The organism is Bacillus sp. SRB3LM, assembly GCF_015712745.1.
Lineage (GTDB): Bacteria > Bacillota > Bacilli > Bacillales > Bacillaceae_G > Bacillus_A > Bacillus_A thuringiensis_K.
Genome location: NZ_VWVQ01000008.1, coordinates 287132 through 344802, shown reverse-complemented (window position 1 = coordinate 344802; position 57671 = coordinate 287132). Strand labels below are relative to the sequence as shown.

Genomic DNA, 57671 nt, shown 5'->3' with positions numbered 1-57671 from the left:
ATCGTATGACTAATTATTCCTTATTTTTAAAGTATACGTTTATGACGTTAATGATGAATCAATTACACAAATAAATTTCCGCTAACAAATCCTTTACTTCATAGAGATACTCTCATGTTAAAATTTTAAGTTTTTTTCCTGCTAATAATTTTATATTTTCTTCTTATTTAAGCTACCATTAAACTATTTTTGGGTGAACACAAACTTCATGCTTTGTATAACATAAATGAAAACGAAGTTTAAGATACCACTTCGTTTTCACAGCATTTGCTAATAAAATTATTGCTAATTACATATAATTTAAATAATATTCAAATCGTGTTTTAATCGCACGTACATTACCAAAAGAAGCTTCAAAAACAAAATGACGAACTTACATTTTCACTTAACCTAATTTATAATAACAGGCATTGTTATAAATAAAATTCCCTGGATTCCAATGAGTAAAATCTAATCTAGATTGTCTTTATATTTTTGTAATTTCTGTCGAAAAATTCTTATACTTTGTATAAGAAAATCTAATTCATCTTCACTCACTGTTTCCCCATCTAAACTAAGAGCGTAATTTTTAGCTTCTAAGTTATCCTCTAGAGAAATTTTTTTTATATTATTTAAATTAGATACAATTAATAAATCTGTTATCTCAATTTTATAAACATCAGCAATTTTTGAAAGTAATTCTAAAGAAGGAGTATATACTCCCCGCTCTACTTTAGAAAGGTTACTGTAGTCATAATCGATTTTTTCAGCCAATCCTTGTAGTGTATCACCAAATTTTTTGCGCACTTCTTTAATTCTAACCTCCATCAATTAAACCTCCTTCCTCTACTGAAATTTCAATTCTACTTACTCTCATAAGTAGATAGGGTTTATATGAATGATAACTTATAAGCAATATATAATTCAAATGTTAATTTACACATTATGACCTGGTCAAGAAAAACTGGAACATGAAATAGATTATGCAATTGATTTTGAATACTGATACGGAGTTATTCCATTTAATGATGAGTGCGGACGAATGGAATGGTAATACATATAAATAAATTCAGCTACTAACTGAGTTACTTGAGCGAGAGAAATCAGTTTTTCTCCATGCAAACATTCACGTTTAAAGATGCTAAAAAATGATTCGATCACAGCGTTATCCCAACAGTTCCCCTTGCGGGACATACTTTGTTGAATCTTTTGTTGCTTACAAAAATCAGTAACTGTATAACTGGCAAACTGGGATCCTTGATCACTATGAAATAAAATCTTTTTGTGACTTCCATAAACATTTTTAACTTGCTGAATTGTGTCCTTTACTAATTGCGCATCTTGGTGAGTATCCAAAGAGTAACCAAGCACCCGCCGGGTGCTAATGTCTAATGCAGCACAAAAATACACTTTCAATCCATTTACTAAACGAAATTCTGTAATATCACATACAACTGTTGGAACGTCTTTCTTACCAGGTTTAAAGGAGCGCTCTAGTACATTTGGGAATGTATAATGGTCTTGCTTTCTTTTTTTATAATACGTGACAACTTTTGACTTTAATCCAGCTCGACATAAAGCTTGTCTTACTTGAGATAAGCTCACCATAACATCTCTATTTATAAGATAACGGTACAGTTTTCGATACCCCATTCTACCTTTTAAACGTTTAAATTGCATGACAATATAAGCCGCTGTCTTTTTACGTTGTTTCTGACCTTCAGTGGCTTTACGATGAAAATAGTCGTAAAAACCACTCGCAGACACTTGTAATCGATAGCAAAGCCAGCGCACTCCAAATATGTGGTGATATTGTTTGATAAACTGAAAACGTGTTAGTTTTGGTTTTTGGCAAAGAAGGTTGCCGCCTTTTTTAAAAATTCATTTTCCTTTTTTAATGCCTGGATTTCTCTTCGTAAAGAACGTAGTTCTGCCATATCAGTTCCCTTACTATCTAAAAGTGGAGAAGAATATTTTTTTATCCATGAATTAAGAGTCCCATGTCCTAGATCAAATTCTCTTTGAATACTGGAAATTGTACGCCCTTCTTTGATTACCAATTCAACACATTGTTTTTTAAATGTTTCATCATACTGTTTTTTCATCTGAAACACCTCTTATATAGAATAATTTATCTCTATACTGTGTTCCAGTTTTACTGTACCACCTCAAAATGAATAAAAGTAACGAACAGAAAAAGGGCGCTCATAAGAGCGTTTTTTCTGTTTGTAGAATTCTAAACATATTTTATTTTTCAATATACATAGAAAGTATAATTGTACATGTATATGGGTGTCCTGTTTTATTTATTCCTTTCACATCAATTATAAGATTGTATATATCCGATTGCTCTATATGCTGTAACGTAGCAGATAAAATATTTGTATCTACTTGTCGAAATCCATCAGATTATGAACTCAGTGTAGCTGTCCAATGAACAACGCGAATCATAATAGAGACCACCTCCGCTTCAACAGTTTTTTATCAAAAGATGGGATTTTTAATTTTGCTTTATTAGCGGGTATTTTCAAATGGAAAGGTGCTTATTGTTGATACCGTACCATCATTAAATAGGCATCTTTACCTTCCGTGTTCATACGTATCTGCCAGTCTCCCACTTTCATACTTTTTAGTTGAAACATATGAATGAAAACCCCTTTAAAAAGATATTATGACCCTTTGTTACTAATGTATCTTGTTTATTATAAACCTTCCCTGATGAGGAAATAAGTTGTATCTCTACCTGTTTACTCGTTATTAAAATTAATACGGTTCCTGTTTTTAACGTATCTACAGAAAACATTGTGCCATTTTCTTAATGGGGAATCAGTTCTACACCTAAAATCGTTTGGTTTTCTGTCGTTCCTAACTCTGTATAGGGCTCACTCATAGAAGGAAAGGAAGATGTTGACTGCACTTCCTTTCCGAATGGAATCATGGTCTAATGTAACATCAGAAAAAAGGTGGATAGCGTACGGCATAAGTAAAAAGCAAAAGCTTGATAGCCATTATTAATGTTTTTGAGGTTTTACCTAATATTGAAATCATTCAAGCCAATGGACACGATTCACAGTTTACACATAGTGATTATAATCCTATGAGTACTGTGTTTACGGGGATTCAAATCCATTGGAATTACATTAAAGGCTCAAACGAATCAATTGGAAAAAATGAGGTTTGTAGCAGTTGTTGATTCAGGTGTTCAGAGCACACATCCTAATTTAAAGATAAGATAAACCTCGGTTATGATTATGTACGAAATAATATGGTTGATGTTTAAATAATGTAATTCCTTTTACGTCGAAAAAGAGAAGTCTGGAATGTAAATTTCCCTTTTTTGACTCACATATACACATACTTTTACTTTTTGAACAATTTTGTCAGACTACGGAAAACATTGTAGTTTTTTATATAAAGAAAATAACAGGAATAAACAGAGTATTTCACGTATATCTTAAAATGGTGATAACAACCCAAAAAATTCCATTTACACAAAAAAATATGTTTATAATACCAATAAAACATATAAAGTTCTGAGTTTCTTCACCGTCTCGAAAAGAGAGTATGCTATATCAAATCCATTTTTATAGGGGGGTATTTTATGAATTCATTACAAGAACAATCCATTATTCCTTATAATGTACTGGTAAGCCCGCCAAGGGGCACTGCAGGGAGTCAATTTGGTGATTTTGAGGACCTTATTACTTCCCTAAAAGAAGCATGGGTGGAATTTCAAAAAACAGGTAGTGACAAATTATTAACAACGGTTCTACAGAACGGATTCTCAGCAGCGAGTGGGGGAAGCTTCAATTATCTAGCAGTTTTACAAGCTGGTATAGGAATATTAGGAACAGTTTTAGGCGCTGAAATTCCTGGCGTTGCTGTTGCAGCACCAATTCTCAGCATGGTGATTGGTTGGTTGTGGCCACACAGTAGTAAAGATGATACTCAACAATTGATTAATTTGATTGATGCAGAAATTCAAAAACAGTTGAATCAAGCCTTATCTAATCAGGATAAAAATAATTGGCAGGGGTATTTGAATGCTATTTTTACATTAGCGAGCGAGGCAGCGGACACCGTAGTCGATGCGCAGTTTACTGGCGTACAAGGAGATCAAAACAGACAACCAAGACAACCAAGCCCTTCAGATTATGTAAATGTTTATAATGAACTTGTTGCGGCTAATTCCGCTTTTATTATCGCCCTAAGTCAAATGGTCACTGGAAATTTTGACACGCTTGCGATACCTTTCTTTGTTATAGGAGCAACTGTACAATTATCAACGTATCAATCTTTTATCCAGTTTGCAAATAAATGGATTAATGTAGTGTACCCAGATCAAACACAAGGTGATGGGCTTACACAAAAACAAAATCTAGTTAGAATAAAAGGAATCATGCGGACAGCTATTCATGACAACACACAAAAAGTGTTTGATGCTTTTAAATCGGGGATGCCTTCATTAGGATCTGATAAAGCTTCGATCAATGCCTACAATGTATATATTCGAGGAATGTTGTTAAACGGCTTAGATATGGTTGCAACATGGCCTTCCATGTATCCTGATGATTATACTTCTCAAACAGAATTAGAACAAACACGTGTTATTTTTTCAGATATGGTTGGACAGGATCAAATCAATAATGGGACTACGACTATTCATAATATTTTTGATAGCAATGGTTATCAACATCAACCCATCAACCTGAATGATATCTCGTATTTTCCAGGAGAATTACAGTACATTCGAACGAAAACATACAACCCTAATAATGCTTGTTACCCCTATGGACTTTATTTAGATTATACAAATAATAAGACGTACCGCTACGGGGATAATGATCCGGGAAATAACACCAGCTGGGATCATCGTGCGATTGCCCCTGTCCAGACAATTAATGCGATTACTCAAAATACTCGTTATGTAGATGCGGAAAGCTTATCGACAGAAAATGCTGACTTAGCAGGTTGTGCTACACCTGGTTATTGTAATGCTGCGACGTGTACACCGGGAAGCTATTGTGTAAATGGAAGTTCTGGATATGCAGCGAGTTGTAATACTCCGTTACCGAATCAAAAAATAAATGCACTATACCCTTTTACACAAACAAATGTGTCGGGAGCATCTGGGAAATTAGGAGTAATGGCGAGTTTCGTTCCCTATGGTCTAAGTCCAAACAATGTTTTTGGTACAATCGATCCTGATACACTAAATATCGTTGGAAAAGGGTTTCCGGCAGAAAAGGGATTTCTTACGAATGGGAACCGTCCTGTAGTGGTAAGAGAATGGGTGAATGGTGCGAATGCTGTAAACCTTACTCCGGGAAATACTTTGTTGATAACAGCAACAAACTTAACAGCGGGAAAATATAAAGTTCGTGTACGTTATGCAAACGCTGGTACAACTACTGCATCTTTAACGCAAAGTGTAGTAGCAAATGGTGGCCAGATTCAAGGTGGTGGATGGGGATTTAAAAGTACTACAGATGCCAATATACAAGCAAACTTCCCAAATCAAGTATATGTATCGGGACAACAAGGAAATTATGTAGTCCAAGACATCTCATGGCCTACAGGTGGCGGATCTGGTGATCCTCTTACTTTACCTTCAGGAAATGTGGTAGTAGCACTTACCTTACAGCCACAGGAAACAAACACACAAGTATTTATCGATCGGATTGAGTTGGTTCCTGTTAGTCAACCTACTCAGTCATCCGATAATATTATAAATTATACAATTACAAGTCCGCTTTGGGCTTACTGGAATGAATCCGGGGTAGGACCAGATAATTTTCCAACAATCTGGACAGCTAGCTCTGGTGAAAATGGGGTTTCTGCTAGCATTAATGCAACAAACCTTGATAACAATGTAACTTTTATTGCTATGAATGGAGATGATTGGTCTTCGGCAGTTCCAATGCAAGATGCAACTGGGGATTATTCGATAAGTAATGGGGATTATATTTTAAAACCTTATGGAGACCAGCCGTTCACCGTAATAAAAATAGGTAGCTATTCTTCAAACTACGTTACACGAGGAACGATTACTGGTACAGTGAATATACCTCAAAACTAATATGTTCCATTATTAATTAGTAGAGCCAAAGAAATAGTATGTCCTATTAAAGATCTAAAGGAGTGATTATATGATGATAAATACAGATCAAATAACATCCGCTGTTAAATTCCCTTTCAACAATTTGGCACAAACACGTGTGATGACACAAAGTCTTTTTTCGACCGATAATCCGAATCAACTAGCTCCCGGTGTGACCGATTACTGGATTGATTATGTGCATCAACAAGTTCAATCTCTACCAAATAGTTATGCAATAGAAAAACGGGAATTAAATACACAAGTGAATCAGGCAAAACGTCTGAGTAAATCACAAAATGTATTGCGCAGTGGGAGTTTTACAGGTGAAGGGTGGCAACTTGGACGCAAGGTGTTCATCTCATCAGGAGACTCACAATACGCGGGGCAGCAACTGGTGTTACCTCCTTCTTCCCTTGTATATCCATCTTATGCCTATCAGACTGTACCGGAATCAGTATTAAAACCGTATACACGTTATTATCTATCCGTTTTTGTCTTACAAGCGGATTCTCTACAAATTATGGCTTCCCGCTATGGAAATGAAGTCAATCAAGTCGTGAATGTAGCCTATTCTACGTCTCTGCCAACTTCTGTAGAAGGTGTTAACAGTAGTCCAAACTTCTTTCAATATCCAATTGATGTAGGTGCATTACATCCAGAAGCGAATATAGGCATTACAGTTGGTTTTACCGTACCGTCGAATGGATTCGCAAAAATAAGTCAAGTTTCCTTGACAGAGGGACGCCCACTAACTGCGGCAGAAATAAGAAAAGCACAAAACCAAGAGGAACAATGGCTACAACCCTATTTGGCGCAACAGGCACAAATCACTGCGGGTTTACAGCAGGCTACAAATCAATTAAATGCCATGTACGATTCATCCAATTGGAGCGGAACGATCGGACCAAACGTAAGTTATACCGATATAGAGAACTTAACAGCACTTCAAAACAGTGCTCCTCAAGAAGGATCTATGCCAGGTATACCAATGCAAGATCGATATGCACAACAAAAAGCAGCAATCTATCAAGCCGCTCTTCGCGCTTGGAATCAACTACAAGCACGGAATATTGTTCAAAATGGTTTGTTTCTTCAACAAGCACAAAACTGGAATATAGCCGGTACAGTGAGTTTCCCACAAGACAGTAATCGGAAACCTGTCTTGACATTATCGAATTGGGATAGCACAGTTACTCAAATCATTACCTTACCAAGTGAGGGCGGCAACACAGAGTATCGTGTTCGCGTTCGTGCCAAAGGACAAGGAACGATTTCCATTGTGCCACCAGGAAATCAAAGACATATGTTATTCTTCACCCAACCTACTTTTATGACCCAAGAATTCTATTTCTATCCAGATGCGAATACGAGCCAAGTGGATTTGATTATTCAATCAGAGGGTGCAGAGTTTACGGTAGATTGGGTAGAAGTACAAGAAATGATATATGAAGAAATCACACCACATAGTGTTTCAGGTGGAGATACAGTAATAAATACCATTGGGGTTGCTACTCCACTCGCACAACCAGGAGCATCTATAATGGCAACGGACTCTTCTCTAGGAGCACAGACAAACGTATCTGCGAATAACGCGAATTGTCAGTGCGGGCAACCTTCAAATAATATGAAGTCGCCTTGCCAATGTAAATAATCTGTTGTATTTTGGCTGTTTTACTCCAGAGAGAAAGGGCCTGATAAAAGAGCACTCCTATGTGCCATAGGAGCAAATTAGCCCATAAAAACGGAGTTGGAGGTATATGGTATTACCCCCTATAGGTAGACAGTAAAAAAAGAGTCCATCTGATATGATGGACTCAATACTGTTTTATCTGGAGGGGATTTTTTTATGGCAAGAAAAGGACAATCATTTCAAAAATATACAGAAGAACTAAAGCGAGAAGCAGTTCGTCTTCGATTAGAAGAGAGAAAATCATTGCGAGAAATTCGTGAACAACTCGGTGTGAAGAGCGATGCCCAGATTATTGAGTGGGTAAAACGTGCGCAACAGGGGGAGTCCTTTGATGATCAACGTGGTGTCTGGAATCGAAAGAATTTTAATAGTCTAGAAGAAGAAAATGCTTATTTGAAGGCACAGGTTGAGTATTTAAAAAAGCGCAATCCAAATCTACATGGGAAGGAATGGTCCTAAAGAAAGAACGATTTTCTCTTATCGATTCATTACGCCAAGCCTATCCACTCCGATGGTTGCTTCAAATCGCGGAAGTTTCTAAGGCTGGCTACTATAAATGGCGGAAATATCATAACGTGCAGCGTTTACGTCAGAAAAGGGATAGGTGGCATAAAGAACATATTTTATCTATTCATCGTCAGCACCCTTACTATGGGTATAAACGTATGACTCGTGCTTTGGCTCGAGAAGGAATGGTAATGAATCATAAACGTGTTCGTCGTCTTATGAGAGAGCTGGGTATTCAATCTATCATTCGAAAAAAACGTCCGTTTTATGGAAGAAAAACATCTGTGGTATTTAAAAATCATTTGAATCGAGAGTTTCAAGCTGAAAAGCAAAACCAAAAATTCGTAACAGATATTACTTATGTACGAATCGGAGAACAATTTGCCTATTTGTCAGCTGTGTTAGATCTATACAACAATGAAATTGTTGCCTGGAAGCTATCTTCAAGAAATGATTTAGATTTGGTTTTAACTACATTACGTCAATTAGAAGGGAAGTCATTAACTACTAAGCCCCTTTTCCATTCAGATCAAGGGTTTCAATATACATCTAAATCCTACGCAAAACAGTTAGAGAAATTAGGATTTGTCGGTAGTCATTCTAGACGTGGAAACTGTTTTGATAATGCGTGTATCGAATCATTCTTCTCACATTTAAAAACAGAGAAGTTGTATTTAGTGCGCCCAAAAACATATGAAATGGCCTACCGAGCAATTCAAGAATATATTCAGTTTTATAATACAGAAAGATTCCAAGAAAAACTTCACGGCCTTTCCCCGATAGAATATCGGGAAAAGGCCGTGGCATAATACTCTTTTTATTACTGTCTACTTGACAGGGAGATGACCAGGCACACCCTCTTTTTCATAACGATTAATGAATATCACGTTTCTTGAAATTACCGCCTTTTACTTCTGCTACATCATAAACTGTAATAAAAGCGTGTGGATCGATTTCATTAATAAGTTCTTTCATTTTACTTTCTTCTAAACGGTTAATTACACAAGAAATTTCTTTGAACTTCTCTCTTGAATAACCACCGTATACTTCGTTATATGTTGCACTTCGGCCTAAACGATCGCGAATTGTTTCTACCATTAATTCAGGCTCTTTTGTAATGATTTTAAATGCTTTTGAACCACTTAAACCAACTTCAACGATATGAATCACTTTCGAAGCGATAAAGTAAGCAATTGCCGAAAGGATAGCTCCTTGAAGGCCGAATACCGTTGATACGAAAATAAATACGAACATGTTTAAGAATAAAATAAGGTCACTCGTTCCAAATGGTAACTTACGAGAAAGCAATACAGCAAGCATATCGATTCCATCTAATGCCCCACCGTTACGTAATGCTAGTCCCATACCAAAACCGATGATAATACCACCAACAACTGTAACTAATAATGTATCACCTTCAATAATAGCTGGTATTCCGTGCATGACAACGGTACCTACTGCTAATGAAGCAATTCCGATAATAGAATAAATCGCAAAGCTTTTACCGATTTGCTTATACCCTAACCAAACGAAAGGAATGTTAATAACTGCGATTAGAGCTCCTAATGGCAATCCAAATAATCTTGAACTAACGATACTTAAACCAGTTACACCACCGTCTGATACGTTATTTGGAATTAATACCGCTTCTAATCCGTACGCTGTGATAAATGCCCCAATAATAATCATCAAAGCTTTTGAAGCAATTTTTAGCTTATTGGGCTTGTTTTTGATAATTTTCTCCATATAATTTCCTCGTTTCAAACTAGTTTCTTATTTGTTACGTTATTCACACCTAAATTTCATTTTAACATTTAATTTGAAAAAATTCTCCTTTAATGGATGTATGCAGGGAATATTATCACCATATTATCTTTAAAATATTTTTGAAATGAGTATAAGAAATCCCATCCTTTCAAAGGATGGGATACTATTAAGAAAATATAAAACTAAGTACTGATATGAATAAAGCGAAACCTAAAATAGTTCCACATATTTTCATATGACGCTTACGTCCCATTACGACAATTGCAACATATTCACGAATCATTGCGTTAGGCCAGTAATAAAATGCAGTTTTTGACCCGATTCCTTGGCTATTAAGACCAGCTTGTCTAGCGTATATACCAGCGCGGAAAAGGTGGAAATTATTCGTTGTAAAAATACTTTTATATTTACCTTCAGGTTTTAAAGAATCCATAATTTCTTTAGAGAACAACATATTTTGATATGTGTTTACAGAGCGATTTTCTTGTACTGTATGTTCAAGCGGAATTCCTTTTTCAACAGCATAATTTTGCATTGCTTCTGCTTCTGGAAGGCCTTCATCTGGACCTTGACCACCAGAGAAAATAATTGTTGGTGGTGTATTCACAGCGGCTTGTTTCCAATAGAAGTCGATAGCTTTATTAATGCGGCTTGCAAGTAATGGTGGTACTTTATCATTAATTAAGCCGCTACCAAGAACGATAATGAAATCTTGATTACGTCTTGGTCTGTTGAATTGGTATAAAAAATATGCGCTTAAGAAGTTAGATAAGTGTATAAAGAAATAGAAGCTTATAAGAGAAATAGCTGCAAAAATAGGCTCTAAATGCGATGAAACTAAACTTGCTGGGTTTATGATAGGGAGCATTATAAAGAATAAAATCCCTAAAGCAGCAATTAAAGTTAAAGAGTTTGTGAAACGCCTTCCTTCACGTTGCATTAAAATTTTTGCATTAAGAAAAAGTCCGAACATTAAAGCGACTATAGCAAAAGGTATCATTACAAGTAGTGCTAACATGGGGATGATAACGATAAAATGTAAATCGTTATTACCAGACTCAAATGAGGCTATAGCGCAAAATAATAGAAATGAACAGATAAAGGCATTAAATAAAAAGCCGTTTATTATTTTTCGCGGATCTTTTAAATACGAGATAAGAAAAATAATAAACAGTATAAGAGGAATAATTCCAAAATACATCATAAATATAGTACACCTCAACTTGTATAAGAATTTGACATACCTTTTATATTACATGATTTTATAATTGAAAATGAAAGAAAAAGGATTTTGAATTTTCTCAATAAAATATATAGATACGTATGTTACAATATATTCAAAGCGATATATTAAAAGTAAAATGGTTGAAAAGGCACTCAGTAGAGTGCTTTTTCTTTTTGTATGCAATTGTGCATATTATATTTTTTTTCAAAGGCAGAGGATTACAATATAAGTTGTAGACAGACTTTATAAAGCAGAATTTAATACAAACATTTCCCTCTACTTTTTGTATCTAACAATCATATAACAATAAATAATTCTGTTTTATAGTGTCTGTTTTTGAAAGTTGTCTTTTTTGAAGGCACCTTTTTTTATTAGTATAGATAGTTTTCACTGTTAGCATAGTGTAAACTATCTATACTAAACATTAGCAATCTTCCGTATAAACATTATCAATTTACTATATATTCCAGTGGTGTTAATCTACATATGAAAGGCTTTCTTTTTCAAAATATTACCCCTAATAAAATTTTGAAGAAGTCAACTGTCTCCAAACTTGTCTTTATGCTTAAAGAAAAAGCACTCAAATTGAGTGCTTTTTCTTATTAAAACATGCTATTTTTCTAGGCGATTTTCATAAAATAAAAGTAAAGAAATGAAAGTGGGTGACAAAATGCCGGCAGTTGTGGAAGGGGTTATTATTGAAAATTGCAATGGAACAATTAATGTAGGTGACAAATATAACGTACAGCCGATTGAAAAAACGAAAGCTTATAATGGATCGGGATCATCGAATACAGGGATTAAAGTACAAACATTTAGCGGGATTAGTACAGCAGATGTATGGGATAGTGATGCAAATGACCAAGGGATACAATTTACTTTATAGAGAAATATGCAAAGTTGCATAAAATGATGAACTTGCCCTGTGCTACAATCTAGCTGTGAGCTGTTAATGATTCTTCTGTAGTATAGTTGTTAGATTAGAAATATAACATCTTATCGAAAATCATACGTAAAAAAAAGACACTTCAAATGAAGTGTCTTTTTTTTACCTTAGTGATACCCTTTAGCAGAGTCTTTATGAATTTTATTTTTAAAGATACTGTAGCTCCAAAGCTGATATCCAATAACGATTGGTACCATGACCATTGCAACGAAGAACATAATTTTTAAGTTTAATTGACTACCAGCTGCGTTGTATAACGTTGTACTGTATACATCGTTAATACGAGATGGTAACATTCTTGGGAACATACCTGCAAAGCCAGTTGTCATAAACATTGCGATTGTTAGGCAAATGAATGTGAATGCAAGGCCAATTTTATGTTTGTACACCATAATAAGTGCGAGTACACTCATTAACATTGCAAGTACTGGAAGAATGAATAGTACCGGATATTCCGTAAAGTTTTGGAATAAGTTTGTCCGATTAGCAGTTGCTACATAGAAGATAGCTAAAATGATAGCAGCTGCCATTGAAAACGGTCTTGCGATTTTATAAGCACGATCAGATACTTCACCAGTCGTTTTAATCATGACCCAAAGGGCACCGGATACGACAAATATAGCAGTGAAGAAAATACCACCTAATATACCGTAATGGTTTAATAAGCTAAGCAAATTTCCTTCATAGCCATTTTTTCCGATTTGTAGTCCATAATAAAGATTAGCGAATGTAACACCGAATAAGAAGGCGATTAGGAAACTGCCAATTGCAAATGCCCATTTACAAGTTTTTTGCCAAATTGGTGAATCATCTTTATGCATGAATTCTAGTCCAGCGGCACGAGCAAACAGTGCAAGTAATACTAAGAATAATGGTGTATATAAATAGCTAAACATATTAGCATATGTGACTGGGAAGGCAGCAAATGTTGCGCCACCAGCTGTAATCAACCATACTTCATTACCGCCCCAGAACGGGCCAATTGCTTCTTGTAATTGATTTCGTTCTTGTCGGTCTTTCGTAACGAAGGGAAAAATCATTCCGTTACCAAGTGCATACCCGTCAAGAATGAAGTAAACTGTCCAAATCACGCCCCATAAACCGAACCAGATGATTGCAAGCATATCATGAGACATGGGCTACACCTCCCTCAGTAGCAGGTTCTTCTAATGCTGCAGGTCCTTTTTTCGCGAACTTCAGCATTAAGTATACGTCTGCGATTAAAAGTAAAGTGTAGAACAAAATTAAACTAATTAATGAGAACCAAATTTGTGGAACTGATATAGGCGATACAGATTCCGCTGTACGCATTAGTTTATATACTGTCCATGGTTGACGACCTACTTCAGCGACAATCCATCCTGCATTAATCGCAATATAAGGAAGTAAGACAGACCATATTGTAATTTTTAAATAGCGTTTTGAGTTTTCTAGTTTTCCTTTTCGGTTTAAATAGAAGCCGTACCAAGTTAATGCCATAAAGAACATACCAAGTGCAACCATTAAGCGGAAGCTATAATACACGAGGTTAACATTTGGACGTTCATCTTTCGGAATATCTTTTAAACCGACAATTTCGCCATCAAATGAGTTTGTATAGAAGAAGCTTCCGAGTTTTGGAATCGTAAGGAATTCCAAGTTCTTTTCATTTTTCACATCAGGAATTTGAACAATTGAGAAGCCTTGTCCTTTTCCAGTTTCCCAAACTGCTTCCATCGCAGCTCCTTTTGCGGGTTGATATTTAGCTGCTGATACACCAGATTGATGTCCCATAAACGGTGTAATTGTTGCGGCGAATAAGCCTAACATTAAACCAAACTTAAATGATTTTTTGAAGAATTCTACTTCATTTTTACGTAATAAGTGATAGGCACTAATTGCCATAACGAAGAAAGAACCTACGATATAACAACCAACTACAGTATGAAAGAACATATTCCAAGCGTATGGATTCGTAACGAGTGCCCAGAAATCATTTAATTCAGCGCGACCGTTACGTACTACATAGCCAACAGGGTTTTGCATAAAACCATTTGCTGTAATAATCCAAAGGGCGGAAATATTTGTTCCAAGTGCAACCATCCACATACAGAAGGCACGAAACTTTGGTGAAATTTTGTCTTTACCGAATAACCATATTCCCATGAAAGTAGATTCTAAGAAGAAGGCAACAAGTGCTTCGATTGCGAGAGGTGATCCGAAAATATCTCCCATATATTTGGAGTACTCAGACCAGTTTGTTCCAAATTGGAATTCCATCGTAATCCCGGTTATAATCCCCATTACGAAGTTAATTGTAAATAATTTACCCCAGAAATTTGCCATTTTGCGGTATGTTGGATTCAATGTGCGGGCGTATTGAGTCTCCATACATGCTACCAAAATAACAAGTCCGATTGTCAAAGGTACAAATAAAAAGTGATAAAAAATAGTAATTGCAAATTGAAAACGACTCAGTAACAGAACGTCGGACATAATAAATATTCACTCCTTTTTTACATTATCTACAATCAGTTTATAGTGAAAATACGTTTAAAGTATGTGAGACTTGTTACAAAGCTGTGTGTATATTTTGAAAGAATTATGTCGATTATCTGAAAACATCTTATTTTTAATATAAAGCGATATCCTTTTTGAGTTTTTCATATTTTGGTACACTATATAAGTAATGTAAATGAGAGAAAAGAGGGTTTTTTACTATGAAGTCATTAGAAGAGATTTTACAATACAATGAAAAATTTGTTGAAGAGAAAAGATACGAAGAGTATGAAACGGGAAAATTCCCGAATAAAAAAATGGTAATTATCTCTTGTATGGATACTCGTCTTGTTGAATTATTACCAAAAGCAATGAATATGCGTAACGGTGATGTGAAAATTATTAAAGTAGCAGGAGCTGTTATCTCACATCCATTCGGAAGTATTATGCGTAGTATTTTAGTTGCTGTATATGAACTTGGTGCTGATGAAGTTTGTGTAGTTGGTCACCACGATTGCGGTATGGCAAAAATTCAGGCAAGCAGTACAATTGAGAAGATGAAAGAGCGCGGTATAACAAATGAGAAATTAGATACACTCCGTTATTCTGGAATCGATTTAGAAAGATTCCTACAAGGGTTCTCTAGTGTAGAAGAAAGTGTAGAACATAGTGTATCAATACTTCGCAACCATCCATTACTTCCAGAAGAAGTACCTGTTCACGGTCTTGTTATAGATCCTGATACAGGAAAATTAGATTTAGTTGTGAATGGTTACGACAATTAAGAATTTACTTTGTCATCCTTTTTATCTGGGACAGGATCAAATCCTCCCGGGTGGAAAGGGTGACATTTTAATATACGCTTACAAGTAAGCCAAAAACCTTTGAGTGCACCATGTTTTTGAAACGCCTCTAATCCGTAATGAGAACAAGTTGGATAAAAGCGGCATGTTGGTGGTGTCATCGGAGAAATGAACTTTTGATAAAAGCGTATAATCCCAATAAAAATCTGTTTCATAATGGTCTCCTTTTCAGCATACTCTTAAAGTATTATAGCACGACTGTACATAATACTTTACTAATGTGCATTTCCGTTATATCATATTGGATATAACGGAATTAAATTAAAAGCGGGAGAGATGTTGTATGCCATCAGTAGAAAGCTTTGAATTAGATCATACGATTGTAAAGGCACCTTATGTAAGACATTGCGGAGTTCACAATGTAGGTAGTGACGGTATTGTAAATAAATTTGATATTCGTTTCTGCCAACCGAATAAACAAGCAATGAAACCAGATGTTATTCATACGTTAGAGCATTTATTAGCATTTAATTTACGTAAATATATTGATCGTTATCCGCACTTTGATATTATCGATATTTCACCGATGGGCTGCCAAACAGGATATTATCTTGTAGTAAGCGGAACACCGACAGTACGAGAAATTATTGATTTATTAGAACTAACATTAAAAGATGCGGTTCAAATTACAGAAATTCCAGCTGCAAATGAAACACAATGTGGTCAAGCGAAGCTTCACGACTTAGAAGGAGCACAACGCTTAATGAACTTCTGGTTAAGCCAAGATAAAGATGAACTTGAGAAAGTGTTTGGATAAAGAAAAACTGCCTGTTAAAGGGCAGTTTTTTTATTTGTAAAAGAGAAAAGTACAGGTTTTATAGAAAAACAATGAGTTTCACTTATGAGCATTTTTAAGAAATGAAAGGCAGTAGGTGAATATATTAATGAGAGCTCCTGTTTGAAAAACAGGAGTTTTTTGTGTGAATGGAGTATTGACTTTAACGTATACGTCAAAGTTTATAGTGAAGATAAATAAGGCGTGAGGAGGAAACGATGGATAAGTATAGCATTGGTGAAATTTCAAAAGAAACGAATGTAACGACGAGAACACTTAGATATTATGAGGAAATTGGATTATTAAAACCGTCGTACGTTGCTGAGTCAGGATATCGTTACTATTCAAAAGATGATGTAATTACATTGCAACAAATAACAACGTTTAAAAAGCTTGGTTTTAAGCTTTCGGAAATAAAAAAAGTGTTAAAAGAGGAAAAGGGGAATTCAGAAGAAAGATGGAAAAGTGCAATTCAGAAGAAAGATGGAAAAGTGCAATTCAAAATGAAATTCAAACAATACAAGCGGAAGTAAAAAGATTAAAGGACTTAGAAAAACTATTATATACAGCATTTCATTCCATTGAATTAACAGGAGAGCTTAAAACAGAAGATTTAATGTTATTCATAAAATCAGTACAGGGAATTGAGCAGAGAGAAAATTTCCGACAAAAATATTTTATGGAGGAAGAACAGAAGGTTATAGAGGATTTACCAACACTTGAAGAAAACGATGAAAGAACAAAAGAATGGTTACAAGTATTAAGAGAAATTCGTCAGCGTATAAATGAACCAGTAGATTCACCGGAAATTCAAATGTTAGCGGAAAGGGTAGTGGCTTTTTCAATGCACGTATTTCATGAAGATGAACAATTAATAAATAAGTATTGGGATTTAATTAAACCTGAAGAGGGAGAGATTGCAAGAGTATACGGACTTGATTTAGAAACGATGAATTATATAGAAAAGATGATAGATTGTTATTTAAAAAAGGAGGAGGGTAAATGACTGGCGCGGGAAAAGAGAAGCTATATGGAATTAAGCATGCGCGGATGGAGAGGCAATATTTTTATAAGCATCTGGGGATTTTCATTTTTGCACAGCTTCTATTTATTTTTATAGTAGGGCTTGTACCAGCTCAAGAGTTGCCAAGCGGTTCCTATTTCCTTCATATGAAAGAGTGGATTTTAAATAAACAAATTGGATTTTATAAAAATGAAACGATTAATACGATTACAAGTGTCTGGACATCAGTGCTTATTATTCATTTTATATGGGCGATGTCTTACATTCTTTTTCCGAAAAAGAAGCGTAATTCTTCGAAACAAGAAACAAGAGAAGAGATAAAAGAAGAAGTGAAAAAGAAAAAGGAGATTAGCATAAATAGGGCGTGGATGTATTTAGTATTTGGGGGCTTAATTGAAATATATTGGGCGACAGGATTAAAAACAAATTCAATGAGTATTTTGACACTCATTGCAATTTTAGTGAGCTTTCAACTACTAATTGAAGCAACTAAAAAAATTCCAATTGGTACGGCATATGCAGTATTTACTGGGATTGGTACAGTTGGAACGATATTGGTAGATATTTTATATTTCAAAGAACCATTTTCGCTCATCAAAGTTTTCCTCGTTTGCTTATTGGCACTATTTATTATCGGATTGAAATTTAGTGGGAATAAGGAAGAGGTGAAATAAAGTGGCATGGATCTATTTAATTATAGCTGGGCTCTTTGAAATTGTCGGTGTAATTGGGATAAAGAAAGTAGCAAAAAATAATAGTTGGACGAATAATATTATTTTAATAGGTGGTTTTATTATTAGTTTTCAATTTTTAACGATGGCGCTTCAAGAAATTCAGTTATCGATCGCATATGCAGTTTGGACTGGAATCGGAACGCTCGGGGCAGCAGTTGTCGGTATTTTATTTTTTCAAGAACCTAAAAACGCTTTTCGGATTATTTGTATTGTTGGGATTATGGGGACGATTATTGGATTGAAAGTAGTGAGTTAAAGAAGAGCACACAAGCTCTTCTTTTTTATGGAAGTATGTCAGAAATCCCAACGAAGAAAGTGATTATCCCAACTATAAAACAAAAGATAGCTTTCGATTTTTGCTTTTGTTGTATTTCAGCAACTCCCGAAAGAATAAATGTGATGCTTAAAAGGATAAATACATAAGAGAAAAGAATAGAAATTCGTGTAAAAAGACTAAAAAAAGCAAGAATAAAAGCAATAGCAGATAGTAAGATTCGAAGGTTTGTTAGCATAGTATCCTCCAATTTATTAACTGTTTAAAAAATCCAAATTAGTGAGAGGTAATGGTCAGTAGGTGATTGGAAATTACATGTTATCTTTAGTGAAAGTAGTTCGATATTACAATGAAGAGCATAAGACTAGAAACGAAAAAATGCGAGATACCCATTGATTTTCTTCCGGATTTCAGTTCATTAATTCCTAGAAGAATAAAGAAACAACTGAGAGCAAATTGCATGTATGGGAGAAGTGTGAAGTTGTCGGTAGCAAGAGAATAAGTGCAAAGAGAGAGTGTGAGAAGCATGAAAAAATAGCGTAATCCAGTTAGCATTGTATACCTCCTTTAAAGAGACTATTTATCGAAATATTTCTGAGAAGCCAAGAAATAAAGCACCAGCTCCTGCTAACAGAGCAAGTATACTACCACCTTTTTGCTGTTTTAAGATTTCCTCTATACTAATAACGAAAGCCATCATCCCTAAAAAGATGAACATATAAGGCATAATTTCTCTATTACTAGTAAAGAAACTATAGATTGCTATACATAAAGCAATAAGTGATAAAGTAATCCGTACTCCTTTTAGCATGCATGTACCTCCTTTTATTTTATATAGCTAATGATGAGAACAATCCAAATGAAAGCACCGGAAATAATACAAATAAGCCCAGTTGCTGCCTCCTTTTTCTTTATTTGTTCAAATGCGATGAGAAACATTAAAGCCCCTAATAGAAATTGTGAAAGAGGTAGAAAATTATTTTGACCTGTATATAATCCAATTGCCGACATAACGAACACAGTGAGTGCGATTGTGATGCAGAGTATACGAAGCATATTAGGAATTTTCCTTATTCTTTTTTGTATAAGGATTATCTTCTAGTTTATCGACGGAATGTTTATAAGCATAGCCTTTATTAATTGTCATGATGGAGAGTACGAGGATGATTAGGACGATGATAATACCGATAATTAATATTTTGAACATAAAACCCCTCCTTTTCTTTATTTCACATAATTTTGTAATTGATGAAAACAATAGAAAATAAAAGGATGAAAGAAGGGTGTTACATGGAAACGAAAAAAACATATTATATATCAATAGGAAATGGTCAAATTTCACAAGTGAAGACGGCGGATACGTATAATTTTGAAATTTATGCAAATGATGAGGAAATTACGGAATTAAGAGAGCACTTCGATCAAGCATATGTAGAAGATTTAGGTTCATTTGTACGCTCCCACGTTCCATTTGTTGAGTATCATCACGATTCAAATAATGACCGATATGATGAACAACTACAAAAAGCATATAGAATGATTTACGATTTAGGAAATCATGAGACGAAAGAATTAGTCGCGCAAATGGGAATAATCAATGGATTGTAATTGGATAATATTATGCAGAAAAGCGAGAATATGCTACAATTTGTGGTAGGAAAAACTTGTAACCATCAATAGGGGAGTAATGGCATGTACAAATTTAAAGATTATTACCACAACACTGTACAATTATCGTTTGAACGTTATCCATTTTCTCCTGAGCCAAAGCATGTTTGGGTTGTATGCCGGTACGGGGATCAATGGTTATTAACGCATCATTTACGTCGCGGTCTTGAATTTCCAGGTGGTAAAGTAGAACTAGGGGAAACACCGGAAGAAGCGGCAGTTCGAGAGGTTCATGAAGAAACCGGCGGCATAGTTTCTGATTTAACTTACTTAGGACAATACAAAGTATCTGGAAAAGACAAAATAATCATTAAAAACATTTATTTTGCAACAATTAGTGCGGTAGAAGAACATACGCATTACGAAGAAACGAAAGGGTCTGTTTTATTAAAAGACATTCCTGACAACATTAAAACGAATAGAAAATTTAGCTTTATAATGCGCGATGACGTATTAGCGCGTACGATGAAACATATAGAAGAAATCGGCTGTTTTACGAAGTAAAGTAGCCGGTTTCTTTTTTTGTATGTAAGAATAAATGTAAATATATCTTTACATTTTAGGAGGGGGAAGATGGATAAAAGAAAAGAAACGACTGTTACTGTTTCGATGGTTAAATTAAACTTTTCTTTATTTTTTATAATAATTGCTTTGGCGTTTGGAATTGGTTATTTACATATATTTCTTTCAGGTGGGGTTCAAGTTGAAGTTACATTATTAACGATGTTTCTTTTTATTATCGCAATAATTGTTCTCGTTTGTATTCATGAAGCGATACATTTAATTGGCTTTCGCTATATCGGAGGTGTTCCGTGGAGTGAACTAAAATGGGGCGTTAATTGGAAATTAGGTGTTGCATATGCTCATTCTAAACAGGCGGTTACAGTAAAGCAAATGAAGAAAGTGTTAATGCTTCCATTTTTACCAACTGGAATTTTGCCAATTGTATTGGGATTAGTTATGAATCTGGAGCTACTCTCATTTTTAGGAATTCTACTAACAGCAGGTTGTATCGGTGACATTGCCTTATATCAAAAAGTTTCAAAGTTTCCAGATGATGCGCTAGTAAAAGATCATCCGAGTAAACCACAGTTTACAGTGTATGAATAATAATAGAAGGCGTTTTTGAACAACACCTCCTATTATTATTTTTATTTTTTTTCAGTAAATCGATATGTTGTGAAAATCATTGATATAATTTAATTACTATTATTGTGTTTTTATCCCGTTATTTGTCCGTAAAAGCCCGATTGGTGAGGGCTGATTAAAGTTTCACTTTATCTCCACTTCTAAAAACGAAAGCACCTCCAACAAATCATCTACGATACGTGAATGCTTAAAATCACCCCAAAACGAATCTTTTTTCCAAACACCAAGAATCCCTACTTGTTCAGAACCAAGCACATCGTTTTCTGGATGATCTCCAACATAAAGACATTCTTCTGCCTTAACATCTAGTCTTTGCAAAGCACGTTCGAAAATTTCAGGGTGAGGTTTTTTAATTCCTTCAGCTTCTGAAACGAGAATGGTGTTTGTATACGTATGTATATGTAGTGCTCGAAGGTTGCTCATCTGAAATTCAGTAAAACCATTTGTGATAATACCAATTTTAATGTTTCGCTGTTTTAACTGTTGAAGTAGTTCATGCGTGTTTTTGAAAGGAATACAATGATGTTGGAAGTTTGTAATATAGTCGTGTAGCAGTTGCTCTTGCGTTAAAGTAGTAATGTTGTATTCGGAAAGGAGAGTAGCATATACTTTATCCTTCCACGTATAGCCATTATTATCGAGTTCAAGAAATCGAGAACAATACTCCGATTTTTCTATGCCCATCAAATGTGAGGCAAAGCGATTATATTGCTCACAAATAAATCGTTCTAAAGATTGGCGCCGATCTAATAGTGTTCCATCTAAGTCGAATAAGATTGCACGAATCATGGGAAACCTCCTTGCAGTTTTTATAATTAATTATCGCATATTCGTAAAAAAATGATTATGATATTTTGTAGAATGGAATAATGGGGGATTGTATGAAGAAACTGTATGGCAAGTTAGTGTGTTGTATTATAGCAAGCAGTTTAGTTGCAGGATGCGATAGTGCTATCGAGGTTACGAAAGAAAAAGAAATTTGTAAAACAGAAGAAGAGTGCACGCAAATAGGAGATAAAACATTACAAAAAGTATATAAAAAGATAGAGGGACTTTCAGAACTTGAAAAAGTAGAGGATTATGACATAGGAGAGTATGAAAGTATGAATATGAAAGAGGCGGAACAGAAAAAAGAAGAGGATGACAATTATTTCTTTTTAGCTTCTTATTATATCGATGGTGATGGAATTGTAGATCCTTATTTTGAGAAATTGGATCGTAAGAGGTTGAATAAAGCTTTTGCAGATGACGAAGTAGCAAAAGATGATTTGTTAAGCCAACGGCAAGATAGAGAGTATCATGAAACTTTATGGGACATGTATCGCACTCTCATTCCAGTGAAATATCGTGAGAATATAACAGGGTTTGATCTAATAACGGATGGTTATGATGGCGTTGTTGCTCATGTCATGCCAAGTATGGATGACCCGAGAGATTGGTTGCTTAGTTTAGACGTGCTCGATTCTGGGGTGAATATAGATGAAGTGATGAAAACATTAATTCATGAAACGGCTCACGTATTAACGATTGGGCATAAACAAGTACCAGTGGATAGGAAATATTTAGAGGCGTTTGATGAAGAGAAAGACATTTCATCATATCGAAATAAATGTAAAACGGTGTTCTTGAAAAATGGATGTGCGAGAAAAACTTCGTATATTAACCAATTTTATAATGAATTTTGGAAACCAATTGAGCAAGAGTGGACAGAAAAGAAAGTAGAAGAAAGTGAAGAGGCACAAATTAAATTTTATAAAGAAAAGCATGATGAGTTTGTATCGTTGTATGGAACAACAAATGTAACGGAAGATATTGCAGATACATTTACAGCGTTCATTTTACAAGATTCAAAAAAAATGAAAGAAGGAACAGAGTTAAAATATAAGAAAATTGCTTTCTTCTATCAGTTCCCTGAGCTTGTAAAAATGAGAGCGGAAGTGCTGTCAGGATTATATGATGTTTCGAAAACGATAGAACAACAAAGTGGAGACTAATGTGAGTTATGCGTTCGATATAGTTTCGTTAAAGTAAAGCGTGAAGAATTTTTAATTCTTTGCGTTTTTTTATGTTGATAAAATTGAAAATTCTGTATTTTTATTTAAAAGAAGAAGGAACTGGCGGTATAAAATAGAATTAGTATAAAAATGTCACAATTTAGACACAATTATAATGCGCGTGTTGTAGGGACTATAAGTTTACTCTCGAGGAGGTAATGAAACGTATGAAAACGATTCTTGCTGTTGCTGGTCTCATTTGGGTAATGTCTCACGGTTTTCCGATTTTTGAAGGGGAGCAAATTCGTAGTGCTTTGAATGAAAAGTTTAATGATTATCATGTGATAGATCGAAAAGATAATGTCGTTACAGTACGTGTGAAAGACTGTTTCCATACAGTTACGGTTGCGGATGGAAACATTACAAATGAAACGAAAATGTGTGATAAAAGGTAAAAGAAAGAAGCTGACTATAGCGCACTGTTTTGAGTCAGCTTCTTTTTCTTTTTCCAATTAGAATTTTTTCAAATGTCTCAACAAATACATACATAAGAGTTGCAAGAACACATGTGAGTAGTACACTAAGTAAGACGAGTGTGAAGTTAAAGACTTGGAATCCGTAGCTAATTAAGTAGCCAAGTCCTTGTTTGGAAACGAGAAGTTCTCCGAAAATAACACCGACCCAGGATAAACCAACGTTTACTTTTAACGTTGAGATAATTGCTGGAAAGGATGCAGGGAGAACGACTTGCTTATAACATTGCCATTTATTTGCACCAAATGTGTCCATCACTTTTATATAGTTAGAATCGACTTCTTGAAATGCACTGTAAATAACGAGAATGGTAATGATGATGGAAATGATTACTCCCATTGCGATAGAAGATGAAATGTTTGGACCGAAAATAACGATGATGATTGGACCGAGTGCAACTTTTGGCATTGCATTTAGGACGACGAGATAAGGATCAAGTACGCGGGCTAGAAGTGGCATCCACCAAAGGAACGTGGCAATAATAGCACCAAGTACTGTTCCGAGAATGAAGCCTACTCCTGTTTCCAGTAATGTCGTCCATATGTGGACCCAAAGTGAACCGTCGATCCATTTCGTTAAGAAGAGATCCCAAATACTCGAAGGAGAGCTAAAGAGTAAAGGATCAATCCATTCTTTTTTGCTAGCTATTTCCCATAGTGCAAAGAAAAGAATAAGTAATAAAAGTTGTAGCGAGCGAGCAATCCAAGCGCGTCTGCGTTCGTTCTTTCGAAATTGTTCATGTAGTTGTTTTATATTATCCAAGTCGTTCCAGCTCCTTCCATATATCTTGAAAGAGGGCTGGGAAATCGTAGTGATGGCGTGCTTCTAACGGTGATAAAGAACGGATACTTTCCGGGACGATAAAGGTTTTTGCGATTTTTCCGGGATTCGCTTGCAGTAAATAAATACGATCACTCATCGCAATCGCTTCTTCAATATCGTGAGTAACAAGTAGTGATGTTTTCTTATATTTATTTAGTAAGTTGAAAACGAGTTCTTCTAGTTTTAACTTCGTTTGATAATCGAGTGCGGAGAATGGTTCATCTAGTAATAAAATTTTCGGATCAGTCGCTAATGTTCGAACGAGAGCGGCACGTTGACGCATACCGCCGGATAGTTCACGAGGATATTGTTCTTCTACACCATGCAGACCGACTTGTTTTAAAAGGTTTAAAGTATGTTCTTTCATCTGCTCATCATAAATCTTTCTAATATGAAGTCCGAGCATAATATTTTCTTCAATCGTTTTCCAAGGGAATAAGTAATCTTGTTGCAACATATATCCCATAGATGATGTTTTCGTTGTAATCGGTTCACCATCTAAAAAGACGATACCGTCAATTGGATCAAGTAGTCCAGCAATGATTGAGAGGAGCGTTGTTTTACCGCAACCACTTGGACCGAGTATAGAAATAAATTCGCCTTCTTCCACTTGTAAGCTCATGTCTTCGAGAATAAGTTTGGCATTCTCTTTTGCAAAAAAGCAGTGAGAAACGTTACGTATTTGTAAAAAACTCATACACTTCGCCTCTATTTCTTAATAACGCTTTCGGCAATTTTTGTATTGACGAGCGCTTCATGTGGGACTTCTTTTTGTAATTCGCCAGCGTCTTTCATAATAGTTTGGAGCTGTTTCCATTCTTCCGCATCTAGTAGTGGATTTGTCGCATAAGAATGCTGTTTTTTGTACCGTTCAATTACTTTTACTGTTATGTCTTTTGAAGTGTCTTTAAATAGCGGGGAAACAGCATCAGCAATCTCTTCTGGACTATGTGTATCAACCCATTGCTGTGCTTTATAGAGAGCACGTGTGAACTTTTCAGCAGCAGCTTTATCTTTCTTTAAGAAACTTTCTTTTGCCATGAACGTTGTATAAGGAACAGTACCAGATTCATTTCCGAATGAAGCGACGATATAACCTTTACCTTCTTTCTCAAGTATACTTGCAGTCGGTTCAAAGAGCTGTACAAACTCTCCAGTACCAGATGAGAAGGCATTTGCAATATTAGCAAATTCGATATTTTGAATTAAGTTTGTATCTTTATGAGGATCAATGCCATTTTTCTTTAAAACGTATTCTCCAACCATTTGCGGCATGCCGCCTTTACGCTGTCCTAAAAATGTAACACCTTTTACGTCATTCCAATTAAAAGAGTCTAGTTTTTTACGTGAAACTAAAAATGTCCCATCTGTTTGTGTAAGCTGTGCAAAGTTAATGACAGGGTCTTTCGCTCCTTGTTGATGAACGTAAATAGACGTTTCAGAACCGACGAGAGCGATATCAATTCCGCCAGATAATAGGGCGGTCATCGTTTTATCGCCACCAGCTGTTGTTTGTAGGTCAATATTTAGTCCTTCATCTTTAAAAAATCCTTTTTCAATCCCAACATATAATGGGGCATAGAAGAGAGAATGGGTAACTTCGCCGACGCGAATGTTTTGAGTTTGTTCTTTCGTACCTTCTTTTTTACTACTACAAGCAGCAAAAGTAAAAACAGCTAGTAACATGATGCAAAAAATCGCGATTAATTTTTTCACTATATAACACCTCCTAGAAGTCACTCTACAAGCATGATATGTAGGTAATTGCCCATATGTGAGTGTAGATAGCAGGAATTTTTTGGGTGATAAAGAAGTACAAATATAAGGGGTGATAAAATGGAGTACGAATACGATGATAGCGTACATTTACATCTTGATTATTTCGGGACAGAATGTGATATGGAATCGATTGCTTATAAGAGGAAGAATGAAGACGTATGGGATGTGTATTTTAATTTTGGAGTATACGGTATTGAGAAAGACGATGTAAAGTTAGGGAGATTTATGGATGAATATGCTGGCCATTACGTTTTTTCTGTACATGCTCGCGATCTTAGCTGGGAATTTGGAAGTGCCCAGTTTGAAGAGTGGGTTTTGAAAAATCGGATAGTAGAAAAAGCGCTACAAAAATAGGAGGAATTTTGTGATTGGATTTCTCATCTTATTATTTATTTTTGTGGCGGGATTTTTAATCATGCAAATGCTTATTTACCGATTTGCAAAGAAAAACATCCATAAATATACAAAAATAAAATGGTTTCATATGTGGCTACATATGAATATGAAAAAAGGTCCGAGATTAGATTTTTTTGATTTTGTAATTATAGTACTCGTATGTATCGTATGGAAAATATGGCTGCTTCCTTTTATATAATACACATGCTAATCATTTTCTCTTTTATCATAAAATAACGAAAAGAACCTGTCTTGTGGCAGGTTCTTTTCGTTATAGTAATAGTTGTTAAAAACGTGCAACGCCTTTTTATTAATTCTTTCGTATTTTCATGTGAAATCTTTAATAGCAGGACTTCTAAAAAATAGTTATTGTATCATAAAGTGGAATGCTGAAATTAAGTTTTTCAAGAATGAGTAATTTGTATGCCATAATTTAACGGTTGATTAAGGGAATATTAAGACAAAACATTTATGATAGAAGCAAGTATGCAGACGAAATATGTAATATATGTTATTTTAATAGAAATAGTTCTTTCGATGCGGGGGAAATTAAGACATAGAAACGAGGGAATGAATTGAAGTATGGTTCTACACTTTTTCATCTTCCAAAAAGAAATATATTAATTTCTAGCATTATAAGTAGTATGGTGACTTTATTTGTAATAACTATGCTGTTTATGATTTTAAAGGTTTTTAATTTAGACATGATGAAAGATCATTTAAATCAAAAGTTTGTTTTAAGTGTTATGATGATTTTCATATGGGGCATAACGTTTTATATTACGCATTTCAATAAAAAAGAGATGTCTATACTTAGAGCATCCCTGCGAGTGCATTTTATATTACTTTTACTAGCTCATACAGTGGCGTTATTTTATATTGTCATGCAAGTTAATATGATTTTCATAGAGGCAATGAATTGGATTTACTTTTATAATATGCAGTTTATATTAAGTTTTGTAGTAATTTATGCAATATATATTCTTGTATATAATTTAATAGGTAAGGTTTTTCTAAGTATGGTTTTAACGAGCTGTACGTTAGTCATTTTAGGTATTGTGAATTATTTAAAGCTTATTTTCAGAGGCGATCCGCTATATCCTTCTGATTTCACACAAATTACGCATATGCAATCTGTTATACCGATGGTGATGGACTATTTTAGTTGGAGTTATATTTTTATCATTATCGTAAGTATCGTAGCTTGTATTGTAGCAGGGATATATATGAGAAGGTATATTCAAAATGTAAAGATTCATCTAGGAATAAGAGCCTTATTAGTAGTAGGATCTATTTTTGTTCTATATGCGTATGGTAATTTTGCGAATACATTTATGAATAAAGTATTTCAAAAATCAGGTGTAGATTTTGTTTTGTGGAATCAAAATGAGAACTATGCTTCAAATGGTTTTGTACTTGGGTTTATTAGCAATTTAGATACAACAGTTATGGAAAAACCAAAAAATTATTCTAAAGAAAATATGCTTCAAATAGCAAACGATATAAAAAAACAATATAGTGGAAATATAGGGAGCCAAAAGAAAAAAGAGAAACCGAATATTATTTTTGTAATGAGTGAATCGTTTTGGGATCCGACGAAAGTAACTAACCTTTCTTTTAGTGAAGATCCTGTACCAAATTTACATCATTATATAGAAAACTTTCCTGGTGGACAAACTATTTCTCCTACATTTGGGGGAAATACGGCGAACGTTGAATTTGAGGCATTAACAAGTTATTCAATGAGTTTGTTAAAGCCAGGTTCTATACCATATCAGCAGGTTATTACAAATAAGAAAGAAATTCCATCAATCCCTACGGCGTTGAAAAAAGAAGGTTATTATACAAGTGCAATTCATTCATTTGGTCGCACATTCTTTAAACGTGACGATGTATATAAGGTGTTAGGATTTGATAAGTTTAATGCAGAGGACACGATGGAAAATGTGGATATTGATGGAGATTATATTAGTGATTTAGCGATGAGTAAAGAGATAATTGCTGAGTTAGAGGAACAAAAACAGCCAACATTTATTCATGCAGTTACGATGCAAAATCATTTTCCATTTACAGAAGGCCGATTTGGTGAAAACCTAATAGAAATTAGCGGTCTAGAAAATGAAGAATCAAAGGGAGAATTAGAGACGTATACAGAAGGATTAAGACGTTCAGATGAGGCCCTTCAATATTTAATAGAGCAACTAGATAATTTAGATAGACCTACATTATTAGTATTCTTTGGAGATCATCTTCCATCATTAGGAACAAATAAATCTTTTTATAAAGAAAATGGGTATATAACGAATGAAAAAACACCGAGCGAACGTTTAGCGATGGCGCAAACTCCGTTATTAATGTATGCAAACTTTGATATGCCAAATGATAATTTAGGTTTAGTAAGCCCAATTCATTTTTCTAATCTTATTTTTGATTATGCAGGATTAAATAAATCCTTATTTTATCAATTTTTATCGGAACTTTACAAGGAAATACCAGTGCTTAGAGATGAATTAAAAGTTGATAAAAATGGAGAAGTAATCAATGATTTAACAAAGAAACAAAAAGAAATGTTAGAGCAATATAAAATGCTTCAATATGATTTACTCGTTGGAAATCAATATAGTAAAGATATCCTCTTTAAATAAAAGAAACAAAAAGAACTTGTATAACGATACAAGTTCTTTTTTCATAGTATTTAACGGGGTAACCAGACAAGCTGGGTTTAGGGAGTATTACTTGTACATTTAGTATATATGAAAATGTAATCGTTTTATTTGTGTATTTGTGAGAAATATGTGAATTTTATATTTTGTGAAAAATCGATTGTATTAACTTTCGTTCTTGTATTGCAGTTGTTATGCATGTAAAAATTTTATCAGTTCTTTATTTAATTCATCCGCTTGATCGATTGGTGAACCATGACCACTATTTGTAAGAGCATGTAACTGAGAATTTTTAATTCGTTGTTGCGTAAGCTCAGCACTTTTGTAAGGAATTAGTTGGTCGTGAACGCCGTGGAAGATTTTTGTTGGGACGTTAATTTTATTTAAATCTTTCGTTACATCTTCATTTGCAGCTGCTTGTAAAATTTTTATAAGGGCATAAGAAGCGGACTGCATACCGAGATAAGCAAACCATTCAAGGGTTGCAGCCCCTAAGTTTCTATTAAAAAAGGATAAAGATACATCATTTAAAAATTTTGGTAAATTAGCATACATTTGATTAATGAGAGCATCTGCTTGTTCTTTCGGTACACCGTAAGGAGACTCTTGATTTTTAACGAAAGAGGGGGAGACAGCGTCAATTAATGCGAGCTTAGAAATGCGGCGCCCATTATAGCGAGACATATAGCGAATAGAAAGAGCACCACCAACTGAGAAACCGACTAATGTAGCGTTCTCTACTTGAAGTGCTTCCAGAACAATTGCAATATCATCGGCTAATCGATCATACGTGTAACCAGTCCATGGCTTATCAGATTGCCCATTCCCTCGTATATCCATGGCGATACAGCGAAAGCCATGCTCTGGTAAAACATTGAGTTGATATTGATACATTTGATGATTTAAAGGCCATCCGTGAACGAAGAAAACAGTCTTACTACCTGGACCAGGATTAACGTCTTGCACAAAAATATGCACATCTTTCTCGACAGTAACAAACATAAAACTCCCCCTGTTCTATCAATAGGCTCCATTCTAAAAGCTTTGTTTTACTTTTTAGGCGGTCTATATAAAACATCCTCCATAATATATGTATTAATGATCATAGATTTTATGCTCTGTATATAGTCTAAATATATTGCGTTTTTGGTACGATTTTCCTCAAATGTTCGATTTATCTTTGTTTGTCTATGAAAATCATTTATTATAATAAATGGTATTCTTTGAGATGTTATTTTGAAGGGGTGTTGAAGTGAAAGAAAGTTTTCTATCATATAAAGAAGAAGAAAGGAATGCAAAAATCCTTTTATGGGTGTTATATGTCATTGTTATTGTATATCAAATTTTCTATCCAATCGTATTAGAAGATAAATCAATAATGGATAAGGGATACAACATAATATGGCAAGTTATTTGCGGAGTAGCAATACTGTGCGTGAATATATATTTACTGAAAAAAGAAAAGGCAAACCTTGTTAAATATGCATGGATATTTGCATACATAGGGATAGAAATCGCTAATATAATTTCGTATATTTTTTATAATAAGGCGGCGTTTGATGCGACAAATATAATAGAAATTATTCTCATTTTCTTTGTACCCATATTTTTAAATAAAAAATTTTATGTGTTTTTGCTTTCCTCTATTGTAGGAAAATATTTAATTTATTTATTTGTATTAGAGGAAATAAAAGCATTTATGTTCCTTATTATGTGTACACTTATGTTAATAGCTGCATATATCATTTTAAATCGATTTTTACAATATCTTTCAGCCGTAAAGGAAAGTATTGCGATTGCTAGTGAATCACAAAAATTAGCAGTAATCGGAAAAATGGCAGCGACTGTTGGACATGAAATTAAAAATCCACTGGCTTCATTAAAAGGATTTACGCAATTACAACGAGAGAAGCATGAAGAGGATCCTATTTATAAACGTATGATTTTTGAAATAGAAAATATGAATAATATGATAAGTGAGTTGATGGAAGTTGCTACATGCAAACCTTCTATTTATAAGAAACATGATGTAGGAAAAATTGTATTACAAGTAATAACAAGTCTTCGCGGAAAAATGAATGAATTAAACGTGCAGTTTATTTCTAATGTGGAAGAAAAAACAATAGAAGTTGAATGCGATGAACGAAAAATAAGAGGAGTCTTTTTATATACGATAAAAAATGCTTTAGAGGCAATGGAACAAGGTGGCATATTACATTTGCAATTAGAGAATAAAGGGAAAGAATATGTAATAATCAGCGTAATCGATAATGGTCATGGTATTAAGCAAGAAAACTTAACCCGTGTTACAGAAGCCTTTTATACAACGAAACAAGATAAAATTGGTCTGGGACTTACGGTAGCGAATCGAATTGTCACCGAGCACCTTGGTGAGCTGCATATTTCAAGTGAAAGAGATACTGGAACGAGAATAGACATCATTCTCCCAAGGAAGTGTGGAAATACTGAAATCCAAGTGGAAGAAAAGCTAGGAGTTACCATATGAATAAAGGCTATATATTTAAAAATGAAGAAATAAAGGCATTGAAAGTATTTTTAAGTTTATTTTTTATTATATTTTTTGTGTATGATCTTGCCTATGAATTTATCGTACCTTTAATCGCGGGAGAGCAAGAAGGCGTAGGAAAGTTTGAAGATGGTTTAGGTTTATGGCTTTACTTTTTGACGGTAGTATTGTTTTGCATTGGAATATACTTTATGAAATGGAAGAATGTTTTTGTGGTAAAGTATATTATTCTAATTGGCTATAATGTATTAGATTGTATCCATAACATTATGATTTATTATGGTAGCGATGCGGAATTTGACGGTGGAAATATAGTAGAAGTATTTTTTATTTTGTTCGCACCAATCTTTGTGAACAAAAGATATTTCTGGTTAGTTCCAGCGATACTTGTCGGGAAGTACGCTCTTACAGGAATCATTATTCAATCTTCTCTCGTTTTAATCCCAATGGCATTATATAGTGTATTTACTATTATATGTTGGATTATATTTTTGAGGGTTCAGTCTTACGTTCGTACGCTTGAGATGATGGACAAAGAAATAAAACAGACAGAAAAACTAGCAGCTGTTGGAAAAATGGCAACGGTTATTGGTTATAAGATTAGAAGACCTTTAGCAAACTTAAAAAAACTTGTGAATAAACAGGCAGACAAGCATCCAGAGGATAAAATTTATAGTGATATTATGAAACAAGAAGTAGATCGGATTCATATAATTGCTACAGAACTTAGTGGATTTGAGAAATCTAAATCACTAGAATCAGAAACTCATAACATACAAGAAATTATCTCTTATGTTATTCGAGTTATGGAAAAACCTGCTTTAAAACAAGGAGTCCACATACAAGGTATTTACAGTAAAGACTTACCGTCCATTACATGTGATGAAAAACGATTAAAACAGGTCTTTTTTAATTTAATCAAAAATGCAATTGAAGCAATGTCAGTTGGGGGAACAATTACGATTAAAGTTACTGTAAAAGATGGAATCATCGTTCAAGTGAAAGATGAGGGATGTGGTATTCCGAAAGATAAAATTCCAAAGTTAAATGAAGCCTTTTATACAACGAAAGAAACAGGAACTGGTCTAGGTTTAGTAGTTACAGAAAAAATTATTAAAGACCACAACGGTAAAATGAGTTTTGAAAGTGAAGTTGGGGTTGGAACGACGGTTGAAGTTATGTTACCACTGCATTAAATAGAAAAAACATCACTTATTTGGAAGTAATGTTTTTGTGTTCTTCTTAGGTAGACGTTCTAAAAAAGAGGACGATAACGAAAAATAATATATTGATAGTGTAAAAAGAAAATAATGGATGTTTTACTATGAAAAATATATAATGGCTTTGTCTGTTATTTGTTGTAGTTCATTTATATTTCTATTTGTTGACCCGAATCTCGGGTCTTTTTTTATGAAATGAATTGCTATATGTCAGTGATTAGAAAAATAGAATATATATTCATGCTGTAATACTGGTAGCACCAGTAAACTCGGTGCTACCAGTAGGTTCGTTTTCCGGCACAACGAAAGCATTTACGTTGGTACAGGTGGTGCTTTCACATTTCTCTATTTTTCTGTGGTCGATTGTATTGTGTATATAAATTTAAAAAATGATAGCGTTAGAGCCACCATTTCTCCTGCGGAAGCAAAATAACATCCACATCAAAATTCTCTTTAAACCAATCATACATCAATGTCTCTTTCACTAAATATTCAGAGGCAGAGTGTGACACACCAATTAGAGACATATTCGTTTCTTTTACATAATCCATAATGAGCGAGTATTTATGTCGGCCGTAATCATTGTCGATATGGCAATGGATTTCTCCTGTAATATATGCTTCAGCACCTTTTTCTTCTGCTTCCTTCATTAAAGATACAACATCGCCACACCCAGCGATAATTGCGATTTTTTTAATGGAATCATGTCGTTTACCTTCGAAGTCTGTGTAAGGAATCTGGAAGAGTTGTTTTAGATGTTTTTGGAGTGCTTCTGTTGATGTTTCATCTATTTCACAAATAAGACCAATTGGTTCTTGTTCTGGACCTCCATATGCAAAGTCGTCCACTACAGTAGCGTTTAATGCTTTTGCAATTGAAATACTCGTTCCATGCGTTTGATGAAAATCCATTGGTACATGACATGTATATATAGAAAGTTGTTTTTCTTTTATTCCTTGCAAATATTTTTCAGGAATTGGTATGAAACCGCGACCTGATCTTCCAAGCGGATCACCACACTCCATTACAAGGGGATGGTGCATAAAGAGTAAATCACCAGGTGTGGATTGTGAAATGAATGTTTCAAGAACATCATCTGTAGGGAATACAGCTAAAAATACTTTGTTTACATTTTCAGATCCGTGCATCATAAGGCCGTTAAATAAATCTACAAAATTTGCTTCGAAAAATTGTTGCCAAGGAAATTTGATAGGATCATATACGGCTGGGATAAATCGACTAAAGGCACTATCTTTTCCGTATTTTTCAATTTGGAATAAGTGATTGAGTGATTGCTCTATTTTTTTTAAGGCTGGCATGTTTGATAATCCTCCTTAAGATGATTTTTGCTTTATGAGTTGTTTGTATTCTTCGTAGTAAAATAAGAAGCGGATAGGTAACAAATAAAACCTAGAATCCAGCCGATAGAAGGAGAATAGGGAAGTACATGCTGTAACAGTATTCCGCTAGAAATGAAGAAACTACCCAATAGACCTAATAACATAGGATATCGTTGTAGTTTGAACACGGATAGTAAACCTCCTTTCTCCTGCATGAACTATCCATAAAAGCTCGATTGCTGAAACTTTATCACATACATTGTATATTAGTCTTAATTTTCTGTATATAACTTTTGAGAAAAATGGTGATACAATATATGAATGATAAGAGAAGAGAGGATGAAGATTAACATATGTACGTTACTGTAACAGAAGCAGCATATAAAAAGATTATGGATACGATTCCAAGTGAAGCGAAATATATAAAGTTATTTTACGATAATGAAGGTTGCGGTTGTGTTATGAGCGGAATTATCGATTTAGTAGCTGTAGCAGAGAAAGATGAGCGCGATGTGGATATTGAATCAAGCACAATGAATTTTATCGCTGATCGTACAAAGCTTGTATTTATGGATGATAAGTTAACGGTTGATTGGCATGAAGGTGGAGGAACTTTTCAGTTGAAGAGCCCAAGCCAGTTTTATAATCCAAATATGAAATTACACGTTCGAGTATAGTAAAGGAAATGTGAGTCCAAAATGTATTTTGGACTCACATTTTTTTATTTTATAAGTCGCTATTATTGTCGATTTTTGTTGATAAGTCGATATATTAAAAAAATCGCTGATATAAATGGAGTTGCGCTGATATATTCAGAAAATCGCCGATATAATTTCATTTACCAAAACGGCCCAATAGTAAAAAAGATTTTTTCACATAATGAAATGTACATGTGATTGAATTTTCTGTATAATCTTCTTTGCGGAGGGGATACGCATGAGAAGATGGGGAATTGAGTTATTAATTTTAAGTGTTGTTATTATTTGGGGGATTAACTATACAATTGCGAAGTATGGACTTTTAGAATTTACAGCAATTGAGTTTACTGCACTTCGTATGATGGCGGCGGCACCGCTTCTGTTACTCCTTACCTTTTTTATTGAAAAGTCGGTTTATATGGAGCGAAAGGATATACCTAGATTAATCATCGTTAGCGTTGTAGGTATTGTACTGTATCAAACGCTATTTATGGAAACTGTCAAATATACATCCGCTACAAATGCCTCTTTACTCATTTCTATATCACCTATTTTTACAACTGTATTTGCGATTTTTCTGAAACAAGAAAATTTTTCTTCTCGAAAGTTAATCGGTTCTATGATTGCTTTTGTTGGTGCAGCATTAGTTTTAGTAGCAGGGCATTCACTTACTAGTTCTTTTTATGGCAATGGAATTGGACTTATTACATCAATATGCTGGGGGCTTTATCCTGTTTTAGCAGGACCATTAATTAAAAAATATTCAGCATTACGTGTTACAGCATGGTCTGCGCTAGTGGGTGCGATTCCGCTATTATTGTTAAGTGGTCCGCATGTGTTTGTCATGCCATTTCACATTATTCACGGAATGACACTATTTGCTTTACTATATTCTATTTTCTTTGTAACAGTATTTGGTCTAGTAATGTGGTATGTTGGTGTTCAAAAAATTGGAGCGTCACATACGATGGTATATATGTATATAACGCCGCTTGTAGCTGTTTTATTTGCAGCTGTCTGGGCAAATGAATATGTATCGTTTCAACAGATCATCGGTGGAATTATCATTTTTGTCGGTCTATGGTTTGTGAAATCCGAGAAAGGAAAAGTTCATTCTATTGCAGGGGAACCTATATCAAAATAGGAAAACAGATCACCTATGATCTGCTTTCCTATTTTTTTATTTTTGGTAAGAAGATGAGAAATAAGATAGCAGTAATAAGTGGAATTAAGTTTAAAAATGGAATACGGAAGAGTGTAATAAGAATAATACCTGGAAGAAGAACACCGAGGACAGCGTAAAAAATGCTATGATTTTTCGTGTACCAATACAATGAAAGTCCAATAAGTGCAGGGATAATGAGGTGAATGAGAGCCATTAAAAAATAAATCATTAGACGCCCCCTTTATTTGTGTGCTTATTACATCATATCCGTATGTTCATAGATTGATATCATTTTTTTCATAAATGGACGAAAAAAGTTTGAAAAAACGTCACAAAATATGAGAATATGATGTTTGAAATCTTGTATAATATTATTTTCTAAAAACATTTAAACAACATAAACATACTGTTTATGTTGTTTTTAATTTAAATGAAATGGATTTAAGGAATATGAATTTGAAAGAAATTTTTTGTTGGATAGATAAGAACGAATGAAGAGAGGTACAGCATGATTAGTATGTCACTAAGATCATTTAAAATCCAATCGTATTATATACTAGGTATTTTGTTACTAGGATGGATGTTAACACCGTTTTCAGCACACTTTTTAGGCGCTGGAATTGGGCTTATTGTAAGTATGTATTGCGTTTGGCTTTTAGGGAGAAGAATTGAGAAGCTTGGAGATAGTATTGTAAAGAAGACTAAAGCACCGACACTCGGTATGTTTAACCGTTTTGCAGCTGCCATTTTGGGTGCTATTATTATGTACGAAATTGAGCACCACATGGTTATGTGGGCATTTGCAGTAGGGATTATGGGTGGTTATTTCTTAATCGTTGTGAATTTAGGGAAAGATGAGAAAGAACTAACAAAGAGCTAAAAAAGATAAAAGAATTCTTTTTAGATGGAATAGATGATCCAGCCACGGATAGAAGCGGTCAGGGCCTTTTTTAGCCCCATGTGATGTGAAACCCGAGAGATGTAGTGAGTAGGGATATAATTTATATGTTCGAAGCCATGATTTGTCTCTGTTGAAATGGGTTTACTCTGGGATAAGTGATTCAGTGATGGATAGTACAGCAGGAAGCATAACTTTACATAAAATACAGGTTTCTGCTTCCAATAAGTTAACATGAAATTACGTATTAGTATGACTCTTAGCTTCTTTAAAAAAGTTGGATATAAGACAGCAAACTATTCCGGTAATTAGAATAATATATTTTATCGTTTCACTTGTATGCTCAAATAAATTAACGTTAAGCATTACAAGTCCCCAAAAAACTTGAATCGCTCCATAACTGAATAAAATTTTTCCTGTACGAGAAAAATTTTTCATAGGTCTCACCCTTTCCTGTATATGTAAATTGTATCATAAAAAAACTAAAAACGAATAAATATAAATTGAATTTTCTGTAAAATTATAGATGTTGGCATGCCATTTTATGATTTAAGTCACAGATCAAGAGATTAACGTTTCACTTTATATAAGATATAGAAAGAAGCTTACGTTTTCACGTAAGCTTCTTTTTTATGTAAGTGTGTGTAACCGTTAAGCCGCATTGGGTTTTGTCGGTGAGTACGCGAAACTTTACGTTTACACGACACTTATTCATATGAGTAAAGGGTTATTCCAACAGAAATTTTTAATTTAAGCGATTGGGCCGCCTAAGTTAATAATATCTTCAGAAACGCTTTCGAACTTTTTGAAGTTCTCTTTGAATTCATTTGCAAGCTCGATTGCTTTTGATTTGTAAGCAGCTTTATCAGCCCAAGTTTGTTCAGGCATTAACACTTCGTCAGGTACACCTGGTACGTGAAGTGGAACTTCAAGACCGAAGATGTCATGTTTAGCTGTTTCAGTTTTTGCAAGTTCGCCGCTTAATGCTGCTTGAATCATTGCACGAGTGTAACCTAAGTTCATACGTTTACCAACGCCGTATTCGCCACCAGTCCAGCCAGTGTTTACTAAGAATACTTTCGCATCGTGTTTCTCGATTTTTTCACCAAGCATTTCAGCGTAGCGAGATGCATCAAGTGGTAAGAATGGTGAACCGAAGCAAGTTGAGAATGTAGCTTGCGGAGATGTAACACCGCGCTCTGTTCCTGCTAGTTTACTAGTGTAACCACTTAAGAAATGATACATAGCTTGTTCTTTTGATAACTTACTGATTGGAGGCAATACGCCAGATGCATCAGCAGTTAAGAAAATGATGGTATTTGGGTGTCCAGCAACACTTGGCAGTACGATATTGTCGATCGCATGCATAGGGTATGCAGCACGAGTATTTTCTGTTAAAGTAGTATCGTTGTAGTCTGCGATACGCGTTTGGTCATTAATGATAACGTTTTCTAAAACAGATCCAAATTTGATTGCATCGAAAATTTGTGGTTCTTTCTCGTGAGAAAGGTTTACACATTTTGCGTAGCAACCGCCTTCAATATTGAATACACCGTTATCAGACCAACCGTGCTCATCATCACCAATTAATTTACGGTTTGGATCAGCAGATAAAGTTGTTTTACCTGTTCCAGATAAACCGAAAAATAGTGCTACGTCACCTTCTTCACCTACGTTTGCAGAGCAATGCATAGAAAGAATATCTTGTTCAGGTAGTAAGAAATTCATAATAGAGAAGATTGATTTTTTCATTTCTCCAGCGTATTCTGTACCACCAATTAGTACAATACGTTTTTCGAATGAAACCATAATGAATGCTTCAGAGTTTGTACCGTCAACAGCTGGATCAGCTTTGAAGTTCGGTGCAGAAACAATTGTGAACCCTGACTCATGGGTTGTTAATTCTTCTTCAGTTGGACGAATGAATAATTGATGTACAAATAAATTGTGCCATGCATATTCATTAATAACTTGAATTGGTAGGCGGTAATTGCGGTCAGCGCCTGCAAATCCTTTGAAGACGAATAACTCTTCTTTTTCTTTTAAGTATTCTAAAACTTTAGTATATAATTTATTAAAATGTTCTTCAGAAATCGGTTGGTTTACAGCTCCCCAAGCAATTTTGTCAGCAACCGATGCTTCTTTCACAATAAATTTATCTTTAGGAGAACGTCCTGTATATTTTCCTGTTGAAGCAGAAACGGCACCAGTAGAAGTTAATTTCCCTTCATTTCGCATTAATACTTTTTCCACTAATTGCGGAACACTTAGTTGAATCTGTGCATTGCTTCCGTTCAATAATTCATGTAAACCAATTTGGACATTCACAGTACTCATATTTATATACCATCCTTTTCATTTAATGAAATATTTCTCGTAATCCCCAACAATAGTATAACACAATTATATAAATAATGTATACTATTTATTTCTTTTTGTTTGTGTGAATACATTATTTCCTTATTAATATTTCATTTTAGGCGCATTGAGAAAAACTTTCACGAAAATGTGAATATTAATTGACAAATGAATATCATTTCTTTAGTATAGGTTGGGACGGATACTCTCTTATCCCGAGCTGGCGGAGGGACAGGCCCGATGAAGCCCAGCAACCTCACTTGTATTGATAAATGCAGGTGAATAGGTGCTAAAACCTGTGCGAGGCTACAGGTCTCGAACGATAAGAGCGAAGGGCAAAAAGCAGTATGCAAGTAGCAAATTAAACCTTTCCTCTATATAAAGTAGGAAAGGTTTTTCTGTATGCTTGTGTGGGAGAATAAATGTATGTCGCAATCTGTGGCAAATTAAGGATGAGTTCCGTACAATATATACAATTACTGTAGGGAGGTTTACCACATGACAAAAAAACGTCATCTGTTCACATCTGAGTCTGTAACTGAAGGACATCCAGATAAAATTTGTGACCAAATTTCTGATTCAATTTTAGATGCGATCTTATCAAAAGACGCAAATGCACGTGTAGCTTGTGAAACAACTGTAACAACTGGTTTAGTATTGGTAGCGGGGGAAATTACGACTTCTACTTACGTAGATATTCCAAAAATCGTTCGTGAAACAATTCAAGGCATTGGTTACACACGCGCAAAATACGGATTCGATGCAGAAACTTGTGCAGTTTTAACATCTATCGATGAGCAATCTGCTGACATCGCTATGGGTGTTGACCAAGCGCTAGAAGCACGCGAAGGTCAAATGACTGACGCTGAGATTGAGGCAATTGGTGCAGGAGACCAAGGTTTAATGTTTGGTTTCGCATGTAATGAAACACAAGAGTTAATGCCACTTCCAATCTCGCTTGCTCACAAATTAGCTCGCCGTTTAACTGAAGTACGTAAAGATGATACGTTATCATACCTACGTCCGGATGGAAAAACGCAAGTTACAGTTGAGTATGATGAAAATGGTAAACCAGTACGTGTTGATACTATCGTAATTTCTACACAACATCACCCAGATGTTACATGGGAAGAAATCGATCGCGACTTAAAAGAGCACGTAATTAAAGCTGTAGTACCAGCAGAATTAATCGATGGAGAAACGAAATTCTTCATTAACCCAACTGGCCGCTTCGTAATTGGTGGACCACAAGGTGATGCTGGTTTAACAGGACGTAAAATCATCGTTGATACTTACGGTGGATACGCTCGTCACGGTGGCGGTGCATTCTCTGGTAAAGATGCAACGAAAGTTGACCGTTCTGCAGCATATGCAGCTCGTTATGTTGCGAAAAACATCGTAGCAGCTGGTCTTGCTGAAAAAGCAGAAGTACAACTTGCATACGCAATTGGTGTAGCACAACCAGTATCAATTTCAGTTGATACATTCGGCACTGGTAAAGTATCTGAAGACGTATTAGTAGAACTAGTTCGTAACAACTTCGATCTTCGCCCAGCTGGTATTATTAAAATGCTAGACTTACGTCGCCCAATTTACAAACAAACAGCAGCTTACGGCCACTTCGGACGTACTGATGTAGATCTATCATGGGAACGTACAGACAAAGCTGCAGCTTTAAAAGAGCAAGCTGGTCTATAATATATGAAAAAAAGCTTTGCGCAGTGAGCGCAAAGCTTTTTTTATTTATAATTACGTTGAAATAAAGCGAAGAGTTCAATGTCATGCCAAGTGCCGTTGCGGAATATAGCTTCTTTACAAGTTCCTTCATGTTGAAAACCGAGTGATTTATATAATTTAATTGCTCTCTCGTTGAAAGAAAATACTCGTAAAGAAAGGCGATGTAAATTTAATTCTAAAAATGCATAATTCAATAATAAAGTGAAAGCTTCCTTCCCCCCAGTAATCCTTTTTACCAATATCAATAATGCATTCAGCGTTTCGATTATACGAATCAATATGAATTAAAGAAGTAATACCAATTGGAAGATGCGTAGCTTTTTCTTCAATGATATAGCTTTTAGAGTTTGAAGAATGAATAAATTGCTGGCAAAGTTTTTCTGTATCTTGTAAGGAATATTTATCAAGGTTAAGGGTAGTTGAACTCATAACGTCTATATCATTATGCCATTTATAATACGTTAGAATATCATCTTCGGAAAACTTTCGTAACTGGATACGGTTTGATTCAAACAATATAAGCCCACCTTTTGTATTTACTAGTTTTTGTTCATTATTTCAATACACGAGCTACAATAAATGTGTCCTTCTAGTTCAATATACTTTCTTATATTAGTCATACCATTTGCCGGAAATGGCATATGAATCCACGCTTTTTCATACGTTTGTATTTCTTTTTCACATGATTTACAAAGGATTGGTTTCTTCTTGAACATATGTAATCAACCTTTCATTTGACGTGCTTTACTTGCGCAAAAGGCACTACTTAGTAAAAATAGTGTCGCGAATATAATGCTTACTAATGTAGCGTATGGAATTGCGCCTTTTAAGGAAAAGCCGACAGTGATGGAAGCGACGAATAAGAGGATGAATGTTGTTGTTAATTTTTTATAAAGTTCCATACTATGTAGACCTCCAATCTATTTTTTAGTACAAGTTTTAAAATTGAATTCTATTATGTAGAAAATATAAAGAGTAGCTAAAGATGTGTAGTCTAGGAGTATAAGAAATTGCACTTTCCTTTTTGTGGGTTAGTATACTTATATTGTATCATGGCGCATGATTGGCTTCATACATAATTGTGTAAAGGTATGTATGATAAAATGAAGAAAAGTCTTTAAGAAAGGAAAGATAAAAAATGAGTGTAACTGAACATAAAAAACAAGCTCCAAAAGAAGTGCGTTGCAAGATTGTTACGATTTCCGATACACGTACGGAAGAAACAGATAAGAGCGGACAACTATTACATGAATTGTTAAAAGAAGCGGGACATAAAGTAACTTCTTATGAAATTGTAAAAGATGATAAAGAAAGTATTCAGCAAGCAGTGTTAGCTGGTTATCATAAGGAAGATGTAGATGTTGTATTAACAAATGGCGGTACTGGTATTACGAAACGCGATGTCACAATTGAAGCAGTATCAGCGTTATTAGATAAAGAAATTGTTGGATTTGGTGAGCTGTTCCGTATGATTAGTTATTTAGAAGATATCGGAAGCAGCGCAATGTTAAGTAGAGCGATTGGTGGTACAATTGGGCGCAAAGTAGTTTTCTCGATGCCGGGGTCTAGCGGAGCGGTTCGACTTGCGATGAATAAATTAATTTTACCGGAATTAGGCCATATTACATTTGAGCTGCATCGCCAATGAGTAAGTGTGCTGGAATTGTATTAGCGGGCGGTATGTCGAGTAGATTTGGTGAGCCGAAAGCGTTAGCAATTTGGAAGGGAACTACTTTTGTTGAGCATATTGTGAAAGTGATGGGAAATACTTTGCAAGACATTGTAGTAATTAGCCATACTGATATAAAAGAGCGAGTAGAGCAATTCGTACAAGTTCCTGTTATAGAAGATATCCCGCATTATAAAGGGAATGGACCGCTGGCCGGCATTGTATCAGGTATGGAATACATAGAAGCAGATTGGTACGCTATTATGCCTTGCGATGCGCCAAATGTTTCGCATGAGTGGTTTACCATTTTATTAGAGCAAACGAGCAATGAATATGATGCGGTTGTACCTATTATTAATGGAAGGAAACAACCGTTACTTGCAGCGTATCATAATCGAGTGAAAGAAAAGATTTATGCTTTGCTTCAGGAAGAAAAAAGAAGTATGGGCCAGCTTTTATCACAATGTAATGTGAAGTATATTGTTGGTGAAGATGTACAAGCGAATGCGGATTGGTTTATAAATGTGAATACGAAAGAAGAATATGTGCAGGCTCAAAAAGACCTTTCAAATGAATGAAAGGTTTTTTTGTATACAGAAATTGGGGAACAATTACTGTATAAAGGTATGTGAGTAAGTTGATTTTAAGGGGAATTTCTTAAAATCACTATACAGTTAAAATAGTGTATAACTATATATTAATTTTTATGGGTTTTTATTACAAGTCTGTTTAGTTATGTTTATTTTTGATATAATGAATATAGAAATAAAACAATGTTTAACCTTATGTATCATTTATGAAACTAAAATTTATAACTGTGTAATAAACTCCCTTCATCTAGTTGAAGGGAGTTCTTCTGTTTAAGCGAGTAATTCTGATGCGGTGTGCTGAAGGACTTCTTCATATTGGTCAAGTAACCCACGGAAAATCTCATCCCAGCTTTTTGTTTTAGCATAAGACGAAGCAGCTATGCCCATTTGTATAAGCTGCTCTTCATTTCGCAATAAAGAATGGATGGATGATAGAAATGAATCCGCATGTTTGGGCGGGCAAAGAATTCCTGTTTTTCCATCTGCAATAATATTTTTAACCCCACCACTATTTGCACCGATGACAGGTGTACCGCATGCAAGTGATTCGAGTGCGACATTTCCGAACGTTTCAGTAGCAGATGGAAATATCATGATGTTAGAACAAGCATATACTTCAGCTAAATCTTTACCTTGTAAATATCCAGTAAAAGTGACATTTGCTTTCGGAACAGCTTCACGTAAATTTGTTGCTAGAGGACCGTCTCCTGCGATGAGCCAATGAATGTCATTTCGAGTATGGGCTGTTTTGACGATAAGGTGTTGCAACGTATCAATATCTTTTTCAGGGGCAATCCGTCCAACGTAGGAAAGGACATACTTCGCTGTAATATTATATTTTTTTCGGAATAGGTCTGTATTGTAAGATGGATGAAAGAGTGTGCAATCTACACCACGTCCCCAAATGGATAGGGCCTGAAAGCCTTTATTTTTTAGTTGGTGTAACGTTTCAAAAGAAGGAACGAAATTTTTTTGCATATGGCTATGAAACCATTTTAAATAGTTCCAAAGCATATTAGAGAGAAATTCGATTTTGTAATAGCGTAAATAAGCATCGAAATCAGTATGATAAGAACCGACAACTGGGATGTTTAACTTTTTTGCATAATATAATCCACAAAGTCCCATGTTGAAAGGTGTAGCAATGTGAATAATGTCAGGCTTAAAGGAAAGAAGTTCTCGTTTAATGCGCGGAGTAGGAAAAGAAAAGCGACATTCTGGATATAATATTGTTAACGGGATACTTCTCATCTTGTTCACATTGGCCACGAAATTATCTTCAGCTGTATGCTGAGGGGCGAAAACAGAATAGGCGATCTGTTCTTTCTGAAAATATTGTGTTATTCGCTCTAACGTTTTCGCAACCCCGTTAACTTGTGGCGTAAAAGTATCGGTAAAAATGGCGACTCTCATCATATCACTCCTTTATGTGAAAAGTGGGATGAATTGATAAAAAGAGATGATGCCAGAGCAAGTGCCAAGGCACATACCGACGAATACATCTGACGGATAGTGAAGTCCTAAATAAATGCGAGAAATACCGACGCATAATGCTAACGGTAATAAAAAAACAAATAAACTTGGATTATAACAAATAAATGGAATAAGGACAGAGAAAACGGCTGTTGTATGACCAGACGGGAAAGAGTGGTCTTTTAATGGGTGGACTGGATATTTCGCATCCTGAATTGTTAAATAAGGACGTTTTCGTGGATAACATCTTTTTAATATTTGTACAGGAATATGGCTAATTGTTAAAGAAATAGCAGATGCGATTGCAGTTTGATGCAAAGTCCCTTTTGCAAAAAATAAAAAGAACAGTGTGAGTGCGATTGAGAAAGTAGCACCACCTATATGAGTAATATTGCTGAAAAAGATATTTAATGTTTTTTGATCAAAGTATCGGTTAATTCCTTTGAAAATGTAACATTCTATTTTATACAGTCCACTGGCCTTCATGAAAATTCTCCTCCCTTGCTTACATATATATGGAGATATTAGCTTTTATTTTAATAAGATTTTATTGAGGGAGTAATAATGTTTTGTAAAGAAAAAGTTAGTTTTTATAAAAAAAGCTGCCACTTTAATGGCAGCTGGAAAAGTTACTTCTGTAATGATTTATAATACTGACCTTTTTCAACATATTGTGTGCGAATTCGCTCCATGTCTTTACGGTCTTCCTCCGTTAACTCACGAATGACTTTCGCTGGGCGACCGAAAGCTAACGTGTTTGGCGGGATTTTCTTTCCTTGTGAAACGAGGCTTCCAGCACCGATGAAGGCTCCTTCGCCAATTTCAGCACCATCTAATATAATAGATCCCATTCCAATTAAAGCATCTTGTTTAATATGACAGCTATGTAAAATAACTTGATGCCCAACGGTAACATCGTCTTCTAAAATAAGAGGATACTGCGGGCTTTGGTGAAGTGTACATTGGTCTTGTACATTTACTCGGTCTCCAATGATTGTTGGTGACACATCACCGCGTATGACTGTATTAAACCAGATACTTGATTCTTCACCAATGGAAACATCGCCTGTAATGGTAACATAATCAGCGATAAAAGCACTACTCGCAATTTTCGGATTTTTTTCTTTGTAAGGATATATCATGTAAAGCCTTCCTTTCCTAGAGACTAGTTTCAGTGTATCAAATTATGAAAAAGAGTGAAATGGAGGAGGTCCGTATGTGGAATTATGAAGCGGAGGAAGCAAAGGCTGTAATCATTATTGTGCACGGCGCGATGGAATATCACGGACGTTACGAGGCTGTTGCAGAAATGTGGAATCATATCGGCTACCACGTCGTGATGGGGGACCTTCCGTCACATGGAACGACTTCAAGAAATAGAGGACATATTGATTCGTTTGATGAATACATAGAGGAAGTTAAATTGTGGGTGAAAGAGGCAAGAAAGTATCGGTTACCTATTTTTCTATTCGGTCATAGTATGGGCGGTCTTATCGTCATTCGTATGATGCAAGAAACGAAGAGAGAAGATGTAGACGGCATTATTTTAAGTTCGCCATGTTTAGGGGTAGTGACTGGACCTTCAGCACCGCTTCAAGCTGCCTCAAAAATATTAAATATTATCGCTCCAAAATTGCAATTTGCAACGAATCTTACAGTGGAAATGTCAACTCGTAATCATGAAGTGAGAGACGCGATGGAGAATGATTCATTGTTCTTGCGCAAAGTATCAGTACGTTGGTATAGTGAATTGATTAAGTCTATCGAAATTGCTCATAAAAAAATAGATGATTTTCCAGATGTTCCGCTCTTGCTAATGCAAGCTTGTGAGGATAAACTTGTAGATAAAACACGTGTCCGCACTTGGTTTGATAATGTTAAAATAAGTGATAAGGCTTTTAAAGAATGGCCGAATTGTTATCACGAGCTATTAAATGAGTATGAGCGTGATGAAATTTTGAGTTATATTCAGTCATTTACTGAAATGCATGTCAATAATATAGTAAAAACAAACAAATAAATCATTATTTGTACATTTAATAGAGGAGATGAAGGAAGAAGTGAACGTACCGAGTAATCCCATAACGCTCATGGCGAAAGTATACCGTGATGTGTTTCCGGTTGTACACCATGAGCTAGCGATGTGGAAAGAGCGTGCCTACCATATTCCGAATGATGAGCTTCATAGTCAGGCAATCGCAAGTATTGAGCATAAAACGTTTCATTGTGAGGGCGGTGGCATTTTAGCTCTGCTAGCAAATGAACACCGAGAAGAATGTATTCATTTTATCGTAGCGTATCAAACGATCAGCGACTATTTAGATAATTTATGTGATCGCAGTACATCACTTGATCCAAAAGATTTTGCCGCACTGCATGAATCGATGTTAATGGCATTATCACCTGAAGTAGAAGGCGGCGGTAATTATTATCGTTATCGTGATGATCAAGATGATGGTGGTTATTTAGATGAACTTGTTGAAACATGCCAAGATGTTTTAAAGAAAACGAAGCACTATGACAAAATTGCTCCTGTTCTTCATGAACTTGCTTGTTATTATTGTGATTTGCAAATTCATAAACACGTGAAATTAGAAGAAAGAGAGCCGCGCCTGAAAAACTGGTTTGAAGCACATAAAGAAAACTTACCTGAGATGAGTTGGTTTGAATTTTCAGCATGTGCCGGTTCTACACTTGGAATTTTCTGTCTTGTCGCATATGCATTTCATGATGAATTACATGATGAAGATATTGCGAAAATTAGACAAGGATACTTCCCTTACGTACAAGGACTTCATATTTTGCTTGATTATTTCATTGATCAGGAAGAAGACCGTATAGGCGGAGATTTAAATTTCTGTAGTTATTACGAAAACGAGCAAGTGATATTAGATCGTATGAAACATTTTGTAGAAGAAGCAGAGAAGAGCATTGGTGATTTGCCTCATGCGAAGTTTCATCGTCTCATAAGCCGAGGATTACTTGGTATTTATTTATCAGACCAAAAAGTATCAGCACAAAAGAATATGCACAAAATGGCACGGCGCATTGTAAAATACGGAGGTCTCACTTCACGATTCTTCTATTGGAACGGGAAGATGTACCGAAAGAAAACGGCGCAGTGATGAAGAAAACCACTCATGTAGAGTGGTTTTCTTTGTTATAATATGGTAAAGGTGGTGGCGGAAATGAAGAGATTGTTTCAAAAGCTATATGACCATATTGAGGTTACATTACTCGTGCTACTTTCCATTTCATTTGTAACTGGAATATATATGATGATGAATAGGCCAAGTGGTCCTACTATGATGGATTATGTGCCCCAGGTAATAATTGGCGTAATTATTATAGTAGATATCGTCTTTTTAATAAGTGGTAGAAAAAAAGAAAATAGTAAATAAAAAAGCATTTGTACAAGGGAGTACAAATGCTTTTTTACTATGAGCGTATTTTTGAAAATACATATATAAGAAGTTCAATCGCAAAAATAACTAAAACAGATAGTCCGAATAAAGGCATGACAGCGCCTAGTATAACCATCATGATAAAGAAAACGAATATGCTTTTCTTATCTCTTTGCTTTGGCGGTGCTGCTAATTTTCCTTTCGGCTTTCTTGCTAACCACATTTTTACTCCGTAATAAATGAGAAGTAATAAAGATAATGTCGTTAGTAAGCATAATATTTTATTTGGCCATCCGAATAAATGTCCTTCGTGAAGCGGGATACCGTAAGTGAACCATTGTGCAAGTAATCCATAATCACGATAGTCTGTTTTCGAAATGAGTTCCCCGCTATATTGATTAAAGTAAGCTGTTATTTCTTCATTTGGTGCAACATGCATACCTGTAATACCAGAACCGCTTGATTTCGAAACTGTGAATACGCCTTTCGAATCAGCTGGTAGTGAGATAACGTATGGCTTCTTTATTTCAATTCCTTTTTGTAATTCATCGACAGAAATAGCTTTCGGTTCATTTGAATCCGATTCAGGAGGAGCTGCTTTTCTTGTTGCCCATGGCAATTCTTTTACCTTTGATTCAGGCGGCGCCATATACAATTTCGGATATCCGAGCGATTCATTCGACGATGCGATTTTATAAATTTGGTTACCCATAAATCCTGACCATGGCAATCCAGATGCGACTAGCAGAACGAGTGGAATTGTAAATATAATACCGATAATAGAATGACGTCGTTTTGCTTTTTCTCGCTTATTGGATACCGGTGTATTTTTGAATTGGCGTATACTCATGTACAACCCAGTCACAATTAAGAATATTGTCCAGCATGCCGCAAGTTCTACAGTATAGTTGATGACAGTGCCACCAACTAAAAGAGAACTATGTAATTCCCGCATTATATTGGCAAACGTTTCACTTGCGTTTTGATCTCCGACAATTTGATTATTGCTATCTAAATACACATATTTTTGTTGTCCCGTATACTCATTTGCAATCGTAAGTCTCGTATTATAATCCCCATTAAACTCGCTAATTTTTGCCACGCTATAATGTGGATATTTTTTCTCTGTTAAGGAAATAGAATCAGCCATCGAAATAGATTCTGTTTGGGCGCTCTTCCCAAAATATAAATCTTTATAGATTAAATCTTCAACCTCTTCCCGAAATAAATACCCAATGCCACTCAGTGACAACGTAATAAGAAGCGGCGTAATAAAAAGCCCAGCATAAAAATGCCAACGCCAAAAAATGTAGTGAAGCGAACGATTTACTTTCATACTTTCAGTTCCCCTAACCTTCCCTATATGAATAAATTCCTCATTTTAATATAGCGAGATTAAGTGTGATTACTTTGAAAGAATTGTGAAGAAAGTTAAAAGTTTGTGGGATTTTTATTAAACATAAAACACATTTTAGAAGGAGTGTTTTCTATGTTTATGAAGATCTCTTTATATTTGATAAGTACATCCTAACAACCGCTTTCGCAAGACATTGAGAAGAATCAACAAAATCCTCACTAGCCACAACATTCAAATCAGTACATGCGATAATTGCGGTAGCTACTTCATCCTTCAACTGCACAACGAGTGCGCTCCATAATTTGCGAGCTTCTTCAACTTCTCCGCTTTTAATATACGTAATAATTTGATTAATCATCGTTTGCCATTTTTCATAATGAATGTACTCTATATTACGTTTTGCAATCCCGTCTTGATAAATACCAGCCTGGATTGTCGCTTCTGTTGCGAGAAGAGCGACTCTTTTTGTATTTTTAGGAATTGCTTGTAACGTCTCATCGACTATATTTAAAATTGGAATGGACAGAGAATGCTGTAATTCCTCGAAATAAAGATGCGCCGTATTGCACGGCATAGCGATAAAGCTTGCGCCAGTACTTTCAAGCTTTTGTGCTCCTTCAATAATTGCTTTTTTCATCGCTTCGTGATCAATAGGGCGATCCATGTAAAACGGTGTTGGACATGAATAAATCATCATATGAGGAAAGTCCATATCATGCTTTGCTCCGTATATTGTTTGGCAATTTGCTACAACTGTATCGACGAATGGCCCAGTCGATTTTGGTCCCATTCCTGCTAGTATTCCAATCATTGTTTCGTCTCCTTTAAGAATTTTTATATCCATTATATAGGAAAATAATAAAAAGACGTGCAGTGAATGCACGTCTTTTTTGTTACGTTTTGTCGAACAATCGATATATCCGAGAAATCGTTGATATATTGTAAGTTATGATAGATATATATCGAAAAAATCGTTGATATATTACCCCGCATTAACGGGCAGTAAAACTCCCACCTTAAAATTCGGCTGGAGCAAAGAAATTAGTTGGGAGATAAACTGCCCATAAATGCCCGATTGGTTCAACTAATAATCAGTGGGGGATTCCCCCACTGATTAAAGTTTCACTTTATCGTTTCTCAATCGCCACAATAAATGGTGGGTTATTTTGCTGGTTAATGAAGCCATATCGCAGTACGTGAGCTTGTTTTTGGTCTAGTTCTTCGGCGAATTTGAGAACAGCGTCGCGTTCTACTTGTCCTTCTGGATGTCCGTGGTAAATGACAAGGACGATGATACCTTGAGGCGTCATTACTTCTAGTAATTGTTCAATTGCTGAAATTGTTGAGTTCGGTTTTGTGACGATATGTTTGTCTCCGCCAGGAAGGTAACCTAAGTTGAAAATTGCGCCTGTTACTTTTCCTTTTGCACCTTCTGGTAATACGGATAGGAGTGTATCGTGACTATCATGAACTAAAACAGTACGTTCGAAAAGTTCTTTTTCTTTTAGACGAGTTGTTGAGCTTTCAATCGCCTCTTTTTGAATATCAAATCCAAATACTTTTCCGTTATCGCCAACGATTTCAGCTAGGAAGCAAGTGTCATGGCCGTTTCCTAAAGTTGCATCTACAGCGTAATCGCCTTCTTTTACTGCCGTTTGCAAGAGAGTGCGAGCAAACGGTAATACACGTTCTAATTTCATTTTTGTTTCTCCTCATTTGCATATTTTCCTTGCCAGCTTCCGCGGCGTACAAATTCTGCATCGATGGAATTTAATACTTCCCATTTATTTAAGCTCCACATTGGACCAATCATTAAATCAGGTGGACCGTCACCTGTGATACGGTGCACAATTACGTCTTCTGGAATAATTTCAAGTTGGTCAACAACGAGATTTACGTAATCCTCAAGAGAAAGGAATTCTAGTTGTCCTTTTTCATATTGTTTCACCATTGGTGTTCCTTTTAATAAGTGAAGTAAGTGGATTTTAATTCCTTGTACATCAAGCTTCGCAACTTCACGAGCTGTTTCCATCATCATGTCGTAATCTTCAAGTGGAAGGCCGTTAATAATATGAGAGCAAACTCGAATACCATGCTTGCGTAATTTATTTACACCTTCCACATAAGACGGATAATCGTGAGCGCGGTTAATAAGGTTTGCAGTTCGTTCATGAACAGTTTGTAGTCCGAGTTCAACCCAAAGGTATGTGCGTTTATTTAAGTCCGCTAAATATGCAACAACATCGTCTGGTAAACAATCTGGACGAGTTGCGATAGAAAGACCGACAACGTCTTTTTCTGCTAGAAGCGGTTCGAATTTTTCTTTTAACACTTCAAGTGGTGCATGTGTATTTGTGTACGCCTGGAAATAAGCGATACATTTTCCGTCTTTCCACTTTGAGCGCATTTTTTCTTTCATTTCATGATATTGCGTTATAACATCATCGCGACGATTGCCAGCGAAGTCACCAGATCCAGCAGCACTGCAAAATGTACAACCGCCATAAGCAACTGTACCATCACGGTTCGGGCAATCGAAGCCAGCATCTAATGAAACTTTAAAGATTTTTTCACCAAATTCATTTCGTAAATGGTAATTCCATGTATGATAACGTTTATTGTCGTTTGTATATGGAAAAGGGTTTTGAACCTTCATTACTTTCCCTCCTAAGCCGAGTCAAAATAACACAAAATCCATTATAACATACTCATAAGGTTCATAAGGAAGGGACACACTAAAGGGGAATTGAAGCAAGGAGGGACAATTATGGCAGAGCGTCAATCACTTGAATCGTATATTACACAAGCGGAACAAGCGGTGGAATATGCGAAAGAACAATTAGAACAAGGCATGAGACAAGAGCATTATAATACGATGGAGTATTCGGATGCGCAGTTGCAATTAGAACAAGCATATAACGATTTACAAACGATGCAACAACATGCGAATGATGAGCAACGTGAGCAGTTAAATAGAGCACGTATGGCGATTCGCCAATTGCAACATCAAATGATTATTACACCGCACTAATAAGGAGTGAATGTAGTGGCGAAACGTTCAGATCAAAATAACCCAGAACAAAAAACACAAAATGGACATAACGCTGAATTTTCGAATGAGCTTGATCCCATTGTTCAAGTGAAACAGCGTAACAGTAAAAAAGGACAACCTCAAAGATCAAAGCAATCAGAGTAAACCAGGTCGCAATATGACCTGGTTTTGTTTTGTTATATGACAATAATGTAAGATTCCTGTAAGGTTTGCCGATAGTTGTAAGCTTACTTTTCCAGTAGAGTAAGGGAGGATTAAATTTTGGACAAGGAGCTGCTTTATGGGGAACAATATTACAAACAAACGAATTGATGAGTTAGATTACATTCGTGGCTTTGCATTACTGGGGATTATTTTAGTAAATATTTTAGCACTACTTAATATTAAAACTCCAGATCCTAATACAGTAGATGCTAGCTATCAAAGGTTTCTATACTTATTTGTAGAAGGTCGTTTCTTCTCGATTTTCTCATTCTTATTTGGAGTGGGATTCTATATCTTCATTACAAGAGCGATTGCGAAAGGGAAAAATGGATATGTTCTATTTTTCCGCCGCGTAGTTGCATTATTTATTTTTGGTTTGATTCATTACATGTTTCAGCCTGGAGAAGCGTTAACGTTATATGCAATTTGCGGATTAATCGTTTTACCGTTTTATAAAGCGAAAAAACAAGTGAACTTAGTAATTGGTCTTATTTTGACAATAGCCTTTAGTGTAATGGGTGTTAAAGAACTATTACCACTTGGTTTAATTTTATTAGGTCTTGCTGCAGGACAATATCGTGTATTTGAAAATCTTTCAAAAAACATAAAGCAAGTCGCTATTTTTACAGGCATTATGTTTGTTTTAAGTGTGGCAGCTGTATGGTATCAATATGGACACGTGCCTGCTGGCCCATTTGTAAATATGATATTGATGAATGAAGACGGAACAATGGATGCTGCAAGCCAGTTTCTAAAAATTGGTATTACTGTTGGACCAATTATTTCAGCTTTCTATGTAGGAGCATTAATTTTATTACTTCAGTTAAAACCAGTTCAAACATTATTAGCACCATTGAAATACTACGGTCGTATGGCTTTAACAAATTATATCGGACAAACGGCAATGATTTTAATTGCCGGTAGTGTATTTAACTTTGCAGGTAACTTAACATACATGCAGACGCTATATGTATGTATCGCAATTTATGCAATTCAAATTGTGTTTAGTGTAATTTGGATGAAAATCTTTAAGATGGGTCCACTAGAATGGATTTGGCGTGTTATTACGTATTGGACGGTAACACCTTTAAAGAAATAAAGTGAAACTTTAATCAGTGGGGGTCTTACTGCCCATTAAAGAGGGATAAAGAAAGAAGTGGGCTGTTCCTTTTGCGGAACAGCCTATTTGTATTGTCAGTTTTTGTCGGTAAGTCGATATATTTTGAAAATCGCTGATAAAAGTGAGGGAATCGCCGATATATTTTGAAAATCGCTGATAAAAGTGGGAGAATCGTCGATATATTTGAAAAATCGCCGATATAATTTCATTTACCGATTTACTGTGTCAAAAAACGAACTAGTAGTAAAAGCCAAGCTTACAAGCACACCTTTTTTATATTACAAAAGTGTAAGGTAAATGTAATGTTAACAAATAGCAGTTCATCGCCAAAAGGCGCAAAATAGGTAATGGAAAAACAAGCGTAGGAGGATATATATGACGAAACCAGTTGTAGACGTGAAAAACGTTCAAAAAGTGTACGGTAAAAAAGGTGAGAATCAATCACACGCGTTAAAAGGTGTTTCATTCTCAATTCAAGAGGGTGAGTTTGTAGGGATTATGGGACCATCTGGTTCTGGTAAAACGACATTACTAAATGTAATTTCAACGCTGGATAAAGCAACGGGCGGCGTTGTTGAAATTGCAGGTACGGATATTACAAAAATGAAACAAGGTGAGCTTTCAGATTTCCGTTCACAAAAGTTAGGATTCATCTTCCAAGATTTTAATTTATTAGAAAACTTATCTATTTATGAAAACATCGCACTTCCACTTTCCTTGCAAGGTGTTCCATCACGTAACATTGGACCAAAAGTCGAGAAAGTAGCGGATATGTTAGGAATTACAGAAATACTTCAAAAGTACCCATCTGAAGTATCTGGTGGGCAAAAGCAACGTTCGGCAGCAGCGCGTGCTTTAGTGCATGAGCCTGCAATTATTTTAGGGGACGAGCCAACAGGAGCGCTTGATTCTAAAAATGCAGCGAGTTTACTTGATGCGATGACAAACTTAAATAAAGATCAAGGCGTATCTATTATGATGGTTACACATGATCCGTATAGTGCAAGTTACTGCCAGCGTATTTTATTCATTCAAGATGGTGAGCTATATAAAGAAATTCATCGAGGCGGTACACGTGAAGAGTTTTATAAAGAAATTTTAGACGTGCTTGCAGACTTAGGCACACAAAAAGCATAAGAAGGGAGGTTCTAGAGCATGTTATTTAAACTTTCCATGTCAGGGCTAAAAAGTAAGCTGAAAGATTATATCGTCTTACTTGTTGGTCTTGTCATGTCCATTTCAATTTTTTATATGTTCCAAACATTAGCGTTAAATGAGGCCTTCCTTAAGGAAAATTCTACTATTGGTCAAATTGGATTTGTATTCCAAGCAGGTTCATTTTTACTAGCTATTATAACGTTCTTCTATATTTTATATGCGAACTCTTTCTTACTATCTCTTCGTCAAAAAGAGTTTGGTATGTATATGATGTTAGGAGCAAAAAAGCATAAAGTTACATTACTTATGTTTATCGAAACAATCGTACTAGGTGCTGCGTCTCTTGCGATTGGTATTATAGTTGGAGTAGGCCTTGCAGAAGGTATCGGACAGCTATTAATGAAACAATTAGAATTTGCTGGTAAAGGCTATAAAGCATTTTATTTACCATCAATGACTGTTACTTGCATCTTCTTCTTTGCACTATTTGTATTATCCGCAATTATGAACAGTATTAAATTATCACGTATTTCTGTACTGCAACTTGTACATGCAGATGCACAAACAGAACGTGTTGCGGTAAAAGGAAAAATGACAGGTGTAGTTGCATTCCTTGCGGTTATTTTATTAGGAATGGGCTATGCATCAATGATTTACATGGAAAAACTAAGAGAAATGGGAATCATTATTGCATTAATTACAACAACAGCTGGTACTTACATGCTGTTTGGATCACTTCTCCCAGTCTTTATTAAAAAGTTAAAGGGTAATAAAAAGCGTAGTGAAAAAGGACTTAACGCTTTTACATTTGCACAATTAAATTTCCGTATTAATAGCCTAACAAAGGTACTTGCAACAGTAGCGATGTTAGTTGCTCTTGGAGCCGGTGCAATTTCAGGTGGTATGGCGTTTAAAAATAACGTTATAAAAATGGTTGATGGTTTAGTAATTTACGATTCAGTTGTTCATAATCCAACAGCTGAAGAAAAGAAAGTTTTAGACGGTATTACATTTAAAGAGAAAAATGAATATCGTTACAAAGTTGATAATAAATATGTTTACTATGTAAAAGAAGATTTAGAGAAAAATCGTCCTTTAGTAAGAGATATGGCAAAGATGAAATCGATGAAGGATTTAGTGAACACGAAGAAAGTTTCAGCAGAACTGCCAGTAGGTGCAGTTTCTAGAGAAATGAATGAAAAAGATGCGAATGCTAAAGCACTTCCAGAAGAATGGGATGAGGCTTTTAGAACAATCCAGCCATTCTATGTACATGAAGATCATGCAATTAAAATTGTAGATCAAAAAATGTACGATACTGTAAATGGTAAAGAAGGAATTGTATTTACTGGAAAAACAGATGATTTTGAAGCACACATAAAAGAATGGAAAAAACTTGACGAGTTGCAACTAGATAAATATGAAAATATAGCAATTGAAAGATTAGATAGTAAATATCGAGCTTACGACATGTTCTATGGAGTTGCGAGCGGAACAGTATTTATGGGCTTCTTCCTTGGAATTGCTTTCTTAGCAATGATGGCAAGTTGTCTTATGTTTAAAATTCTTTCTGGTGCATCAAAAGATATTACGCGTTATCAAATGCTTCGTAAAATCGGGGTGCGCCGTGAATTATTAACAAAATCAATTTATAAAGAGTTATTCTTAGTATTCCTATTCCCAGCAATTGTAGGTATTGCACACGTATTAGTTGGTATGAATATTTTCGGATTTATTTTAATCGATCCGTACTTCCGTATTTGGGTGCCAATTGTAATTTTTGTAGTTATTTACACGATTTATTACTTCATTACAGTTCAATTGTATAAAGGAATTGTTCTTCCTAAGGAAGATTAATAAAAAAAACCGAGCGAAACTGCTCGGTTTTTTTTATTTTCAGAAAAAACACTTTGACGTTACTGAAATATATAATATAATGTAAATAAGTAACGTAATATAAAAGTAGAAGTAGCTGGATAGGGAAAGGAGGAATCCAATCTGTAGAAAGAAATTGAACTTTTATCCCCACATTTTTTACCGCAACGTATTTATACAATCGTAAGTTTCCACATTGAAAATTTTCAGAACCACCTGAGTATATTGTGAAAATAATGGATAACACATGGAAATCTCATAGCATGATAAGGTAAAATGGACAACATAATGAAAAAATTACCGTTCATAAGATGAGGAGAATACATGTATGGAAGTTGTAGAACCATTAAAAGATATAAGCCAAATTGAGGCTATGAAAAAATATTTAAAAGAGCACTCCCAGCGAGATTATCTTTTATTTGTTATGGGAATTAACACAGGATTAAAAATTACAGAACT

General features: G+C 35.2%; 65 protein-coding genes, 2 pseudogenes and 1 riboswitch (1 of these 68 cut by a window edge). Of the genes and pseudogenes, 34 read left to right on the top strand and 33 right to left on the bottom strand.

From position 1 onward, the window contains the following. Positions 1–450: 450 nt before the first annotated feature. The 4 genes from F3I02_RS08705 to F3I02_RS34370 form a co-directional block, all read right to left on the bottom strand. Positions 451–807: a helix-turn-helix domain-containing protein gene (locus F3I02_RS08705; protein ID WP_078401364.1), complete on the bottom strand. Its 357-nt coding sequence runs from the start codon at positions 805–807 to the stop codon at positions 451–453. Positions 808–960: 153 nt separating this feature from the next. Further along, positions 961–1860: an IS3 family transposase gene (locus tag F3I02_RS08700; protein ID WP_196477652.1), complete on the bottom strand. Its 900-nt coding sequence runs from the start codon at positions 1858–1860 to the stop codon at positions 961–963. Then, complete coding sequence (locus tag F3I02_RS08695) at positions 1815–2084, bottom strand: transposase (protein ID WP_230876755.1); 270 nt, start codon at positions 2082–2084, stop codon at positions 1815–1817. The genes F3I02_RS08700 and F3I02_RS08695 overlap by 46 nt, the downstream gene beginning before the upstream one ends. 710 nt (positions 2085–2794) lie before the next feature. Beyond that, complete coding sequence (locus F3I02_RS34370) at positions 2795–2917, bottom strand: hypothetical protein (RefSeq protein WP_269061754.1); 123 nt, start codon at positions 2915–2917, stop codon at positions 2795–2797. 663 nt (positions 2918–3580) lie between these two features. On the opposite strand from F3I02_RS34370, the gene F3I02_RS08690 reads away from it, so the two are divergent. From F3I02_RS08690 to F3I02_RS08680, 3 genes are all read left to right on the top strand, one after another. Next, entirely contained in the window at positions 3581–6058 is a 2478-nt protein-coding gene (locus tag F3I02_RS08690) for an insecticidal delta-endotoxin Cry8Ea1 family protein (protein WP_196477836.1), read from the top strand. 70 nt (positions 6059–6128) lie between these two features. Then, positions 6129–7730, top strand: coding sequence for a hypothetical protein (locus F3I02_RS08685; RefSeq protein WP_196477777.1), 1602 nt, complete (start codon positions 6129–6131; stop codon positions 7728–7730). Between the two features lie 195 nt (positions 7731–7925). Continuing rightward, positions 7926–9085 (top strand): IS3-like element ISBth8 family transposase gene (locus F3I02_RS08680; protein WP_196477519.1). Its coding sequence is split into 2 segments (ribosomal slippage): positions 7926–8184 and positions 8184–9085, totalling 1161 coding nucleotides; the frame shifts between segments, so codons are not numbered across the junction. Positions 9086–9149: 64 nt separating this feature from the next. On the opposite strand, the gene F3I02_RS08675 is transcribed toward F3I02_RS08680, so the two are convergent. Beyond that, the gene (locus F3I02_RS08675) at positions 9150–10022 is read right to left on the bottom strand and encodes a YitT family protein (RefSeq protein ID WP_000411244.1); all 873 of its coding nucleotides are present in this window, start codon (positions 10020–10022) and stop codon (positions 9150–9152) included. A gap of 187 nt (positions 10023–10209) precedes the next feature. Further along, entirely contained in the window at positions 10210–11244 is a 1035-nt protein-coding gene (locus tag F3I02_RS08670) for a YdcF family protein (RefSeq protein WP_033690171.1), read from the bottom strand. A 676-nt stretch (positions 11245–11920) separates the two neighbouring features. On the opposite strand from F3I02_RS08670, the gene F3I02_RS08665 reads away from it, so the two are divergent. Then, positions 11921–12154 (top strand): spore germination protein, encoded by a 234-nt coding sequence (locus F3I02_RS08665; RefSeq protein WP_277997885.1) that lies wholly within the window; start codon positions 11921–11923, stop codon positions 12152–12154. A gap of 167 nt (positions 12155–12321) precedes the next feature. Here the strand turns inward: F3I02_RS08665 and cydB are convergent, their stop codons facing one another. Together cydB and cydA are read right to left on the bottom strand one after the other, a co-directional pair. Next, positions 12322–13350 (bottom strand): cytochrome d ubiquinol oxidase subunit II, encoded by a 1029-nt coding sequence (gene cydB, locus F3I02_RS08660; protein ID WP_196477834.1) that lies wholly within the window; start codon positions 13348–13350, stop codon positions 12322–12324. Next, the gene (gene cydA, locus F3I02_RS08655; RefSeq protein ID WP_001286196.1) at positions 13340–14689 is read right to left on the bottom strand and encodes a cytochrome ubiquinol oxidase subunit I; all 1350 of its coding nucleotides are present in this window, start codon (positions 14687–14689) and stop codon (positions 13340–13342) included. Before cydA ends, cydB begins: the two co-directional genes overlap by 11 nt. A 224-nt stretch (positions 14690–14913) precedes the next feature. Between cydA and F3I02_RS08650 the strand changes: the two genes are divergently transcribed. Next, positions 14914–15477, top strand: coding sequence for a beta-class carbonic anhydrase (locus tag F3I02_RS08650; RefSeq protein ID WP_000838173.1), 564 nt, complete (start codon positions 14914–14916; stop codon positions 15475–15477). Here the strand turns inward: F3I02_RS08650 and yidD are convergent. Beyond that, positions 15474–15710, bottom strand: coding sequence for a membrane protein insertion efficiency factor YidD (gene yidD / locus F3I02_RS08645; protein WP_000809334.1), 237 nt, complete (start codon positions 15708–15710; stop codon positions 15474–15476). The genes F3I02_RS08650 and yidD overlap by 4 nt on opposite strands. Positions 15711–15838: 128 nt before the next feature. Between yidD and luxS the strand changes: the two genes are divergently transcribed. The 4 genes and pseudogenes from luxS (at position 15839) to F3I02_RS08625 (ending at position 18344) form a co-directional block, all read left to right on the top strand. Next, positions 15839–16312 (top strand): S-ribosylhomocysteine lyase LuxS, encoded by a 474-nt coding sequence (luxS, locus tag F3I02_RS08640; protein WP_001141371.1) that lies wholly within the window; start codon positions 15839–15841, stop codon positions 16310–16312. A 236-nt stretch (positions 16313–16548) separates the two neighbouring features. Then, a pseudogene (locus tag F3I02_RS08635) lies at positions 16549–17336 on the top strand (MerR family transcriptional regulator). Beyond that, positions 17333–18028 (top strand): DMT family transporter, encoded by a 696-nt coding sequence (locus tag F3I02_RS08630; protein WP_000145222.1) that lies wholly within the window; start codon positions 17333–17335, stop codon positions 18026–18028. The pseudogene F3I02_RS08635 and the gene F3I02_RS08630 overlap by 4 nt, the downstream one beginning before the upstream one ends. Position 18029: 1 nt before the next feature. After that, entirely contained in the window at positions 18030–18344 is a 315-nt protein-coding gene (locus F3I02_RS08625) for a DMT family transporter (RefSeq protein WP_000312334.1), read from the top strand. A 25-nt stretch (positions 18345–18369) separates the two neighbouring features. Here F3I02_RS08625 and F3I02_RS08620 read toward each other — a convergent pair whose 3' ends face one another. From F3I02_RS08620 to ytzI, 4 genes are all read right to left on the bottom strand, one after another. Further along, positions 18370–18600, bottom strand: a complete 231-nt coding sequence (locus tag F3I02_RS08620; RefSeq protein ID WP_000957185.1) for a DUF3953 domain-containing protein — start codon at positions 18598–18600, stop codon at positions 18370–18372. Between the two features lie 342 nt (positions 18601–18942). Further along, a complete protein-coding gene (locus tag F3I02_RS08615; RefSeq protein WP_000912056.1) occupies positions 18943–19173 on the bottom strand; it encodes a DUF3953 domain-containing protein in 231 nt (76 codons plus the stop codon). A 14-nt stretch (positions 19174–19187) separates the two neighbouring features. Beyond that, on the bottom strand, positions 19188–19418 hold the full coding sequence (locus tag F3I02_RS08610) for a DUF3953 domain-containing protein (protein ID WP_196477833.1): 231 nt from the start codon (positions 19416–19418) through the stop codon (positions 19188–19190). A gap of 1 nt (position 19419) precedes the next feature. Next, on the bottom strand, positions 19420–19569 hold the full coding sequence (ytzI, locus tag F3I02_RS08605) for a YtzI protein (protein ID WP_000472791.1): 150 nt from the start codon (positions 19567–19569) through the stop codon (positions 19420–19422). Positions 19570–19652: 83 nt separating this feature from the next. Here ytzI and F3I02_RS08600 point away from each other — a divergent pair, with 83 nt between their 5' ends. The 3 genes from F3I02_RS08600 (at position 19653) to F3I02_RS08590 (ending at position 21140) form a co-directional block, all read left to right on the top strand. Beyond that, on the top strand, positions 19653–19970 hold the full coding sequence (locus F3I02_RS08600) for a hypothetical protein (RefSeq protein WP_000448412.1): 318 nt from the start codon (positions 19653–19655) through the stop codon (positions 19968–19970). An 84-nt stretch (positions 19971–20054) separates the two neighbouring features. Further along, entirely contained in the window at positions 20055–20534 is a 480-nt protein-coding gene (gene mutTA, locus F3I02_RS08595; protein WP_000276385.1) for an antimutator 8-oxo-(dGTP/GTP)ase, read from the top strand. A gap of 69 nt (positions 20535–20603) precedes the next feature. Then, a complete protein-coding gene (locus tag F3I02_RS08590) occupies positions 20604–21140 on the top strand; it encodes a DUF3267 domain-containing protein (protein WP_000361278.1) in 537 nt (178 codons plus the stop codon). Between the two features lie 162 nt (positions 21141–21302). Here the strand turns inward: F3I02_RS08590 and F3I02_RS08585 are convergent, their stop codons facing one another. Continuing rightward, positions 21303–21968, bottom strand: coding sequence for an HAD family hydrolase (locus F3I02_RS08585; protein ID WP_196477832.1), 666 nt, complete (start codon positions 21966–21968; stop codon positions 21303–21305). 92 nt (positions 21969–22060) lie between these two features. Here F3I02_RS08585 and F3I02_RS08580 point away from each other — a divergent pair, with 92 nt between their 5' ends. Then, positions 22061–23173 carry a hypothetical protein gene (locus tag F3I02_RS08580; RefSeq protein WP_000737824.1) on the top strand — a complete coding sequence of 371 codons (1113 nt, stop codon included), beginning with the start codon at positions 22061–22063 and terminating at the stop codon, positions 23171–23173. Positions 23174–23400: 227 nt separating this feature from the next. Beyond that, positions 23401–23628 (top strand): hypothetical protein, encoded by a 228-nt coding sequence (locus F3I02_RS08575; protein ID WP_000849112.1) that lies wholly within the window; start codon positions 23401–23403, stop codon positions 23626–23628. 34 nt (positions 23629–23662) lie between these two features. On the opposite strand, the gene F3I02_RS08570 is transcribed toward F3I02_RS08575, so the two are convergent. From F3I02_RS08570 to F3I02_RS08560, 3 genes are read right to left on the bottom strand one after another with little or no spacing between them, the layout of a single operon-like run. Next, entirely contained in the window at positions 23663–24469 is an 807-nt protein-coding gene (locus tag F3I02_RS08570; RefSeq protein ID WP_196477831.1) for an ABC transporter permease, read from the bottom strand. Further along, complete coding sequence (locus F3I02_RS08565) at positions 24462–25226, bottom strand: ABC transporter ATP-binding protein (RefSeq protein ID WP_000009022.1); 765 nt, start codon at positions 25224–25226, stop codon at positions 24462–24464. Before F3I02_RS08565 ends, F3I02_RS08570 begins: the two co-directional genes overlap by 8 nt. A gap of 11 nt (positions 25227–25237) precedes the next feature. Next, the gene (locus tag F3I02_RS08560; RefSeq protein ID WP_000733141.1) at positions 25238–26245 is read right to left on the bottom strand and encodes an ABC transporter substrate-binding protein; all 1008 of its coding nucleotides are present in this window, start codon (positions 26243–26245) and stop codon (positions 25238–25240) included. 120 nt (positions 26246–26365) lie between these two features. Here F3I02_RS08560 and F3I02_RS08555 point away from each other — a divergent pair, with 120 nt between their 5' ends. The 3 genes from F3I02_RS08555 to F3I02_RS08545 all read left to right on the top strand — a co-directional run bounded on the left by F3I02_RS08555 (position 26366) and on the right by F3I02_RS08545 (position 29349). Beyond that, positions 26366–26662: a DUF3986 family protein gene (locus F3I02_RS08555; RefSeq protein WP_000455577.1), complete on the top strand. Its 297-nt coding sequence runs from the start codon at positions 26366–26368 to the stop codon at positions 26660–26662. Between the two features lie 10 nt (positions 26663–26672). Beyond that, on the top strand, positions 26673–26903 hold the full coding sequence (locus tag F3I02_RS08550) for a hypothetical protein (RefSeq protein WP_000578986.1): 231 nt from the start codon (positions 26673–26675) through the stop codon (positions 26901–26903). Between the two features lie 376 nt (positions 26904–27279). Continuing rightward, positions 27280–29349, top strand: coding sequence for an LTA synthase family protein (locus F3I02_RS08545; protein ID WP_000873614.1), 2070 nt, complete (start codon positions 27280–27282; stop codon positions 29347–29349). 210 nt (positions 29350–29559) lie between these two features. Here the strand turns inward: F3I02_RS08545 and F3I02_RS08540 are convergent, their stop codons facing one another. Next, complete coding sequence (locus F3I02_RS08540) at positions 29560–30369, bottom strand: alpha/beta fold hydrolase (protein WP_196477830.1); 810 nt, start codon at positions 30367–30369, stop codon at positions 29560–29562. Between the two features lie 250 nt (positions 30370–30619). Here F3I02_RS08540 and F3I02_RS08535 point away from each other — a divergent pair, with 250 nt between their 5' ends. Together F3I02_RS08535 and F3I02_RS08530 are read left to right on the top strand one after the other, a co-directional pair. Next, positions 30620–31873 (top strand): ATP-binding protein, encoded by a 1254-nt coding sequence (locus F3I02_RS08535; protein WP_196477829.1) that lies wholly within the window; start codon positions 30620–30622, stop codon positions 31871–31873. After that, positions 31870–33090, top strand: a complete 1221-nt coding sequence (locus F3I02_RS08530; protein WP_086411228.1) for an ATP-binding protein — start codon at positions 31870–31872, stop codon at positions 33088–33090. Before F3I02_RS08535 ends, F3I02_RS08530 begins: the two co-directional genes overlap by 4 nt. Before the next feature lie 422 nt (positions 33091–33512). Here the strand turns inward: F3I02_RS08530 and F3I02_RS08525 are convergent, their stop codons facing one another. Next, positions 33513–34433 (bottom strand): Nif3-like dinuclear metal center hexameric protein, encoded by a 921-nt coding sequence (locus tag F3I02_RS08525; protein WP_001111132.1) that lies wholly within the window; start codon positions 34431–34433, stop codon positions 33513–33515. Between the two features lie 32 nt (positions 34434–34465). Beyond that, positions 34466–34642 carry a hypothetical protein gene (locus F3I02_RS08520; protein WP_033685738.1) on the bottom strand — a complete coding sequence of 59 codons (177 nt, stop codon included), beginning with the start codon at positions 34640–34642 and terminating at the stop codon, positions 34466–34468. A gap of 165 nt (positions 34643–34807) precedes the next feature. Between F3I02_RS08520 and F3I02_RS08515 the strand changes: the two genes are divergently transcribed. Continuing rightward, positions 34808–35131 carry an iron-sulfur cluster biosynthesis family protein gene (locus F3I02_RS08515; RefSeq protein ID WP_000289570.1) on the top strand — a complete coding sequence of 108 codons (324 nt, stop codon included), beginning with the start codon at positions 34808–34810 and terminating at the stop codon, positions 35129–35131. A gap of 259 nt (positions 35132–35390) precedes the next feature. Beyond that, positions 35391–36296, top strand: a complete 906-nt coding sequence (locus F3I02_RS08510; protein WP_046946153.1) for a DMT family transporter — start codon at positions 35391–35393, stop codon at positions 36294–36296. Positions 36297–36324: 28 nt separating this feature from the next. Here the strand turns inward: F3I02_RS08510 and F3I02_RS08505 are convergent, their stop codons facing one another. Then, positions 36325–36546 carry a hypothetical protein gene (locus tag F3I02_RS08505; RefSeq protein WP_000639042.1) on the bottom strand — a complete coding sequence of 74 codons (222 nt, stop codon included), beginning with the start codon at positions 36544–36546 and terminating at the stop codon, positions 36325–36327. Positions 36547–36825: 279 nt separating this feature from the next. On the opposite strand from F3I02_RS08505, the gene F3I02_RS08500 reads away from it, so the two are divergent. Further along, on the top strand, positions 36826–37197 hold the full coding sequence (locus F3I02_RS08500) for an ATP synthase subunit I (protein WP_196477828.1): 372 nt from the start codon (positions 36826–36828) through the stop codon (positions 37195–37197). Positions 37198–37455: 258 nt separating this feature from the next. On the opposite strand, the gene F3I02_RS08495 is transcribed toward F3I02_RS08500, so the two are convergent. Next, on the bottom strand, positions 37456–37653 hold the full coding sequence (locus F3I02_RS08495) for a hypothetical protein (RefSeq protein ID WP_000788123.1): 198 nt from the start codon (positions 37651–37653) through the stop codon (positions 37456–37458). Between the two features lie 312 nt (positions 37654–37965). Continuing rightward, positions 37966–39552, bottom strand: a complete 1587-nt coding sequence (pckA, locus tag F3I02_RS08490) for a phosphoenolpyruvate carboxykinase (ATP) (RefSeq protein WP_000108811.1) — start codon at positions 39550–39552, stop codon at positions 37966–37968. A 228-nt stretch (positions 39553–39780) separates the two neighbouring features. After that, positions 39781–39902: riboswitch (SAM riboswitch) on the top strand. A gap of 169 nt (positions 39903–40071) precedes the next feature. Here pckA and metK point away from each other — a divergent pair. Further along, a complete protein-coding gene (metK, locus tag F3I02_RS08485; RefSeq protein ID WP_000163115.1) occupies positions 40072–41271 on the top strand; it encodes a methionine adenosyltransferase in 1200 nt (399 codons plus the stop codon). Between the two features lie 41 nt (positions 41272–41312). On the opposite strand, the pseudogene F3I02_RS08480 reads toward metK, so the two are convergent. From F3I02_RS08480 to F3I02_RS08470, 3 genes and pseudogenes are all read right to left on the bottom strand, one after another. Further along, positions 41313–41826 (bottom strand): annotated as a pseudogene (locus F3I02_RS08480) (GNAT family N-acetyltransferase). Positions 41827–41849: 23 nt separating this feature from the next. After that, positions 41850–42026 (bottom strand): hypothetical protein, encoded by a 177-nt coding sequence (locus tag F3I02_RS08475; RefSeq protein ID WP_000473607.1) that lies wholly within the window; start codon positions 42024–42026, stop codon positions 41850–41852. 6 nt (positions 42027–42032) lie between these two features. After that, on the bottom strand, positions 42033–42212 hold the full coding sequence (locus tag F3I02_RS08470) for a hypothetical protein (RefSeq protein WP_000424808.1): 180 nt from the start codon (positions 42210–42212) through the stop codon (positions 42033–42035). A gap of 236 nt (positions 42213–42448) precedes the next feature. On the opposite strand from F3I02_RS08470, the gene F3I02_RS08465 reads away from it, so the two are divergent. Next, positions 42449–42958, top strand: a complete 510-nt coding sequence (locus F3I02_RS08465; RefSeq protein WP_000117124.1) for a MogA/MoaB family molybdenum cofactor biosynthesis protein — start codon at positions 42449–42451, stop codon at positions 42956–42958. Beyond that, entirely contained in the window at positions 42955–43557 is a 603-nt protein-coding gene (locus F3I02_RS08460; protein ID WP_000030830.1) for a molybdenum cofactor guanylyltransferase, read from the top strand. Before F3I02_RS08465 ends, F3I02_RS08460 begins: the two co-directional genes overlap by 4 nt. 282 nt (positions 43558–43839) lie before the next feature. Here the strand turns inward: F3I02_RS08460 and F3I02_RS08455 are convergent, their stop codons facing one another. From F3I02_RS08455 to F3I02_RS08445, 3 genes are all read right to left on the bottom strand, one after another. Continuing rightward, a complete protein-coding gene (locus tag F3I02_RS08455) occupies positions 43840–44982 on the bottom strand; it encodes a glycosyltransferase family 4 protein (RefSeq protein ID WP_196477827.1) in 1143 nt (380 codons plus the stop codon). 12 nt (positions 44983–44994) lie between these two features. Next, on the bottom strand, positions 44995–45528 hold the full coding sequence (locus F3I02_RS08450) for a phosphatase PAP2 family protein (RefSeq protein WP_000647632.1): 534 nt from the start codon (positions 45526–45528) through the stop codon (positions 44995–44997). Positions 45529–45671: 143 nt separating this feature from the next. Beyond that, positions 45672–46184 (bottom strand): gamma carbonic anhydrase, encoded by a 513-nt coding sequence (locus F3I02_RS08445; RefSeq protein ID WP_000640201.1) that lies wholly within the window; start codon positions 46182–46184, stop codon positions 45672–45674. 74 nt (positions 46185–46258) lie between these two features. Between F3I02_RS08445 and F3I02_RS08440 the strand changes: the two genes are divergently transcribed. From F3I02_RS08440 to F3I02_RS08430, 3 genes are all read left to right on the top strand, one after another. Continuing rightward, positions 46259–47062, top strand: coding sequence for an alpha/beta hydrolase (locus tag F3I02_RS08440; RefSeq protein WP_000267406.1), 804 nt, complete (start codon positions 46259–46261; stop codon positions 47060–47062). A 40-nt stretch (positions 47063–47102) separates the two neighbouring features. Further along, positions 47103–48167, top strand: a complete 1065-nt coding sequence (locus tag F3I02_RS08435; RefSeq protein ID WP_196477826.1) for a tetraprenyl-beta-curcumene synthase family protein — start codon at positions 47103–47105, stop codon at positions 48165–48167. A 63-nt stretch (positions 48168–48230) separates the two neighbouring features. Then, positions 48231–48443, top strand: a complete 213-nt coding sequence (locus tag F3I02_RS08430; protein ID WP_000825350.1) for a hypothetical protein — start codon at positions 48231–48233, stop codon at positions 48441–48443. 37 nt (positions 48444–48480) lie between these two features. On the opposite strand, the gene F3I02_RS08425 is transcribed toward F3I02_RS08430, so the two are convergent. The 4 genes from F3I02_RS08425 to mnmL form a co-directional block, all read right to left on the bottom strand. Then, complete coding sequence (locus F3I02_RS08425; RefSeq protein WP_196477825.1) at positions 48481–49782, bottom strand: PepSY-associated TM helix domain-containing protein; 1302 nt, start codon at positions 49780–49782, stop codon at positions 48481–48483. Between the two features lie 157 nt (positions 49783–49939). Beyond that, positions 49940–50614, bottom strand: a complete 675-nt coding sequence (locus tag F3I02_RS08420; protein WP_196477824.1) for an aspartate/glutamate racemase family protein — start codon at positions 50612–50614, stop codon at positions 49940–49942. A 316-nt stretch (positions 50615–50930) separates the two neighbouring features. Then, positions 50931–51503, bottom strand: a complete 573-nt coding sequence (gene mnmM, locus F3I02_RS08415; protein ID WP_000764494.1) for a tRNA 5-(aminomethyl)-2-thiouridylate-methyltransferase MnmM — start codon at positions 51501–51503, stop codon at positions 50931–50933. After that, positions 51500–52459, bottom strand: a complete 960-nt coding sequence (gene mnmL, locus F3I02_RS08410; RefSeq protein WP_000868042.1) for a tRNA modification radical SAM protein MnmL/YtqA — start codon at positions 52457–52459, stop codon at positions 51500–51502. Before mnmL ends, mnmM begins: the two co-directional genes overlap by 4 nt. 111 nt (positions 52460–52570) lie before the next feature. On the opposite strand from mnmL, the gene F3I02_RS08405 reads away from it, so the two are divergent. The 6 genes from F3I02_RS08405 to F3I02_RS08380 all read left to right on the top strand — a co-directional run. Further along, the gene (locus tag F3I02_RS08405; RefSeq protein ID WP_000840871.1) at positions 52571–52834 is read left to right on the top strand and encodes a YtzC family protein; all 264 of its coding nucleotides are present in this window, start codon (positions 52571–52573) and stop codon (positions 52832–52834) included. Between the two features lie 15 nt (positions 52835–52849). Then, positions 52850–52999, top strand: coding sequence for a hypothetical protein (locus F3I02_RS08400; protein ID WP_001129341.1), 150 nt, complete (start codon positions 52850–52852; stop codon positions 52997–52999). 136 nt (positions 53000–53135) lie between these two features. Beyond that, positions 53136–54158, top strand: coding sequence for a DUF418 domain-containing protein (locus F3I02_RS08395; protein WP_086389562.1), 1023 nt, complete (start codon positions 53136–53138; stop codon positions 54156–54158). Positions 54159–54554: 396 nt separating this feature from the next. Next, positions 54555–55316, top strand: coding sequence for an ABC transporter ATP-binding protein (locus F3I02_RS08390; protein WP_000165843.1), 762 nt, complete (start codon positions 54555–54557; stop codon positions 55314–55316). Between the two features lie 18 nt (positions 55317–55334). After that, positions 55335–57194, top strand: coding sequence for an FtsX-like permease family protein (locus tag F3I02_RS08385; RefSeq protein WP_196477823.1), 1860 nt, complete (start codon positions 55335–55337; stop codon positions 57192–57194). A 346-nt stretch (positions 57195–57540) separates the two neighbouring features. Next, positions 57541–57671 carry the 5' end (the start) of a tyrosine-type recombinase/integrase gene (locus F3I02_RS08380; protein ID WP_000454232.1) on the top strand. It continues 436 nt past the right edge of the window, so only the first 131 of its 567 coding nucleotides appear in the window; it begins with the start codon at positions 57541–57543; its stop codon lies beyond the right edge, outside the window.

Bases quoted from the DNA above. Each gene is read 5' to 3' on its own strand.
- pckA (WP_000108811.1), bottom strand. From the start codon at position 39,552: ATGAGTACTGTGAATGTCCAAATTGGTTTACATGAATTATTGAACGGA.
- F3I02_RS08420 (WP_196477824.1), bottom strand. From the start codon at position 50,614: ATGATTGGAATACTAGCAGGAATGGGACCAAAATCGACTGGGCCATTC.
- F3I02_RS08600 (WP_000448412.1), top strand. From the start codon at position 19,653: ATGGAAACGAAAAAAACATATTATATATCAATAGGAAATGGTCAAATT.
- F3I02_RS08695 (WP_230876755.1), bottom strand. From the start codon at position 2,084: ATGAAAAAACAGTATGATGAAACATTTAAAAAACAATGTGTTGAATTG.
- F3I02_RS08425 (WP_196477825.1), bottom strand. From the start codon at position 49,782: ATGAAAGTAAATCGTTCGCTTCACTACATTTTTTGGCGTTGGCATTTT.
- F3I02_RS08465 (WP_000117124.1), top strand. From the start codon at position 42,449: ATGAGTGTAACTGAACATAAAAAACAAGCTCCAAAAGAAGTGCGTTGC.
- F3I02_RS08575 (WP_000849112.1), top strand. From the start codon at position 23,401: ATGAAAACGATTCTTGCTGTTGCTGGTCTCATTTGGGTAATGTCTCAC.
- F3I02_RS08620 (WP_000957185.1), bottom strand. From the start codon at position 18,600: ATGCTAACAAACCTTCGAATCTTACTATCTGCTATTGCTTTTATTCTT.
- F3I02_RS08405 (WP_000840871.1), top strand. From the start codon at position 52,571: ATGGCAGAGCGTCAATCACTTGAATCGTATATTACACAAGCGGAACAA.
- mnmL (WP_000868042.1), bottom strand. From the start codon at position 52,459: ATGAAGGTTCAAAACCCTTTTCCATATACAAACGACAATAAACGTTAT.
- F3I02_RS08445 (WP_000640201.1), bottom strand. From the start codon at position 46,184: ATGATATATCCTTACAAAGAAAAAAATCCGAAAATTGCGAGTAGTGCT.
- F3I02_RS08665 (WP_277997885.1), top strand. From the start codon at position 11,921: ATGAAAGTGGGTGACAAAATGCCGGCAGTTGTGGAAGGGGTTATTATT.
- F3I02_RS08505 (WP_000639042.1), bottom strand. From the start codon at position 36,546: ATGATTTATTTTTTAATGGCTCTCATTCACCTCATTATCCCTGCACTT.
- F3I02_RS08515 (WP_000289570.1), top strand. From the start codon at position 34,808: ATGTACGTTACTGTAACAGAAGCAGCATATAAAAAGATTATGGATACG.
- yidD (WP_000809334.1), bottom strand. From the start codon at position 15,710: ATGAAACAGATTTTTATTGGGATTATACGCTTTTATCAAAAGTTCATT.
- F3I02_RS08670 (WP_033690171.1), bottom strand. From the start codon at position 11,244: ATGTATTTTGGAATTATTCCTCTTATACTGTTTATTATTTTTCTTATC.
- F3I02_RS08500 (WP_196477828.1), top strand. From the start codon at position 36,826: ATGATTAGTATGTCACTAAGATCATTTAAAATCCAATCGTATTATATA.
- cydB (WP_196477834.1), bottom strand. From the start codon at position 13,350: ATGTCTCATGATATGCTTGCAATCATCTGGTTCGGTTTATGGGGCGTG.
- F3I02_RS08460 (WP_000030830.1), top strand. From the start codon at position 42,955: ATGAGTAAGTGTGCTGGAATTGTATTAGCGGGCGGTATGTCGAGTAGA.
- F3I02_RS08555 (WP_000455577.1), top strand. From the start codon at position 26,366: ATGGAGTACGAATACGATGATAGCGTACATTTACATCTTGATTATTTC.
- luxS (WP_001141371.1), top strand. From the start codon at position 15,839: ATGCCATCAGTAGAAAGCTTTGAATTAGATCATACGATTGTAAAGGCA.
- metK (WP_000163115.1), top strand. From the start codon at position 40,072: ATGACAAAAAAACGTCATCTGTTCACATCTGAGTCTGTAACTGAAGGA.
- ytzI (WP_000472791.1), bottom strand. From the start codon at position 19,569: ATGTTCAAAATATTAATTATCGGTATTATCATCGTCCTAATCATCCTC.
- F3I02_RS08650 (WP_000838173.1), top strand. From the start codon at position 14,914: ATGAAGTCATTAGAAGAGATTTTACAATACAATGAAAAATTTGTTGAA.
- F3I02_RS08705 (WP_078401364.1), bottom strand. From the start codon at position 807: ATGGAGGTTAGAATTAAAGAAGTGCGCAAAAAATTTGGTGATACACTA.
- F3I02_RS08450 (WP_000647632.1), bottom strand. From the start codon at position 45,528: ATGAAGGCCAGTGGACTGTATAAAATAGAATGTTACATTTTCAAAGGA.
- F3I02_RS08385 (WP_196477823.1), top strand. From the start codon at position 55,335: ATGTTATTTAAACTTTCCATGTCAGGGCTAAAAAGTAAGCTGAAAGAT.
- F3I02_RS08530 (WP_086411228.1), top strand. From the start codon at position 31,870: ATGAATAAAGGCTATATATTTAAAAATGAAGAAATAAAGGCATTGAAA.
- F3I02_RS08630 (WP_000145222.1), top strand. From the start codon at position 17,333: ATGACTGGCGCGGGAAAAGAGAAGCTATATGGAATTAAGCATGCGCGG.
- F3I02_RS08430 (WP_000825350.1), top strand. From the start codon at position 48,231: ATGAAGAGATTGTTTCAAAAGCTATATGACCATATTGAGGTTACATTA.
- F3I02_RS08565 (WP_000009022.1), bottom strand. From the start codon at position 25,226: ATGAGTTTTTTACAAATACGTAACGTTTCTCACTGCTTTTTTGCAAAA.
- F3I02_RS08440 (WP_000267406.1), top strand. From the start codon at position 46,259: ATGTGGAATTATGAAGCGGAGGAAGCAAAGGCTGTAATCATTATTGTG.
- F3I02_RS08540 (WP_196477830.1), bottom strand. From the start codon at position 30,369: ATGTTTGTTACTGTCGAGAAAGATGTGCATATTTTTGTGCAAGACGTT.
- F3I02_RS08610 (WP_196477833.1), bottom strand. From the start codon at position 19,418: ATGCTTCGTATACTCTGCATCACAATCGCACTCACTGTGTTCGTTATG.
- F3I02_RS08455 (WP_196477827.1), bottom strand. From the start codon at position 44,982: ATGAGAGTCGCCATTTTTACCGATACTTTTACGCCACAAGTTAACGGG.
- cydA (WP_001286196.1), bottom strand. From the start codon at position 14,689: ATGTCCGACGTTCTGTTACTGAGTCGTTTTCAATTTGCAATTACTATT.
- mnmM (WP_000764494.1), bottom strand. From the start codon at position 51,503: ATGAAATTAGAACGTGTATTACCGTTTGCTCGCACTCTCTTGCAAACG.
- F3I02_RS08470 (WP_000424808.1), bottom strand. From the start codon at position 42,212: ATGGAACTTTATAAAAAATTAACAACAACATTCATCCTCTTATTCGTC.
- F3I02_RS08395 (WP_086389562.1), top strand. From the start codon at position 53,136: ATGGGGAACAATATTACAAACAAACGAATTGATGAGTTAGATTACATT.
- F3I02_RS08615 (WP_000912056.1), bottom strand. From the start codon at position 19,173: ATGCTAAAAGGAGTACGGATTACTTTATCACTTATTGCTTTATGTATA.
- F3I02_RS08690 (WP_196477836.1), top strand. From the start codon at position 3,581: ATGAATTCATTACAAGAACAATCCATTATTCCTTATAATGTACTGGTA.
- F3I02_RS08510 (WP_046946153.1), top strand. From the start codon at position 35,391: ATGAGAAGATGGGGAATTGAGTTATTAATTTTAAGTGTTGTTATTATT.
- F3I02_RS08585 (WP_196477832.1), bottom strand. From the start codon at position 21,968: ATGATTCGTGCAATCTTATTCGACTTAGATGGAACACTATTAGATCGG.
- F3I02_RS08590 (WP_000361278.1), top strand. From the start codon at position 20,604: ATGGATAAAAGAAAAGAAACGACTGTTACTGTTTCGATGGTTAAATTA.
- F3I02_RS08475 (WP_000473607.1), bottom strand. From the start codon at position 42,026: ATGTTCAAGAAGAAACCAATCCTTTGTAAATCATGTGAAAAAGAAATA.
- F3I02_RS34370 (WP_269061754.1), bottom strand. From the start codon at position 2,917: ATGATTCCATTCGGAAAGGAAGTGCAGTCAACATCTTCCTTTCCTTCT.
- F3I02_RS08685 (WP_196477777.1), top strand. From the start codon at position 6,129: ATGATGATAAATACAGATCAAATAACATCCGCTGTTAAATTCCCTTTC.
- F3I02_RS08495 (WP_000788123.1), bottom strand. From the start codon at position 37,653: ATGAAAAATTTTTCTCGTACAGGAAAAATTTTATTCAGTTATGGAGCG.
- F3I02_RS08525 (WP_001111132.1), bottom strand. From the start codon at position 34,433: ATGCCAGCCTTAAAAAAAATAGAGCAATCACTCAATCACTTATTCCAA.
- mutTA (WP_000276385.1), top strand. From the start codon at position 20,055: ATGTACAAATTTAAAGATTATTACCACAACACTGTACAATTATCGTTT.
- F3I02_RS08390 (WP_000165843.1), top strand. From the start codon at position 54,555: ATGACGAAACCAGTTGTAGACGTGAAAAACGTTCAAAAAGTGTACGGT.
- F3I02_RS08580 (WP_000737824.1), top strand. From the start codon at position 22,061: ATGAAGAAACTGTATGGCAAGTTAGTGTGTTGTATTATAGCAAGCAGT.
- F3I02_RS08675 (WP_000411244.1), bottom strand. From the start codon at position 10,022: ATGGAGAAAATTATCAAAAACAAGCCCAATAAGCTAAAAATTGCTTCA.